At 74.2% G+C, this 54,780-nt stretch carries 56 protein-coding genes, 2 tRNA genes and 1 pseudogene (2 of these 59 only partly in view); 18 read left to right on the forward strand and 41 right to left on the reverse strand.

What is annotated here, in order from left to right:
- Both smc and AVL62_RS15270 read right to left on the reverse strand, forming a co-directional pair.
- Positions 1-751 carry the 5' portion of a chromosome segregation protein SMC gene (gene smc, locus AVL62_RS15265; RefSeq protein ID WP_058892494.1) on the reverse strand. Its footprint begins 2,912 nt before the window's first position, so the window shows 751 of its 3,663 coding nt (coding positions 1-751); its start codon is at positions 749-751; its stop codon lies off the left edge, out of view.
- A 124-nt stretch (positions 752-875) separates the two neighbouring features.
- A complete protein-coding gene (locus AVL62_RS15270; RefSeq protein ID WP_058892495.1) occupies positions 876-1,157 on the reverse strand; it encodes an acylphosphatase in 282 nt (93 codons plus the stop codon).
- A gap of 23 nt (positions 1,158-1,180) precedes the next feature.
- Here AVL62_RS15270 and AVL62_RS15275 point away from each other — a divergent pair, with 23 nt between their 5' ends.
- Both AVL62_RS15275 and AVL62_RS15280 read left to right on the forward strand, forming a co-directional pair.
- Positions 1,181-2,215, forward strand: a complete 1,035-nt coding sequence (locus AVL62_RS15275) for a Gfo/Idh/MocA family protein (RefSeq protein ID WP_058892496.1) — start codon at positions 1,181-1,183, stop codon at positions 2,213-2,215.
- A 17-nt stretch (positions 2,216-2,232) separates the two neighbouring features.
- Positions 2,233-2,520 (forward strand): hypothetical protein, encoded by a 288-nt coding sequence (locus tag AVL62_RS15280; protein WP_058892497.1) that lies wholly within the window; start codon positions 2,233-2,235, stop codon positions 2,518-2,520.
- 4 nt (positions 2,521-2,524) lie between these two features.
- Here AVL62_RS15280 and mutM read toward each other — a convergent pair whose 3' ends face one another.
- The 9 genes from mutM to AVL62_RS15325 all read right to left on the reverse strand — a co-directional run bounded on the left by mutM (position 2,525) and on the right by AVL62_RS15325 (position 10,791).
- Entirely contained in the window at positions 2,525-3,457 is a 933-nt protein-coding gene (gene mutM / locus AVL62_RS15285) for a bifunctional DNA-formamidopyrimidine glycosylase/DNA-(apurinic or apyrimidinic site) lyase (protein WP_058892498.1), read from the reverse strand.
- A gap of 5 nt (positions 3,458-3,462) precedes the next feature.
- Positions 3,463-4,215: a ribonuclease III gene (gene rnc, locus AVL62_RS15290; protein WP_058892499.1), complete on the reverse strand. Its 753-nt coding sequence runs from the start codon at positions 4,213-4,215 to the stop codon at positions 3,463-3,465.
- Between the two features lie 13 nt (positions 4,216-4,228).
- Positions 4,229-4,423 (reverse strand): 50S ribosomal protein L32, encoded by a 195-nt coding sequence (rpmF, locus tag AVL62_RS15295; RefSeq protein WP_058892500.1) that lies wholly within the window; start codon positions 4,421-4,423, stop codon positions 4,229-4,231.
- 1 nt (position 4,424) lies between these two features.
- The gene (locus AVL62_RS15300) at positions 4,425-5,027 is read right to left on the reverse strand and encodes a YceD family protein (protein WP_058892578.1); all 603 of its coding nucleotides are present in this window, start codon (positions 5,025-5,027) and stop codon (positions 4,425-4,427) included.
- 116 nt (positions 5,028-5,143) lie between these two features.
- Positions 5,144-5,626: a pantetheine-phosphate adenylyltransferase gene (gene coaD / locus AVL62_RS15305; protein WP_058892501.1), complete on the reverse strand. Its 483-nt coding sequence runs from the start codon at positions 5,624-5,626 to the stop codon at positions 5,144-5,146.
- A gap of 40 nt (positions 5,627-5,666) precedes the next feature.
- A complete protein-coding gene (locus AVL62_RS15310; RefSeq protein WP_058892502.1) occupies positions 5,667-6,209 on the reverse strand; it encodes a hemerythrin domain-containing protein in 543 nt (180 codons plus the stop codon).
- Between the two features lie 25 nt (positions 6,210-6,234).
- Positions 6,235-6,804: a 16S rRNA (guanine(966)-N(2))-methyltransferase RsmD gene (rsmD, locus tag AVL62_RS15315; RefSeq protein WP_058892503.1), complete on the reverse strand. Its 570-nt coding sequence runs from the start codon at positions 6,802-6,804 to the stop codon at positions 6,235-6,237.
- 4 nt (positions 6,805-6,808) lie between these two features.
- Positions 6,809-9,109, reverse strand: coding sequence for an ATP-dependent DNA helicase RecG (locus AVL62_RS15320; RefSeq protein WP_058892504.1), 2,301 nt, complete (start codon positions 9,107-9,109; stop codon positions 6,809-6,811).
- The gene (locus AVL62_RS15325) at positions 9,109-10,791 is read right to left on the reverse strand and encodes a DAK2 domain-containing protein (RefSeq protein WP_058892505.1); all 1,683 of its coding nucleotides are present in this window, start codon (positions 10,789-10,791) and stop codon (positions 9,109-9,111) included. Before AVL62_RS15325 ends, AVL62_RS15320 begins: the two co-directional genes overlap by 1 nt.
- A 300-nt stretch (positions 10,792-11,091) precedes the next feature.
- Between AVL62_RS15325 and rpmB the strand changes: the two genes are divergently transcribed.
- Positions 11,092-11,277: a 50S ribosomal protein L28 gene (rpmB, locus tag AVL62_RS16745; RefSeq protein ID WP_083519004.1), complete on the forward strand. Its 186-nt coding sequence runs from the start codon at positions 11,092-11,094 to the stop codon at positions 11,275-11,277.
- Positions 11,278-11,351: 74 nt separating this feature from the next.
- On the opposite strand, the gene AVL62_RS15335 is transcribed toward rpmB, so the two are convergent.
- Complete coding sequence (locus AVL62_RS15335) at positions 11,352-12,371, reverse strand: thiamine-phosphate kinase (RefSeq protein WP_235585726.1); 1,020 nt, start codon at positions 12,369-12,371, stop codon at positions 11,352-11,354.
- Positions 12,372-12,418: 47 nt separating this feature from the next.
- Between AVL62_RS15335 and AVL62_RS15340 the strand changes: the two genes are divergently transcribed.
- Together AVL62_RS15340 and AVL62_RS15345 are read left to right on the forward strand one after the other, a co-directional pair.
- Positions 12,419-12,652 (forward strand): Lrp/AsnC ligand binding domain-containing protein, encoded by a 234-nt coding sequence (locus AVL62_RS15340; RefSeq protein WP_058892507.1) that lies wholly within the window; start codon positions 12,419-12,421, stop codon positions 12,650-12,652.
- Positions 12,631-13,104: a DUF3515 family protein gene (locus AVL62_RS15345; RefSeq protein ID WP_235585727.1), complete on the forward strand. Its 474-nt coding sequence runs from the start codon at positions 12,631-12,633 to the stop codon at positions 13,102-13,104. The genes AVL62_RS15340 and AVL62_RS15345 overlap by 22 nt, the downstream gene beginning before the upstream one ends.
- Positions 13,105-13,106: 2 nt before the next feature.
- Here AVL62_RS15345 and AVL62_RS15350 read toward each other — a convergent pair whose 3' ends face one another.
- From AVL62_RS15350 to AVL62_RS15360, 3 genes are read right to left on the reverse strand one after another with little or no spacing between them, the layout of a single operon-like run.
- Positions 13,107-14,240 (reverse strand): D-alanine--D-alanine ligase family protein, encoded by a 1,134-nt coding sequence (locus AVL62_RS15350; RefSeq protein ID WP_058892508.1) that lies wholly within the window; start codon positions 14,238-14,240, stop codon positions 13,107-13,109.
- A gap of 55 nt (positions 14,241-14,295) precedes the next feature.
- The gene (locus tag AVL62_RS15355) at positions 14,296-15,297 is read right to left on the reverse strand and encodes an NAD(P)H-dependent glycerol-3-phosphate dehydrogenase (protein WP_058892509.1); all 1,002 of its coding nucleotides are present in this window, start codon (positions 15,295-15,297) and stop codon (positions 14,296-14,298) included.
- Positions 15,294-16,028: a lysophospholipid acyltransferase family protein gene (locus tag AVL62_RS15360; protein ID WP_058892510.1), complete on the reverse strand. Its 735-nt coding sequence runs from the start codon at positions 16,026-16,028 to the stop codon at positions 15,294-15,296. Before AVL62_RS15360 ends, AVL62_RS15355 begins: the two co-directional genes overlap by 4 nt.
- Positions 16,029-16,065: 37 nt before the next feature.
- Here AVL62_RS15360 and cofC point away from each other — a divergent pair, with 37 nt between their 5' ends.
- On the forward strand, positions 16,066-16,749 hold the full coding sequence (gene cofC / locus AVL62_RS15365) for a 2-phospho-L-lactate guanylyltransferase (RefSeq protein WP_058892511.1): 684 nt from the start codon (positions 16,066-16,068) through the stop codon (positions 16,747-16,749).
- Positions 16,750-16,759: 10 nt separating this feature from the next.
- Entirely contained in the window at positions 16,760-16,996 is a 237-nt protein-coding gene (locus AVL62_RS15370; RefSeq protein ID WP_058892581.1) for a hypothetical protein, read from the forward strand.
- Positions 16,997-17,022: 26 nt separating this feature from the next.
- Here the strand turns inward: AVL62_RS15370 and AVL62_RS16750 are convergent, their stop codons facing one another.
- The 6 genes from AVL62_RS16750 to clpS form a co-directional block, all read right to left on the reverse strand.
- Complete coding sequence (locus AVL62_RS16750) at positions 17,023-17,799, reverse strand: HU family DNA-binding protein (protein WP_083519005.1); 777 nt, start codon at positions 17,797-17,799, stop codon at positions 17,023-17,025.
- A gap of 139 nt (positions 17,800-17,938) precedes the next feature.
- Positions 17,939-18,011: transfer RNA gene (locus AVL62_RS15380), tRNA-Glu, on the reverse strand.
- A gap of 85 nt (positions 18,012-18,096) precedes the next feature.
- Positions 18,097-18,168, reverse strand: a tRNA-Gln gene (locus tag AVL62_RS15385).
- 99 nt (positions 18,169-18,267) lie between these two features.
- A complete protein-coding gene (gltX, locus tag AVL62_RS15390; RefSeq protein WP_058892512.1) occupies positions 18,268-19,821 on the reverse strand; it encodes a glutamate--tRNA ligase in 1,554 nt (517 codons plus the stop codon).
- Between the two features lie 79 nt (positions 19,822-19,900).
- Positions 19,901-20,485, reverse strand: a complete 585-nt coding sequence (locus AVL62_RS15395; RefSeq protein WP_058892513.1) for a DUF2017 family protein — start codon at positions 20,483-20,485, stop codon at positions 19,901-19,903.
- 3 nt (positions 20,486-20,488) lie between these two features.
- Positions 20,489-20,821: an ATP-dependent Clp protease adapter ClpS gene (gene clpS, locus AVL62_RS15400; protein ID WP_201023293.1), complete on the reverse strand. Its 333-nt coding sequence runs from the start codon at positions 20,819-20,821 to the stop codon at positions 20,489-20,491.
- A 67-nt stretch (positions 20,822-20,888) separates the two neighbouring features.
- Here clpS and AVL62_RS15405 point away from each other — a divergent pair, with 67 nt between their 5' ends.
- Positions 20,889-22,145 carry a nicotinate phosphoribosyltransferase gene (locus tag AVL62_RS15405; RefSeq protein ID WP_058892583.1) on the forward strand — a complete coding sequence of 419 codons (1,257 nt, stop codon included), beginning with the start codon at positions 20,889-20,891 and terminating at the stop codon, positions 22,143-22,145.
- 32 nt (positions 22,146-22,177) lie between these two features.
- Here AVL62_RS15405 and AVL62_RS15410 read toward each other — a convergent pair whose 3' ends face one another.
- From AVL62_RS15410 to AVL62_RS15420, 3 genes are all read right to left on the reverse strand, one after another.
- Positions 22,178-22,789 (reverse strand): isochorismatase family protein, encoded by a 612-nt coding sequence (locus tag AVL62_RS15410; RefSeq protein WP_058892514.1) that lies wholly within the window; start codon positions 22,787-22,789, stop codon positions 22,178-22,180.
- Between the two features lie 85 nt (positions 22,790-22,874).
- The gene (locus AVL62_RS17960; protein WP_153011816.1) at positions 22,875-23,804 is read right to left on the reverse strand and encodes an RDD family protein; all 930 of its coding nucleotides are present in this window, start codon (positions 23,802-23,804) and stop codon (positions 22,875-22,877) included.
- 404 nt (positions 23,805-24,208) lie between these two features.
- Positions 24,209-25,531: a cytochrome P450 gene (locus AVL62_RS15420; protein ID WP_058892516.1), complete on the reverse strand. Its 1,323-nt coding sequence runs from the start codon at positions 25,529-25,531 to the stop codon at positions 24,209-24,211.
- A 309-nt stretch (positions 25,532-25,840) separates the two neighbouring features.
- Here AVL62_RS15420 and AVL62_RS15425 point away from each other — a divergent pair, with 309 nt between their 5' ends.
- The gene (locus AVL62_RS15425) at positions 25,841-26,797 is read left to right on the forward strand and encodes a type IV toxin-antitoxin system AbiEi family antitoxin domain-containing protein (RefSeq protein WP_058892517.1); all 957 of its coding nucleotides are present in this window, start codon (positions 25,841-25,843) and stop codon (positions 26,795-26,797) included.
- A gap of 317 nt (positions 26,798-27,114) precedes the next feature.
- On the opposite strand, the gene AVL62_RS15430 is transcribed toward AVL62_RS15425, so the two are convergent.
- Both AVL62_RS15430 and AVL62_RS15435 read right to left on the reverse strand, forming a co-directional pair.
- Positions 27,115-27,777: a DUF6226 family protein gene (locus AVL62_RS15430; RefSeq protein WP_153011818.1), complete on the reverse strand. Its 663-nt coding sequence runs from the start codon at positions 27,775-27,777 to the stop codon at positions 27,115-27,117.
- 261 nt (positions 27,778-28,038) lie between these two features.
- Entirely contained in the window at positions 28,039-29,787 is a 1,749-nt protein-coding gene (locus AVL62_RS15435) for a DEAD/DEAH box helicase (RefSeq protein WP_058892519.1), read from the reverse strand.
- A 133-nt stretch (positions 29,788-29,920) separates the two neighbouring features.
- Between AVL62_RS15435 and AVL62_RS15440 the strand changes: the two genes are divergently transcribed.
- Positions 29,921-30,250, forward strand: a complete 330-nt coding sequence (locus AVL62_RS15440) for a DUF3039 domain-containing protein (RefSeq protein WP_153011819.1) — start codon at positions 29,921-29,923, stop codon at positions 30,248-30,250.
- Positions 30,251-30,318: 68 nt separating this feature from the next.
- Here the strand turns inward: AVL62_RS15440 and AVL62_RS15445 are convergent, their stop codons facing one another.
- The 7 genes from AVL62_RS15445 to AVL62_RS15475 form a co-directional block, all read right to left on the reverse strand.
- Entirely contained in the window at positions 30,319-30,897 is a 579-nt protein-coding gene (locus tag AVL62_RS15445) for a YqgE/AlgH family protein (protein WP_058892521.1), read from the reverse strand.
- A complete protein-coding gene (locus AVL62_RS15450; RefSeq protein WP_058892522.1) occupies positions 30,894-31,271 on the reverse strand; it encodes a hypothetical protein in 378 nt (125 codons plus the stop codon). Before AVL62_RS15450 ends, AVL62_RS15445 begins: the two co-directional genes overlap by 4 nt.
- A gap of 44 nt (positions 31,272-31,315) precedes the next feature.
- Positions 31,316-32,731: an NAD-dependent malic enzyme gene (locus AVL62_RS15455; protein WP_058892523.1), complete on the reverse strand. Its 1,416-nt coding sequence runs from the start codon at positions 32,729-32,731 to the stop codon at positions 31,316-31,318.
- A 91-nt stretch (positions 32,732-32,822) separates the two neighbouring features.
- A complete protein-coding gene (locus AVL62_RS15460; protein ID WP_058892524.1) occupies positions 32,823-34,451 on the reverse strand; it encodes an ABC transporter ATP-binding protein in 1,629 nt (542 codons plus the stop codon).
- The gene (locus AVL62_RS15465) at positions 34,436-35,314 is read right to left on the reverse strand and encodes an ABC transporter permease (protein WP_058892525.1); all 879 of its coding nucleotides are present in this window, start codon (positions 35,312-35,314) and stop codon (positions 34,436-34,438) included. The genes AVL62_RS15460 and AVL62_RS15465 overlap by 16 nt, the downstream gene beginning before the upstream one ends.
- Complete coding sequence (locus AVL62_RS15470) at positions 35,304-36,308, reverse strand: ABC transporter permease (RefSeq protein ID WP_201023294.1); 1,005 nt, start codon at positions 36,306-36,308, stop codon at positions 35,304-35,306. Before AVL62_RS15470 ends, AVL62_RS15465 begins: the two co-directional genes overlap by 11 nt.
- Complete coding sequence (locus tag AVL62_RS15475; RefSeq protein WP_058892526.1) at positions 36,305-37,915, reverse strand: ABC transporter substrate-binding protein; 1,611 nt, start codon at positions 37,913-37,915, stop codon at positions 36,305-36,307. The genes AVL62_RS15470 and AVL62_RS15475 overlap by 4 nt, the downstream gene beginning before the upstream one ends.
- A 64-nt stretch (positions 37,916-37,979) precedes the next feature.
- Between AVL62_RS15475 and trxA the strand changes: the two genes are divergently transcribed.
- The 6 genes and pseudogenes from trxA to AVL62_RS15505 all read left to right on the forward strand — a co-directional run bounded on the left by trxA (position 37,980) and on the right by AVL62_RS15505 (position 40,929).
- Positions 37,980-38,363, forward strand: a complete 384-nt coding sequence (trxA, locus tag AVL62_RS15480) for a thioredoxin (protein WP_058892527.1) — start codon at positions 37,980-37,982, stop codon at positions 38,361-38,363.
- Between the two features lie 392 nt (positions 38,364-38,755).
- A pseudogene (locus tag AVL62_RS17965) lies at positions 38,756-38,881 on the forward strand (DUF1269 domain-containing protein); the annotation flags it as partial.
- A gap of 394 nt (positions 38,882-39,275) precedes the next feature.
- Positions 39,276-39,878 (forward strand): helicase HerA domain-containing protein, encoded by a 603-nt coding sequence (locus AVL62_RS17970; RefSeq protein WP_058892529.1) that lies wholly within the window; start codon positions 39,276-39,278, stop codon positions 39,876-39,878.
- 11 nt (positions 39,879-39,889) lie between these two features.
- Complete coding sequence (locus AVL62_RS17975; protein ID WP_235585728.1) at positions 39,890-40,153, forward strand: hypothetical protein; 264 nt, start codon at positions 39,890-39,892, stop codon at positions 40,151-40,153.
- Entirely contained in the window at positions 40,150-40,578 is a 429-nt protein-coding gene (locus AVL62_RS15500; RefSeq protein WP_058892531.1) for a DUF6325 family protein, read from the forward strand. The genes AVL62_RS17975 and AVL62_RS15500 overlap by 4 nt, the downstream gene beginning before the upstream one ends.
- A gap of 9 nt (positions 40,579-40,587) precedes the next feature.
- Positions 40,588-40,929, forward strand: a complete 342-nt coding sequence (locus AVL62_RS15505; RefSeq protein ID WP_058892532.1) for an SHOCT domain-containing protein — start codon at positions 40,588-40,590, stop codon at positions 40,927-40,929.
- A gap of 90 nt (positions 40,930-41,019) precedes the next feature.
- On the opposite strand, the gene AVL62_RS15510 is transcribed toward AVL62_RS15505, so the two are convergent.
- Genes AVL62_RS15510 through AVL62_RS15540 form a run of 8 tightly spaced genes read right to left on the reverse strand, consistent with a single transcriptional unit; the run spans position 41,020 to position 53,035 of the window.
- Positions 41,020-42,513, reverse strand: coding sequence for an amidohydrolase family protein (locus AVL62_RS15510; protein ID WP_083519010.1), 1,494 nt, complete (start codon positions 42,511-42,513; stop codon positions 41,020-41,022).
- The gene (locus tag AVL62_RS15515) at positions 42,510-43,889 is read right to left on the reverse strand and encodes a serine hydrolase domain-containing protein (RefSeq protein WP_058892533.1); all 1,380 of its coding nucleotides are present in this window, start codon (positions 43,887-43,889) and stop codon (positions 42,510-42,512) included. Before AVL62_RS15515 ends, AVL62_RS15510 begins: the two co-directional genes overlap by 4 nt.
- Positions 43,886-45,373 carry a serine hydrolase domain-containing protein gene (locus AVL62_RS17590; protein ID WP_201023295.1) on the reverse strand — a complete coding sequence of 496 codons (1,488 nt, stop codon included), beginning with the start codon at positions 45,371-45,373 and terminating at the stop codon, positions 43,886-43,888. Before AVL62_RS17590 ends, AVL62_RS15515 begins: the two co-directional genes overlap by 4 nt.
- The gene (locus AVL62_RS17595) at positions 45,370-47,406 is read right to left on the reverse strand and encodes an alpha/beta hydrolase family protein (RefSeq protein ID WP_201023296.1); all 2,037 of its coding nucleotides are present in this window, start codon (positions 47,404-47,406) and stop codon (positions 45,370-45,372) included. Before AVL62_RS17595 ends, AVL62_RS17590 begins: the two co-directional genes overlap by 4 nt.
- Positions 47,403-48,410 (reverse strand): ABC transporter ATP-binding protein, encoded by a 1,008-nt coding sequence (locus AVL62_RS15525; RefSeq protein ID WP_235585729.1) that lies wholly within the window; start codon positions 48,408-48,410, stop codon positions 47,403-47,405. The genes AVL62_RS17595 and AVL62_RS15525 overlap by 4 nt, the downstream gene beginning before the upstream one ends.
- Complete coding sequence (locus AVL62_RS15530) at positions 48,407-50,344, reverse strand: dipeptide/oligopeptide/nickel ABC transporter permease/ATP-binding protein (protein ID WP_201023297.1); 1,938 nt, start codon at positions 50,342-50,344, stop codon at positions 48,407-48,409. Before AVL62_RS15530 ends, AVL62_RS15525 begins: the two co-directional genes overlap by 4 nt.
- Positions 50,345-50,390: 46 nt before the next feature.
- Positions 50,391-51,419, reverse strand: coding sequence for an ABC transporter permease (locus AVL62_RS15535; protein WP_201023298.1), 1,029 nt, complete (start codon positions 51,417-51,419; stop codon positions 50,391-50,393).
- Positions 51,416-53,035, reverse strand: a complete 1,620-nt coding sequence (locus tag AVL62_RS15540; RefSeq protein ID WP_058892534.1) for an ABC transporter substrate-binding protein — start codon at positions 53,033-53,035, stop codon at positions 51,416-51,418. The genes AVL62_RS15535 and AVL62_RS15540 overlap by 4 nt, the downstream gene beginning before the upstream one ends.
- 143 nt (positions 53,036-53,178) lie before the next feature.
- On the opposite strand from AVL62_RS15540, the gene AVL62_RS15545 reads away from it, so the two are divergent.
- Both AVL62_RS15545 and AVL62_RS15550 read left to right on the forward strand, forming a co-directional pair.
- On the forward strand, positions 53,179-54,384 hold the full coding sequence (locus tag AVL62_RS15545; RefSeq protein ID WP_235585730.1) for a M20 family metallopeptidase: 1,206 nt from the start codon (positions 53,179-53,181) through the stop codon (positions 54,382-54,384).
- 1 nt (position 54,385) lies between these two features.
- Positions 54,386-54,780, forward strand: partial view of a GNAT family N-acetyltransferase gene (locus tag AVL62_RS15550; RefSeq protein ID WP_062946268.1) — the 5' portion only. It continues 451 nt past the right edge of the window; only the first 395 of its 846 coding nucleotides appear in the window; the start codon lies at positions 54,386-54,388; its stop codon lies beyond the right edge, outside the window.

The raw sequence follows: 54,780 nt of genomic DNA on the forward strand, positions 1-54,780 counted from the left end.
GCGCCCGCTCGTCGGCCATCTCCTGCTCGAGGGCGCTGGTCAGCTGCACGAGGTCGTCGGCGAGGATCCGCAGCCGGGCGTCCCGGACCTCGGCCTGGATGGTCGCGGCGCGACGGGCGGTCTCGGCCTGCCGTCCGAGCGGGCCCAGCTGGCGGCGGATCTCCGAGGTGAGATCGGCGAGGCGGGTGAGGTTGCCCTCCATCGTCTCCAGCTTGCGCAGCGCCCGCTCCTTGCGCTTGCGGTGCTTGAGCACCCCGGCAGCCTCCTCGATGAAGCCGCGCCGCTCCTCCGGGGTCGCCCGCAGGACCTGGTCCAGCTGACCCTGCCCGACGATGACGTGCATCTCCCGCCCGATGCCGGAGTCGGAGAGCAGCTCCTGCACGTCCAGGAGCCGGCAGGAGGTGCCGTTGATGGCGTACTCCGAGCCACCGGTGCGGAACATCGTCCGGGTGATCGTCACCTCGGTGTAGTCGATCGGCAGCGCGCCGTCGGTGTTGTCGATGGTCAGCGACACCTCGGCCCGCCCCAGCGGCTGCCGCCCGGAGGTCCCGGCGAAGATGACGTCCTCCATCTTGCCGCCGCGCAGGCTCTTGGCGCCCTGCTCCCCCATGACCCACGCCAGCGCGTCCACGACGTTGGACTTGCCCGACCCGTTCGGCCCGACGATGCACGTGATCCCCGGCTCGAGGCGCATCGTCGTCGCCGAGGCGAACGACTTGAAGCCCTTGAGGGTGAGGCTCTTGACGTACATCGACCTGCTCTTCGCTCTCGGCTCCGGGACGGCTCGTCCGCCAACATACCTGTCGCGGGTGCTGCCGCCGCGGCGCCGCGCGGCCGCCCGCCCGCCGGGTCCGACGGGGCGGGTCAGCGGCGGGTCAGCGCTCGACGAACCCCGTGATCCCCTCCCGCGCCGGGTGCCGCTGCACCACCACGCCGTCGACCCGACCCGGCCGGCTGCGGGTCGAGGGGTCCTCGCGCAGCAGGTCGACGAGGCCGTCGACGGCGCCCGGCTCCCCCTGGGCGCTGACCTCCACCCGGCCGTCCGGGAGGTTCCTGGCGTGGCCGACGAGCCCCAGCTCGAGCGCCCGCGCCCGCGTCCACCACCGGAAGCCGACACCCTGGACCCGACCACGGACGAAGATCAGCGCGCGCTCCATACCCGCGAGACTACGGTGGGGGTATGCAGCAGCCACCCGCCAGCAGCCCCTCCTACGACCCCGTCGCCGACCGACCCGTCCGGTGGGGACTGCTCGCCGCGGGAGGGATCGCCCGGGCGCTGGCCGGGGCGATCGCCGCCGTGGACGGTGGCCAGGCCGTCGCGGTCGCGGCACGGGACGGCGAGCGGGCCCGGGCCTTCGCGCAGGAGTTCGGCATCCCGCGCTCCTACGGCGGCTACGACGAGCTCCTGCAGGACCCGGAGGTCGACGTCGTCTACATCTCCTCGACCCACCCCTTTCACCACGAGCAGGCGCTGGCCTGCATCGCCGCGGGCAAGCACGTCCTCGTCGAGAAGCCCACGACGCTCACCGTCCACGACACCGAGGAGGTCTTCGACGCCGCGCGGGAGGCGGGGGTCCTGGCCGTGGAGGCCATGTGGACCCGCTTCCAGCCGATCGTGCGCGACGCGCGGGAGCGGGTGCGGTCGGGCGCGATCGGTGAGGTCCGCAGCTTCCACGCGGCGTTCCCCGTGCCGTTCGACTACGACGAGACCCACCGCCTCTTCGACCTCGCCAACGGCGGGGGTGCCCTCATGGACCTGGGCATCTACCCCGTGACCCTCGCGCACCTGCTCGTCGGGCACCCGACCCACCTGCACGTCCTCGGCTCGAAGGTCCCCACGGGGGCCGACGCCCTGGTGGCGCTGCAGTGGATGACCGCGGAGGGCGCCGTGGCCCAGGTCATGACGGACTCGCGGTCGCACGGGACCACCGAGACGATCGTGCGGGGCACGGAGGGGTCGATCACCCTGCACGGCCCGCTCAACCACCCCACCTCCTTCACGGTGCGGCGGGGTGAGGAGGAGGAGACCGTGACGGGGGACCGTCGGGGCTACGAGCACCAGGTGGAGGAGGTGCAGCGCTGCCTGCGGGAGGGGCTGGTGGAGTCGCCGCTGGCGCCGCACGCCGACACGGTGGCCATCATGACGATCCTGGAGAGCGCGCGGCGCGAGCTGGGGGTGCGCTACCCCCAAGAGGACGCCCCCCTGCACACCTGAGGCAGGATGGCACCACGATGACCCAGCTGCTCCTCTTCGTGCTCCTCGGGTGCGTGCTGCTCGCCGCCATCGGCCAGACGGCCACCCCCCGGTGGCAGCGGCTGCCGCTGCGCCGGTGGACGCCGGTGCACGTGGCCGACCTGGTCGGGCGCGGGGTGCGCGTCTTCTCCGACGCCGGCAAGGAGCGCCTGCGCCGCCAGGACCTCGCCCGCGAGGAGGTCGAGGGTCGCCGGGGGGACGAGCGGCCCGAGGGCCCGCCGCCTCCGCCGCCCCCCGGCGCCGAGGACCCGCCGCCGGAGCGCTGAGGGCTCAGGCCCGCACCCGCGGCACGGTCTGGCACCGCGGGCAGTAGTGCGAGCTGCGGTTCATGAACTCCTCGCGCCGGATGGGGCCGCCGCAGCGCGGGCACGGGCGGCCGGTCTGGCCGTAGGCGTCCAGCGAGCGGTCGAAGTAGCCGCTCGCGCCGTTGACGTTGACGTAGAGCGCGTCGAAGCTGGTGCCGCCCTGGGCCAGCGCCTCCCGCATCACCGCGGCGGCGTGGTCCAGGAGGCGACCGATGGCGGGGCGGGTCAACGCCGAGGCGGGACGCCGGCCGTGCACCCCGGCGCGCCAGAGCGCCTCGTCGGCGTAGATGTTGCCGATGCCGCTGACGACGCCCTGGTCCAGCAGCAGCCTCTTCACCGCGACGTTCTTGGACTTCATGGTCCGGATGACGGTCGGACGGTCGAAGGCGTCCTCGAGCGGGTCGGGAGCGATGTGCGCGACCGGTTGCGGTATGCCGTGACCGTGCTCGGCGGCGGACCGGGACGCGTCCGGCGCGCCGGCCCCGGCAGCCCGCCGGTGGGCGTCGGGCAGGAGCGGGGTCAGGGCCAGGCCACCGAAGGTGCGCTGGTCGACGAAGCGCAGCTGCGGGCCGTCGTCGTCGAAGTCGAGGGTGGCGTGCAGGTGCTTCTCCCGCGGGGCGTCCGGAGGCTCCACGAGCAGCTGCCCGCTCATCCCGAGGTGCATGACGAGGGCGTGCGGGTCGTCGTCGGGGGGGTCCAGGACCAGCCAGAGGTACTTGCCCCGCCGGTCCGCGGCGAGGACCTGGGCCTGACGCACCCGGGCCGCGAGGTCGGCCGGACCGCCCTCGTGGCGTCGGGCGACCCGCTGGCCCAGGAGCTGGGCGGTGCTGATGCGGCGCCCGACGACGTGCTCCGCGAGCCCTCGTCGGACGACCTCGACCTCGGGCAGCTCGGGCACGGAGCTCAGTCCGTCCCGACGTCGAGCGCCGGGGCCACGCCGGGAGTGGTGGCGACCACCTCGGCGGCGCGGTCGGTCAGCAGCCGCCACCCGTGCTCGGCGGCCTGCTGCTCGGCGAGCTTCTTGGAGCGACCCACCCCGGTGCCGACGACCTCCCCACCGACGACCGCCCGGGCGGTGAAGGTCTTGTCGTGGTCGGGCCCCTCGGCGTCCAGGACGTACTCGGGCGGACCGTGCTCGGCCGCCGAGGCGACCTCCTGCAGGCTCGTCTTCCAGTCCAGCCCGGCGCCGAGGTCGGCGCTGCGGGCCATCACCGGGTCGAGGACGTGGTGGATGAAGGTGTCCGCCCGGGCCAGCCCGAGGGAGACGTAGAGGCAGCCGATGACGGCCTCGGTCGTGTCCGCGAGGATCGAGTCCTTGTCCCGGCCGCCGGTCGCCTCCTCCCCCTTGCCGAGCAGCACGAACTCGCCGAGGTCGATGGTGCGCGCGACCTCGGCGAGGGCGCGCGAGTTGACGACCGCGGCGCGCAGCTTGGCCAGCTGGCCCTCGGACAGGTCCGGGTGCGTGCGGTAGAGCGTGTCGGTGACCACCACCCCCAGCACCGAGTCACCGAGGAACTCCAGCCGCTCGTTGTGGGGCTGGCCGTTGTGCTCGTAGGAGAACGAGCGGTGCGTCAGGGCACGCAGCAGCAGCGCCTCGTCGCACCGCTCACCGACGACCTCGGCGAGGTAGTCGTTGAGCTCGGCGACGGGGCGCATACCGCGGTCCGGGTCAGCCCTGATGCTCGGTGCGCTCGGCGGCGGCGTAGTGCCGGCCGCCGTAGGAGCCGCAGGACGGGCACGCCTGGTGCGGGGTCGCCACGGCCTGGCACTGCGGGCAGGTGGTCAGCGCGATCGGGGCGGCCTTCCACTGCGAACGGCGGTGCCGGGTGTTGGAACGGGACATCTTCCGCTTGGGAACGGCCACGTCAGGTCCTCTTCTCGTCGTCGTCGGCCGGGCTGGCCATGGCGGCCAGCGCCGACCACCGGGGGTCGATCACGTCGTGCTCGTGCTCCGGGTCGTCGGCCAGGCGTGCCCCGCACTCGGAGCACAGTCCCGGACAGTCGTCCCGGCACACCGGTTGGAAGGGCAGCGAGGTCACCACGGCGTCCCGGACGACCTCTTCGAGGTCCATCAGGTCGCCGTCGAGAGTCCGCTGCTCGTCCTCGTCGGCGCTCGCGTCCTTCTCGCTCCCGGGCCGGCCCGCCACCTGCTGGTGGTGCGCCGCCCGGTCCGGATAGGCGTACAGCTCCTGGAACGGGACCTCGAGGGACTCGACGATCTCGTCCAGGCAGCGCACGCACTCCCCGACCGCCGTGGCCCGGGCCTCCCCCGTCGCCAGGATGCCCTCGACCACCGACTCCAACCGCAGCTCCACCTGCACCGGCGCGCCGGGGGGGATCGCGATGACGTCGGTGCCCAGGGGCTCCGTCGTGGTCACCACACGAGAGACCTCGCGCATCGTGCCGGGCCGGCGGACCAGCTCCCGGGTGTCGAACACCCAGTCGCGTTCCGTCTGCTGGGCAGCCATGCTGAAGTCCCTCACGTGTGTCTGACCTGCTGATCGGGGTTCGGCCCTGATCCGTGGCACGGAGGCGGGAAGGACACAAACCGACTGCTCAGACTACCGGAGCGGGCGGTCCGGGCTCAAATCTGCCCCAGCGCCCGCAGGACGGGCGCGGGGACCAGGGCGGAGACGTCTCCCCCGAGCCGGTGGACCTCCTTGACCAGGGAGCTGGAGACGTGCTCCAGCGCCGGGTCGCCGGGCAGGAAGACGGTCTCCACCCCGGTGAGGTGGCGGTTCATCAGCGCCATGGGCAGCTCGTAGGTGAAGTCCGTGCCGCCCCGCAGCCCCTTGACCACGGCCTGGGCGCCGACCTCCTGGCACACGTCCACGAGCAGGCGCTCGGCATACGCCTCCACCCGGACCACCGGGGTGACCTCCTGCGGCAGCGACTCCCGGACGAACTCCAGCCGTTGCTCGACCGGGAACGTGCCCTGCTTGGCGGGGTTGTGCATCACCGCGACGAGCACCTCGTCGAAGAGCGCGGCGGCCCGCACGACGACGTCGACGTGACCGAGGGTCACCGGGTCGAAGGATCCGGGGCACACGCAGCGACGGGTCGTCATGCCCGGAGCCTACTGCCGGCCTGCGCCACGACCGCGCGGCTCAGTCCTCGTCGTCGAGCAGCCCGTCCTCCTCGGCCTGCTCGACCAGCGCGCGGACCTGCTCGATGCCGACCCCCTGGTCCAGGTGGTGCCCCCGGACCTCCAGGAAGGCCGCGCCCAGATCGGCGCGGTCCTTCTCGGACACCTCGTCGCGGGCCGGGTTGAGGATGGTCAGCTCCTCCTCCGTCAGGTGGTGCTGCAGCACCTCGTTCATCGCCTCGACCGCGTCGTCGAACTTCTGGGTGTCGGTGCCGGCGCACTCCAGCAGGTCGAGCAGCGCGCGGTTGATCTCGGCGTGCTCCTCCTCGCCGTGCTCGGCCTCGTGCGCGTCGATGGCCTCCTTGCGGCGCAGCCGGGGGTAGACCTTCTCCTCCTCGGCCTCCCCGTGTGCGACGAGGACCGCGGCGAAGGCCTGGCGGGCGGACTCGCGGTCCGCGCTGCTGTCGCGCAGGTCGCGCATGAGCTCCTCGAAGAGGCGGTGGTCGGCCAGGATGAGGTCGACGACGTCACCGGAGACGGGTCGGGGGATCGTGTATGAGGTCATGACCCGATCCTGGCAAACGGCCGGCTCAGGCGCTCGCCGGGGTGGCGGGCTCGGCGAGGTGCACGGCGGTCTCGCCGTAGCGGCGGGTGTCGAGGTGGGCCAGCCCGGAGGGCCAGGCCGGCCGCGGGGACCTGGCGCTGCGCTCCAGGACGACGAGCCCGTCGGGGTCCAGCCACGGCACCAGCGCGGCGAGCACCTCACCGAGCTCGGCCTCCCCCAGGTCGTACGGCGGGTCGAGCAGCGCCAGGTGGAACGCCTCGCCCTGCGGCCCGGCCCTGAGCACCTGGGCGACCGGGGCCGTCCGCACCTCGACGCCCGGGAGCCCCAGGTCGGCCGCGTTGCGCTCCACGAGCCGAGCCGTCGCCCGGTGGCGTTCCACCGCCAGCAACCGGCCCCCGCCCCGGGACACCGCCTCGAGGCCGAGGGCACCCGAGCCGGCGTAGAGGTCGAGCACGGCGCACCCCTGGAGGTCGAGCAGCGACTCGATCCGGGAGAACACCGCCTCCCGCACGCGGTCGGTCGTGGGCCGGGTGAGCGCACCCCGAGGGGTGTGCAGGCTGCGCCCGCCGGCGGACCCGGCGATGATGCGGGTCATCGGCTCACCCCCGCTCCAGGAAGGCCGCCCGGGCCGCGTCGAGCCGGGTGAGGGCCTCGACGAGCGCGGGGTGCCGCTCCAGCTCGGGGTCGGCCTCGACCGTGCGCCACGCCGCCTCGTGGGCCTGGACGATGAGCTCCTCGTCACGGGCCAGGCGCAGGAACCGCAGCCCGCTGCGCCCGCCGCTCTGGCTGGCCCCCAGGACGTCGCCCTCGCGCCGGCTCTCGAGGTCCAGCCGGGCCAGCTCGAAGCCGTCGGTGGTCGCCGCCACCTGCTCCAGCCGCTCCACGGCGCCCGGGTCGACCCCCTCCCCCTGGGTGAGCAGCAGCGCCAGCCCCGGCCGGCCGCCCCGGCCCACCCGACCCCGGAGCTGGTGCAGCTGGGAGATCCCGAAGCGGTCGGCGTCCAGCAGCACCATGGTGGTGGCGTCGGGCACGTCCACGCCCACCTCGATGACGGTGGTGGAGACGACCACGTCTACGCGCCCCGCGGCGAAGGCCACCATGACGGCGTCCTTGTCCTCGGCGGGCATGCGTCCGTGCAGGACCTCGATGGTCAGCTCGCGCGTGGCGGCCAGGCCGCGCAGGCAGCGCGCCACCTGGTGCACCCCGTGCAGCGCCGGCGGGGCCGCCCCCGGCCCGTCGGGCGCCCCGAGGAGGTCGGCGCCGTCGTCACCGGTGGTGCCCCCCGACACCGGCACCGACCCGGTGGGCAGCCCCGGCCCGGCGCCACCGGTGCCGGGCAGGTCCGGGTCGTCGACCTCCCCGATCCGGGGGCACACGACATACACCTGGCCGCCCCCGCGGACCTCCTCGGCGACCCGCTCCCAGGTGCGGCGGACCCAGTCGGGACGCTGGCCGTCGACGACGAAGGTGTGGATGGGGCGGCGGCCGCCGGGCAGCTCGCGCAGCGTGGAGATCTCCATGTCGCCGTAGACGGTCATCGCCACGGTCCGCGGGATCGGGGTGGCGGTCATGACGAGGACGTGCGGCGCGGTGCCCTCGGGCGCCTTGGCGCGCAGCGCGTCACGCTGCTCCACCCCGAAGCGGTGCTGCTCGTCGACGACCACCATGGCGAGGTCGGCGAACTGCACGTGCTGCTGGATGAGCGCGTGGGTGCCGATGACGATGCCGGCCTCCCCCGAGGCCGCCGCGAGCAGCGACGCCCGGCGCTCCCCGGTCGACTGGCTGCCGGTGAGCAGGCTGATCCGGGTGCCCTCGGCCAGACCACCGAGGAGCCCGGCCTCGGCGATCGGGCCGAGCATCTGCGACATGGACCGGTGGTGCTGGGCCGCGAGCACCTCGGTGGGCGCCAGCAGTGCCGCCTGGCCGCCCGAGTCCACGACGGCCAGCATGGCGAGCAGCGCGAGGACCGTCTTGCCGGAGCCGACCTCGCCCTGGAGCAGGCGGTGCATCGGGACCGTGCGGGCCAGGTCGTCGAGCAGCTCGGCGAGGACCGCCTCCTGCCCCGCGGTGAGCTCGAAGGGCAGCCGGTGCCGCAGCCGGGCGCCCAGACCGTCCACGGCCGGGACGCGCGGGCGGGCGGGCACGGCCTCGGCGGAGCGGCGGACGCGGGCCAGCTGGGCCTGCACCGTGAAGGCCTCGGTGAACTTCAGCCGCCAACGGCCGCGCCGGTGGTCGGCCTCGGTGCGGGGCCGGTGCACCAGGCGGTAGGCCTCGAGCAGCCCCGGCAGCCCCACCTCCCGGCGCACCTCCTCCGGGACGGGGTCGCGCAGCTGCTCCACGTGGTGCAGGACCAGCTCGAGGCACTGGCCGTGGACGATCGGCGACAGCCCCTTGGTGGCGGTGTAGACCGGGACCAGGCCGTCCAGCAGCCACTGCGCGCCGCCCTCGCCGTCCTCACCCAGGGTGGCGTAGTCCGGGTGGGTGAGCTGGAGGGTCTCGCGCCACACCCCGACCTGGCCCGAGCACACCACGCGCACCCCCGGCCGCAGGCGGTCCTGGTGACCGAAGGGCTTGAAGAAGGTCAGCTCGATCGTGCCGCCCGCGTCGTCGGCGACCTCCACCACGAGCCGGCGACCCCGGCGGTTGCGCATCTGGTGGGTCGTCGCGGCCCGCACCGTTCCGACCACGACGACGTCCTCGCCGTGCGGCAGGTCGCGGAAGGCGGTGGGGCGGGCGGGGTCGAGGTAGGTCCGGGGGAGCCAGTCCAGCAGCTGGCCCACCGTGCGGATGCCGCGCGCCCGCTCCAGCGTCCGGGCGCTCGTGCCGACGACGTCGCGCAGCCCGATGTCCAGGGGGTTGAGGTCGCCGTCCGCCACGGCGCGCAGGTGCCGCTGCGCCATCACTCGACCCCGATCAGCACGGCATAGGTCGGCTGTCCCCCGTCCAGGACGGAGAGCTCGACCTCGGCGCCGGCGGCGCGACCGGTCAGCTGCCGCTCGACCTCGGCGCGCACCGGCGCGTCGCCCCCCTCGCCGAGCAGGACGGTGACCAGCTCGACGCCGGGGTGCCAGAGGGTGTCGAGCACCGCCTCGGCGGCCGGCGCCAGGGCGTCCTCGACGGCGACGATGGCGTGGTCCACGATGCCGAGCCACTGGCCGGGGCGGCACGGACCGACGGGGGTGTCGGCGCCGCGGTCGGCCCGGGTGAGCGCGCCCCCGTGCACCCCGCCGGCGGCCTCCCGCATCGTGCGTGCGGCGCCCTCGAGCCGCCCGTGCGGGTCGAGGACGGCCAGGGCGGCCAGCCCCTCGGGCAGCGAGCGGGTGGGCACCACCTCCACCGCCAGTCCCTCCCGCCGCGCCTCCGCGGCCGCGGCCCGCGCCACCATGACCATGTCCTCGTCGTTGGGCAGCACCAGCACCCCCTCGGACTCGCAGGCCCGGATCGCGGCGAGGAGCTGGCCGGCCGAGGCGCGACGCCGTGGGCCGCTGGGCACGAGGACGGCACCGGCCGACGCCATGAGCGCGGCCACGCCCTCGCCGAGCACGCAGCTGACCACCTGGAGACCGGTGGGCAGACCGGCCGGACCGCCGTCGGGGCGGCCGTCGCAGCGGGGGCCGTCCCCTGGGCCGTGGGCCGCCCCGTCCCCGGTGAGGGAGGTGTGCCGGACCTCGCTCACGACGCCGGCCAGCCCCCCGGCCTCGAGCGCGGCCGAGGGGTCGTCGAGGTGGACGTGCACCTGGTAGTCGTGCGGCCCGCCGGCCACGACCACGGAGTCGCCCACGTGGGTGAGGTGGGAGCGCAGCCGCGCGGCGCGCTCGGGGTCGCTGCCGGTCAGCAGGAACATGACCTCGACGGTCCCGCCGGCCTCCACCGCCCCGCCGGACGCGGGCTGTCCGGCGCCGGTCGACCACCAGCCGGGCACCTCGCCGTCGGCGCCGGCCGGCCGGTCGAGCAGCACGGTGTGCAGCGCCTCGACGACCAGCACCAGCCCTGCCCCGCCCGCGTCCACGACCCCGGCGTCGCGCAGCTCGGCGAGCTGGTCGGGGGTGCGGGCGAGCGCGTCCTGGGCGGCGTCCAGGGCGGCCGCGACCACCTCGGCGACGTCGCGCTCCCCCGCCTCCACCGCCCCCCTCGCGCCCTGGGCGGCGGCCCTGGCGACGGTGAGGATGGTCCCCTCCACCGGTGTCGCCAGGGCGTCCCAGGCGCTGCGCGCCGCCTGCTCGAAGGCCGCGGCGACCTCCTCGGGGCCGACCGCCCCGACGTCGGGGCCGACGGCGTCCGCCAGCCCCCGGGCGAGCTGGGCCAGGATGACCCCCGAGTTGCCGCGGGCGGCCAGCAGCATCCCGCGGGCGATGAGGTGCAGACCGTCCCGCAGGCCGCCGCCGTCCTCACCCAGCTCGACCTGGACCCGGACGTGCTCCAGGGCCCCGTCGAGGGTGAGGAACATGTTGGTGCCGGTGTCGCCGTCGGCCACGGGGAAGACGTTGAGCGCGTCGACCTGCTCGCGCGCCGCCGCGAGGGACAGCCGTGCCGTCATCGCCCACCGGCGGGCGGTCGCGAGGTCGAGGGCTGGTCCGGGCACGCCCCCAACCTAGTGCCCGCCCCCGACCACCCCCGCAGCCCCGCACCGGACGCGTGCTCAGCCCGCACAGGACGTCCGCTCAGCGCCATCCGGACGCGTGCTCAGCCCGCACCGGACGTCCGCTCGGCGCCATCCGGACGCGTGCTCAGGCCGCACAGGACGTCCGCTCGGCGCCGTCCGGACGCACCCACGCCGGGATTTGGGCGCCGCGAGCGCCGTCCGGTACGCTGGTCCGGTTGCCCGCGCGCCCCGACGCCGTGGGCCCTCGACCTCTCACCGGACGACCTTCAGGAGAACACCGTGGCTGCCACTTGCGACGTCTGCGCCAAGGGACCGAGCTTCGGTCACAGCATCTCGCACTCGCACCGCCGCACCAAGCGCCGTTGGAACCCCAACATCCAGCGCGTGCGCACCACCATCGGCGGCACCTCGAAGCGACTCAACGTCTGCACCTCCTGCCTGAAGGCGGGCAAGGTCACCCGCTGACCTCCCCCTCGGCAGGCACGTGAGCCGGCGGCACCCACCAGGGTGCCGCCGGCTCCGTCGTTCCCGTCGCCCCCTCACCCGCCGTAGTGGTCCCAGCCCCCGCGGGCGGGGTCGAGACAGTCCGGGCCGAGCCAGACCCCGGCGCCGCCGCCGTCGGGCGCCACCACGTCGCCGAGGAGGACCCACCCGTACGGCACGGCGTCGGGGACGAAGGTGGCGAGCAGCACGTGCTCCTCCCCGCCGCCCAGCACGGCCCGGCGGGCAGCCTCGGCCGGCACCCCGTCCAGGGCGGCGGCGAGGGCGTCCACCGCCCCGGGCCGCAGGTCGATCCGCACGTCGCTGGCCCTGGCCACGCGGTCGGCGTCACGGACCAGCCCGTCGGACACGTCGATCATCGACGATGCCCCCGCGAGCGCGGCCCGCGGCCCCTGACCCAGGTCGGTCCAGGGACGCCGGTGGTAGTCGACCCACGCCCCCTCGTGGCGTCCCTCGAGCAGCTGGGCGAGCCCCGCCCCCGAGCGACCCAGCGGCCCGGAGACGGCGAGCACGTCACCCGGACGGGCACCGTCTCGCCGGACCGGGTGCTCCACCCCCTCCGGCAGCTCGCCCAGCGCGGTGACACCGACCATGACCACGCCGTCCGGCGCCGCGCCGAGGTCACCCCCGACGACCGGGACACCGCTGCGCCGCGAGGCCCACGCCATACCCTCCGCCAGGCCGCGCGCCCACGCCACCGGCAGCCGCGGGTGCGCCGCGAGCGTGACGAGCAGACCGGTGCCCGCCCCGCCCATCGAGGCGATGTCGGCGAGGTTCTGCGTCGTGGCCTTGACCCCGACGTCCTGCGGCGTCGACCAGTCGTCGCGCCAGTCGTGGCCCAGCACCATGGTGTCCGTGGTCGCGAGCACCGCTGCCCGCCGCACCCGCAGGTATGCCGTGTCGTCACCCGGGCCCACGAGCACGCCGTCGACCGGCTGGTCGGCGAGGGCGGCGAAGACCTCGGCGAGCACGCCCCGCTCCCCCACCTCCCCGAGCAGCGGCCCCGTCGTCGCGCCCTCACCGGGGCCCACCCGTCCACCGTCCTCGCTCGCGTCCACCCCCGCACGGTAGCCTCCCACCCACCGAGCCGGATCAGGAGGAAGCCGTGGTCAAGGCATACATGCTCGTCCAGACCCAGGTCGGGGCGTCCGCGCAGGTCACCCGCACCCTCCGGGGCCTCGCGGGGGTGGTGAGCGCCGAAGACGTCGCCGGGCCCTACGACGTCATCGCCGTCGTGCAGGCGCCCACGGTCGCCGAGCTCGGCCGAGGGGTGATCGCCCGCGTCCTCGAGGTCCCCGACATCACCCGCACGACGACGTGCACGGTCGTCGAGCTCTGAGGGGCCTGCTGCCCGCGACCGCCGTCGTGCTCGCGCTGGGCGGGTGCGGGGACGGGGCGGTGCGGGCGGTGCCCTTCGACGCCGCCGACTCCGCGCCCTGCCAGGAGGTGGCGCGCCACTGGCCCAGCACGATCGGGCCCTACGAGGCGCGGGTCACCGCCGTCCAGTCCGAGGGGGTGGCGGCCTGGGGCGACCCTCCCATCGTCGCGCGCTGCGGCAAGGCGCCGCCCGGTCCGACGACCGACCCGTGCATCGACGTCAACGGCGTCGACTGGGTGGCCACCCAGCTGGACGACGGCGGCACGATGTTCACGACCTACGGGCGCGAGCCGGCGCTGGAGGTGCTGGTGCCGGCGGACTACGACAGCCACCCCCTGCTGCTGCCGCCCCTGGGCGACGCCGCCGAGGCGGTGCCGCAGACCCTCGGGGAGTGCTCCTCGACCGACGGCTGAGGTCAGCGCAGCCCGAGCGGGCGCTCCAGCGCCAGGGTGATGAGCTCGTCGACCAGCTCGGGATAGCTCATCCCGGAGGCGGCCCAGGCCTGGGGGTACATCGAGTAGGGCGTGAAGCCCGGCATGGTGTTGATCTCGTTGAGCACCACCTCGCCGCGCGGGGTGACGAAGCAGTCGACCCGGGACAGGCCCTCGGCGTCGGCCACCTCGAAGGCGAGCGCGGCGATGCGGTGGATCTCCTCCCGGATCGGCGGCGGTATGTCGGCCGGCGCGGTGATCTGCACGCTCTCCTCGTCGAGGTACTTCGCCTCGAAGTCGTAGAAGTCGTGCGCACCGGAGACGACGATCTCGCCGCACTCGCTGACCCGTGGCGGATCCGAGCCGCGGCCGCCGAGGACGCCGCACTCGATCTCCCGCCCCTCGATCCCCTGCTCGACCAGCACCTTGGGGTCGTGGTCCCGGGCCTTGTCGACGGCGACCTCGAGGTCCTCGGGACGCTCGACCTTGACGACCCCCACCGAGGACCCCGCCCGGGCGGGCTTGACGAAGACCGGGAAGCGCAGCCCGGAGGCGGCGTCCAGGGCGGCGGCGCGGTCCCGCTGCCACTGCCGGTCGGTGATGAGCGCGTAGGGGCCCACGGGCAGGCCGGCCGAGGCGAAGAGGACCTTCATGACGTGCTTGTCCATCATCGCGGCGGACGCCATCACCCCGCACCCGACGTAGGGCAGGTCGGCCAGCTCCAGCAGGCCCTGGATGGTGCCGTCCTCGCCGAAGGGCCCGTGCAGCAGCGGGAAGACGACGTCGACCTCGCCGAGGGGGTGCACCTCGCCCGCGGCGTCGACCCAGGTCCACTCGTGCTCGACGCCCCCCAGCGGCACGATGACGCGCCGGCCGGTGTCGGCCACGGACGGCAGCCGCCCGTCCCGGATGTCGAGGGCCTGCGGGTCGTCGTCCACCAGCACCCAGTGACCCTCACGGGTGATCCCGACCGGCACCACGGCATACCGGTCCCGGTCCAGCGCGCGCAGCACGCTCGCGGCGGTGGCGCAGGAGATGGCGTGCTCGTCGGAGCGGCCACCGAAGACCAGGGCGACGCGGCGTCGGCGGTCGGGGGCGGGCGAGGTCTGCGTGTCCATCGCCGCCGAGCCTAGCCAAGGTGGTGCGGGCGCCCGCGCAGGACGCGCACGCCGCTCAGTGACGCTCGTGCTTGCGCGCCCGGGTCATGAGCTCGCCGGTGAGCCGCTCCGGGGTGACCGACCCGTCCACCACGGCGCTGACGCCCTGGCAGATGGGCATCTCCACCCCGTGCCGGGCCCCGAGCTCCACGACGCTGCGGCAGGACTTCACGCCCTCGGCGGTCTGGTGCGGCACCGCGAGAATCTCCGCGACGGTGCGGCCCTGCCCGAGCGCCACGCCCACCCGGTGGTTGCGCGAGAGCGGCGACATGCACGTCGCGATGAGGTCGCCGACCCCGGCCAGCCCCATGAGGGTGGCCGGGTCCGCGCCCAGCGCCTGCCCCAGGCGGGCGGTCTCGGCCAGCCCCCGGGTGATGAGGCTGGACTTGGTGTTGTCGCCGTAGCCGAGCCCCTCGGCCATGCCGACGGCCAGGGCGATGACGTTCTTCACCGCGCCGCCGAGCTCGGCACCCACCACGTCGGTCTGGGTGTAGGGCCGGAAGTAGGGCGTCATCACGGCGGCCGCGACCCGGTCGGCCGTCGCGTGGTCGGTCCCGGCGACGACGCTGGCCGCCGGCTGCCGGGCGGCGATCTCCCGGCTCAGGTTGGGGCCGGTCACGACCACGACGCGGCGCTCGTCGATGCCGCTGGCCACGATGACCTCGCTCATCCGGCGCCCGGTCCCGAGCTCGATGCCCTTCATGAGCGACACCACGGGGGCCCCGGCCGGCAGGTGGCCGCCCCAGCCGTCGAGGTTGTCCTGCAGGCTCTGGCTGGGCACCGCGAGCACCACGAGGTCGGCCCCCTCGGCCGCCTCCCGCGGGTCGGCGGTGGCGGTCACGACGGGCCCGAGCTCGACGTCCGGCAGGTAGTCCGGGTTGCGGTGCTCCTCGCGCACCTGCCGGGCCACCTCGGGGCGGCGCGCCCAGAGGGTCACCCGCTCGGCCCCGGCGTCCGCGAGGACCTGCGCGAAGGCGGTGCCCCAGCTCCCGGCACCGAAGATGGCGGCCCGCGTCACCGGCCCTCCCCGCGGTGCTCGTGCGGGTGCGCCGGCGGCTCCTCGCCCCGCAGCGTCGCCAGCTGCGCGGTGACCGCCGCCATGATGCGGGTGGTCGCCTCGGTGTGGGCTCGCGGGTCCTCCGGGCGGTCCTGCAGGTCGGAGAGGTCCACCGGCGGCCCGGCCAGCACCTGCTGCACGGGGCGCGCCAGGAGGTTCCCCGGGCGCCGGGCGTAGCGGCCCAGGATGCGCTGGGCGCCCCACTGGGCGACCGGGATCACCGGGGCGCCGGAGGTGAGGGCCAGACGGCCGACCCCCGGCTTGGCGCGCATGGGCCACAGGTCCGGGTCCCGCGTCAGCGTGCCCTCCGGCATGATGACGATGCAGCGACCGTCGTGCAGCGCCTCGCGGGCGGCGACGAGCGCGTCCCGGGCCCGCGAGCTCGCGCGGTAGACCGGCACCTGCTCGAGGTGGGTGAGGGCGCGGCCGAGCAGCGGCACCTCGAAGAGCGAGGACTTGGCCAGGTAGAACGGCGGGTGCCCGTGGTCGACGAGGTAGTGGGCCAGCGTGATGGGGTCCACCTCGGAGTAGTGGTTGCCGGCCACGATGAAGCCGCCCCGCTCCGGCAGGTGCTCGCCGCCGGCCCAGTCCCGCCGGGTCGCGACCTGCAGCAACGGCCGTACGGTGGTGATGACCGCGTGGTAGGACCACGGCAGGTCGTGGTGGCTGGGCTGGCGTCTCACGACGGTCATCTTTGCATCCGGGCCGGGTGGTCGCGAGGATGCACCGGTGACCCCGACCCCCCGCGCCCCCCGGCCCGCGACCCGGTGGCGCCTCGTGGTCCCGCTCCAGCAGGCGGAGCGCGCCAAGACCCGCCTGGTGGCGCCCGAGGGGGTCGACCGGGTCGCGCTGGCCCGCGCCATCGCCGCCGACACGCTGGAGGCGGTATGCCGTGCCCTCCCCCCGGGCGACGTCGTCGTCGTCACCTCGGACGAGGCCGGTGCGGCGCGGGCGGCCGCGCTGTGCGCGCAGGTCGTCGACGACCCCGGGGGCGGGCTGAACGCCGCCATCCGGGCCGGCCTCGAGGTCGCCGGCGACCCGGGTGACGGGACGGCGGGCGGGGCCGGCGCACGGGGTCTGGCCGTCCTGCTCGGTGACCTGCCGTGCCTGCGGCCCGCAGACCTGGTGGCGGCGCTGGACGTCTGCGCAGGCCACCCGCGCGCGGTGGTGCCCGACGCCGACGGCTCGGGCACCGTGCTGCTCACCTCCGTCGACGCCGACCTCGAGCCGCGCTTCGGAGCGGGCAGCGCCGCCCGGCACGCGAGGACCGCCGCGCGACTGGGGCTGGACCTCCCGCGCCTGCGCCGCGACGTCGACACCAGCGCGGACCTGGGCGACGCCATACACCTGGGCCTGGGGCCGCGGACGACCGCCGCGCTCGCGGACGCAGGCCCCCCGCCGACCTCGGCCTAGAGTGGGCGGCATGCAGGCCAGCGTCCACACCTACGACCTGGACGCGCGCACGGGCGAGGTGCTCCTCGACACCGGCCGCGTCCTGCCCTTCCCGGCCGCCGCCGTCGAGGCGAGCGGTCTGCGCCACCTGCGGGTGGGCCAGCGGGTGAGCATCGAGGTGGCCGACGGCGCGGACCCCGAGACCGCGGGCGCCACCGTCTCCCGGGTGTGGATCGTCGGCATCGGCGAGGGCGAGACCATCGCCTGAGGGCCCAGCCCTCCGTGGCCGGCCGCTCAGCGCTTCCTCTTCTCCTGGTCCTTCTTCCGGCCCGTGGCCGGGGGCGCGCCCTTGCCCTTGCCCTTGCCCTTGCCGCCCTTCTTCTTCCCCTCGCCGCCCTTCTTCTTCCCCTTGCCGCCCTTCTTCGAGGACGACCGGGTGGACTCCGCGATCACCTGGTCGTTCTTGACCCGGGCCAGCTGCGCCTTCTTGGCCGAGATCATGCCGGCCGTGATGTCCTCGCCACCGGCGAGGACCAGGCCGGCGCCGCCCGGAGCCGAGGGACGGGTCTCGGCCTCGGCCGGTGCGGCGTCGCCGGGGGCCTCCTTGCGCACGCTCGACGGGGTGCCGGACGCCGCCCTCCTGGAGGCCCGCCCCTCGCGCGCGGCGGGGGCGGCCCGGCCGCCAGGAGCGCCCTCACCCGCGGAGCGTCGCACGCTGGCCGGCGCCCCCGACCGGCTCCCCGTCCCGTCGACCACCGCGCCCCGCACCCCGGCGGAGCCCTCCGCGGGGAGCCCCGCGGGGTCGGCGACGACCTCCTTGAAGTAGCTCCCCGGACGGAAGCGCGGCGTCGTCGTGCGCGCGATGGGCACGCGGTCCCCGGTCCGCGGGTTGCGACCCGTCCGCGGGGCCCGCTGCACCCTCTCGAAGGTGCCGAAGCCGGTGATCGCCACCGACCCCCCGGAGGCCACCTCGCGCAGCACCACGTCGACCAGCGCCTCCACGGCCGCGGTGGCGGCGGCCCGGCCGCCCAGCCGTGGCGCGAGCGCCTCGATCAGGTCTGCCTTGTTCATGCCGCACCTCTCCACCGTGCCGGGCGTGTGTGTGCAGGTCAGGCGACCGCGCCACGCCCTCCCCACGCTACCGCGACACCAGGCCCCGACACGAGGAACGGCCCCCACCGCGCGTGCGGTGAGGGCCGTTCGACACGGGTAGCCCCGACGGGATTCGAACCCGCGCTACCGCCTTGAGAGGGCGGCGTGCTAGGCCGCTACACAACGGGGCCGTGTCCGGCGCTGAGAGCGCCGAGCGGAGAGCCTACCCGAGAGGGCGGACCTCCACGAAATCGAGAGCGGCGTCTCGATGTCGCGCTGGGGTACCAGGACTCGAACCTAGAACAACTGAACCAGAATCAGCCGTGTTGCCAATTACACCATACCCCAAGGGGTATCTCCGTCCCCGTGCGGGGCGGCGAACCGAGGAACCACTCTACCGTGACCCGGTCGTCGACCCAAATCCCCGGGCGGCCCCGCGGTGCGCCGTCAGAGCGAGGCGCGCAGCCGCCGGAGCCGGTCGAGCGTCTCCTCCCGGCCCAGGATCTCCATCGACTCGAAGAGCGGCGGGCTGATGCGCTGGCCGGACACGGCGGTCCGCAGCGGCCCGAAGGCGAACCGCGGCTTGAGGCCGATCCTGTCCACCAGCGCCTCGCGCAGGGCTGCCTCGATGCGGTCGTGGGTCCACTCCACCCCCCCGCCGAGCGGCTCCGGGGCAGCCCCGGAGATCGGCTCGAGCGCCGCGACCGCGGCGTCCAGGACGGCCGGGGCGTCGTCCTTGAGCTGCCCCCGGGCGTCGTCGGCGATCTCCAGGTCCGCCCCGCGGACGTAGAACGGACGGACCATGGGGACGGCCTCGGAGAGCACCTGGATGCGGGTCTGGATGAGGTCGGCCACCGCCTCGAGCCGCGCGAGCTCGCCCATGTCGCTCTGCTCGCCCAGGACACCGGCCTCGCGCAGGACCGGCAGCAGCCGGGAGGTGAAGTCCGGCAGCGAGAGCCGGCGCAGGTGGTCGCCGTTGATGGACTCTGCCTTCTTCTGGTCCCAGCGCGCCGGGTTGGGGTTGACGTCGGCGACGTCGAAGGCCTGCACGAGGTGCTCGGGGTCGAAGATGTCGCGGTCCGGACCGATCGACCACCCGAGCAGGGCGAGGTAGTTGATCATCCCCTCCCGGACGAAGCCCCGCTCGCGGTGCAGGAAGAGGTCGGACTGCGGGTCCCGCTTGGACAGCTTCTTGCTGCCCTCCCCCAGGACGAGCGGGAGATGCGCGAAGGTCGGCACCCGCTGCGCGACACCGATCTCGACGAGCGCGCGGTAGAGCGCGATCTGCCGTGGCGTCGAGGACAGCAGGTCCTCGCCCCGGATGACGTGGGTGATGCGCATCAGGGCGTCGTCGACCGGGTTGACCAGCGTGTAGAGCGGGTGGCCGTTGCCGCGGACGATGACGAAGTCGGGCACCGACCCCGCGCCGAAGGTGACCTCCCCGCGGACCAGGTCGGTGAAGGTGAGGTCCTCGTCGGGCATCCGCAGCCGCAGCACCGGCTCCCGGCCCTCGTCGCGGTAGGCCTGCCTCTGCTCCGCGGTGAGGTCCCGGTCGTGGTTGTCGTAGCCGAGCTTGGGGTCGCGGCCCGCCGCCCGGTGCCGCGCCTCCACCTCCTCGGGGGTGCTGAAGGACTCGTAGGCCAGGCCCGCCTCGAGCAGGCGGCGCGCCACGTCGGCGTGCAGGTCCGCGCGCTCGCTCTGCCGGTAGGGACCGTAGGGCCCGCCGACGCCGGGGCCCTCGTCGTAGTCCAGGCCCAGCCACTCCAGCGCGTCGACGATCTGCTGCATGGACTCCTGGGAGTCCCGGGAGGCGTCGGTGTCCTCGATCCGGAAGACCAGCGTGCCGCCGTGGTGGCGGGCGTAGGCCCAGTTGAAGAGCGCGGTGCGCGCCAGGCCGACGTGCGGCGTCCCGGTGGGGCTGGGGCAGAAGCGCACGCGGACGTCGGGGCCGGTGACGTCGTCGTGCTCGGTGGCGGAGACAGGGGCGGAGTGCGTCGTCATGATGGGTGCCAGCCTACGTCGGGCGTAGCCCGGTGCACGCCCCTCGGCCGCCGCCTGGACCGCCGGCCCAGGGGAGGCCTCAGCGGCCCATGAGAGCGGTCGTCACCGATTCCTGCACCCAGGAGAGGAAGTCGTAGTAGGCCATCTTCTGCGCGAGGGCAGGATCCAGGTCGGTCTCGCCCGACAGGGCCGCCTCGAGCTCCTCGTGCAGACGTTCGGAGTCCTCGTCGGTGCGCAGCCCGAGCCGTTCCCCGAGGATGAGCCGGGCGTCGGTGAGGGCGATCGCGAGGGCTCGCGCCTGGTCGAGGTCAAGCTCCAGGCGGGGCGGGGTCGCCTCCTCGAGGGCCGCGATGGCCGTGGCCAGGGTGCCTGCCTTGCGCTGGCGCAGGCCGTGCTCGGTGAGGCGACGGAACTCGGCCGCCTGCTCGTCGTCGTCGCGGGAGGCCGGCGGCAGCAGGCGGCGCAGCGCGGGGTCGCTGGGCTCGGTGGGGTCGACCTCGTCCCCCAGCCCGGCGACCAGGTCGAGGAAGGGGTCGCCGGTCTCCGGGCGCTCCGGGGCGACGAAGTCCCGGGTCAGCCGCAGGACGTGGACGACGACGGCGATCTCGTCGGCGTCGAAGGAGCCCACCAGCCGCTCACCCGAGCGCCGGAACGCGCGCGCCATACCTCAGTCGTCCTTCTGGAAGGTGGCCCACAGGCCGTAGCCGTGCATGGCCTCGGTGTCGGCCTCCATCTTCTCCCGCGTGCCGGTCGAGACGACCGCGCGGCCGACGGTGTGCACGTCCATCATGAGCTTCTCGGCCTTGCTGCGGCTGTAGCCGAAGTGCGTCTGGAAGACCCAGGTGACGTAGCTCATGAGGTTGACCGGGTCGTTCCACACCAGGGTCACCCACGGGCGGTCCGACTCCGGGCGCTCCAGGACGGCCACCCCGCCCTGCTCCTGCGGGGTGGTCTGCGGGTCGGCCGGTGGCGCCGGCGGGCTGGGGGTGTCGATCGGCACGCCCCCACCATAGGGTGCGGGGGTGAGCCCGAGCACCGCCCTGCTGACCGACCACTACGAGCTGACGATGATCCAGGCCGCGCTCGCCAGCGGTCACGCCGAGCGGCGCTGCGTCTTCGAGGCGTTCGCCCGCCGGCTGCCCGAGGGGCGGCGCTACGGCGTCGTCGCTGGCACCGGACGCGCGCTGGAGGCGCTGCGCGACTTCCGCTTCGGCGAGGAGGAGCTCGCCTTCCTCGCCGACCGCGAGGTGGTGGACCGCAGCACCCTGGACTGGCTGGCCGACTTCCGGTTCAGCGGCGACATCTGGGGGTATGCCGAGGGCGAGGTCTACTTCCCGGGCTCCCCGCTGCTCGTCGTCGAGTCGGGCTTCGCCGAGGGGGTGGTGCTGGAGACCCTCTTCCTGTCGGTCCTCAACCACGACTCGGCCGTGGCCTCGGCGGCGTCCCGGATGACGGCGGTCGCCCACGGCCGCCCGTGCATCGAGATGGGCAGCCGACGCACGCACGAGGCCTCGGCGGTGGCGGCGGCGCGGGCGGCATACCTCGCGGGGTTCTCCTCCACCTCCAACCTCGAGGCGGGCCGGCGGCACGGCATCCCGACCATGGGGACGGCCGCCCACTCCTACACCCTCCTGCACGACGACGAGCGCCAGGCCTTCGCCAACCAGCTCGCCAGCCTGGGGCTGTCCACCACCCTCCTGGTCGACACGTACGACGTGACCGGCGCCGTCGAGCTGGCGGTCGAGCTGGCCGGGAGCGAGCTCGGTGGCGTGCGGCTGGACTCCGGTGACCTGGTGAGCCAGGCCTTCGAGGTCCGCAGCCAGCTGGACCGGCTCGGGGCGCCGGACACCCGCATCGTCGTGACCTCCGACCTCGACGAGCACGCCATCGCCGCGCTGCAGGCGGCGCCCGTGGACGCCTACGGCGTGGGCACCAAGGTGGTGACCGGCTCGGGTCACCCGGCGGCGGGGATGGTCTACAAGCTGGTGAGCCGGGAGAGCGGCGCCGGCCGGATGGAGGGGGTGGCCAAGGCCAGCAAGGACAAGGCGAGCGTGGGCGGGCGCAAGTACGCCCTGCGCCGACGGTCCACCGGGGGCGAGGCGACCGAGGAGATCATCGGGATCAACGAGCGACCCCAGGACGACGGCGACGACCGTCCCCTGCTCGTGCCGCTGGTCGAGCGCGGCGAGGTGGTCGCCCGCACCGACGTCGAGGCCGCGCGGGAGCACCACGAGCGGGCCCGGGCAGAGCTGCCGCAGCGGGCGCTGCGGCTCTCCCTCGGCGACCCGGCGCTGGCGACGACCTACCTCGACGACTGGACCTGAGGGCCGGGGCCCCACGGCCTCCGGGCGCCGGATCAGGGATGCGCCGGTCCCCCCGCCGGGGTGTCGTGCGCCACGACGACGCCGGCGTCGCGCATCTCCCGCAGCGCGGCCTCCGTCGTCCGGGGCGCGACACCGGCGCACAGGTCGAGCAGCACGTGGGTCTCCAGCCCCTCCCGACGGGCGTCCAGCGCCGTCGCCCGGACGCAGTGGTCGGTGGCGATGCCGCAGACGTCCACGGTCGTGATGCCCCGCTCGCGCAGCCAGTCGGCCAGCCCGAGCCGGCGGCCGTGGACCTCGGTGCTGCCCTCGAAGCCGGAGTAGGCCGCCTCGTGCTCCCCCTTGCGGAAGACCGCCTGCACGTGCTCCAGCGCGGCGGCGAGCTCGGGCCGGAAGTCGGCGCCCTCGGTGCCGACCTCGCAGTGCACCGGCCAGGAGGTGACGAAGTCGGGCTCGCCGTCCGTGGCCCAGTGCTCGCCGGGGTCGACGTGCCAGTCGGCGGTGGCGACGATCGTCGCGTACTCCTGCGCGTGGGCCACCGTGTAGGCGCTCACGCCCTCGGCGACGGCGATCCCCCCGGTGACCGGGAGCGAGCCGCCCTCGCAGAAGTCGTGCTGGACGTCGACGATGATCAGGCCTCGGCTCATACCCCGATGGTGCCACCTCGCGCCGGCAGCCGCGCGGGGGCGCCCGGCCCTCGTCGCCCCAGGGCGGACCCGGCCGGTGCGGTGCTCAGCGCCGCTTGACGACGTTGGTGCCGGCCGCCTTGTCGTGCAGGGCCTGGTTGTTCGCGTCCCACAGCGGCCACAGGACGTTGACGATGGTGAACAGGCCGAGGAAACCCAGCGCGGGCGACAGGCTGCCCACGAGGTTGGGGCCCTGGTAGACCGCGGAGCGCAGCAGCACCGCGCGCCACGTGGGCAGGCCCGGCTCGTCGCGCAGCCGCACCCGCAGCCCGGTGATGAGCTTGCCGACGGTGCCGCCGAAGAACTTCACCATGAGGATCTCGTAGGCCAGGCCGAGGAACGCGGTGACGAGTCCGAGCTGGAGGATCCAGTCCTCGAGGACCACCGGCACGGCGCCCGTGGGGTCGGGGTCCATGACGTAGTCCTCCATCGCGCCACGCACCTCGGGGGTCACCGTGACCACGACGAGGACGGTGCTGACGACGAGCGCGAGGAGACCGTCGAGCAGGCGGGCGCCGACGCGGTGCCACCACCCGGCGAGCGGCTGGCCGTCCGGGGTGGTCGGGCCCGGCTGCGGCTGGTAGCCGCCGGGCACCGGTCCTCCCTGCCACTGGCCCTGGTAGGGGTTCTGCCCGGTCTGCCCGGCGTAGGGGTTGGTCTGCTGCTGGCCCTGGCCGTAGCCGCCCTGGCCCTGCTGACCCCAGCCCTGCTGACCCTGGCCGTACCCACCCTGGCCCTGCTGACCCTGGCCGTAGCCGCCCTGGCCCTGCTGGCCCCAGCCCTGCTGACCCTGGCCGTACCCACCCTGGCCCTGCTGCGTGCCGTCGCCCGCCTCGGGTGCCTGCCACTGCTGCCCCGACTCGGCGAGGTTGGGCTTCTGCTTGGGTGCCGTGTGGTGGGTCCACTGCACGCCGTCCCAGTAGCGGAGGTTCTGCTCGTCCTGCGGGTCGTCGTACCACCCTGCCTGCTGACTCATGGTGGTCAGACTATCGGCGCAGGTGACCTGCTCCAGCACCGCAGCCCCGCCGGCCCGGCGGGCCACCTCCCGGGCGACGAGCACCTGGTCCGAGCTGCTCGGCGCGGGCAGACCCCTCCGGCTCGTCCCGCTGGGAGAGGACGCTGCCACGCGGCTGGAGCATCCCGGTGGGCCGGGCACACCGTCGGCGCCGGTGCTCGGGCCCGTCGGTCAGCTGGGCCGACGGGCCATACCTGTGCACGCCCGACGCACCTGTGCACGCCAGCTGGGCCGACCGGCCATACCTGTGCACGCCAGCCGCGCCTGTGCACGGTTGTGCAGCCTGTGCATGCCGTAGACCCTCTGTACCGGCTGCATATCCGTGCACAGACCCGCGGCGGTCGTCCCGGGTGCACGAGCGGCGGTCAGCCGGGCAGGGGACGAACCCGCAGCGGGGCGCCGTCACCCGGGACGTTGGTGATGTTGCGCAGCCGGGTGGGCGCCGGGGCATCGGCGACGACGTCGACGCGGGTCAGGACCTCGCGCAGCACGACCACGCCCTCCATGAGCGCGAACGGTGCTCCGATGCACCGGCGGACGCCTCCGCCGAACGGGAGGTACGTGTGCGCCGCGGGACCCTCGCCGAGGAAGCGCTCGGGCCGGAACCTGTCCGGCTCCGGGAAGGCGTCCGGGTCGTGGTGCGCGAGCAGGATCGCCGGGGCGGCGGTCGCGCCGGCGGGCAGGCTGACACCCCCGATCCGCTGGTCGCTGCGCAGCGTGCGGGCGACGTAGTCGATGATCGGGTGCAGCCGCATCGCCTCCTTGACGCAGGCCTCCAGGTGCTCCTCGTCACCCTCCTGTGCCGCCCGTCGGGCGCGGGCCCGGGCCTGCTCGTCCCGGCCGAGCTCGTGCAGCGTCCAGGCCAGGGTCGAGGCCGTGGTCTCGTAGCCGGCGAGCAGCAGGGTCACGACCTGGTCACGGATCTCCTGGCTGGTCAGCGGCTCCCGGTCGTCATCGGGGTCGGTGCCGACGGCGAGCAGCTGGTCGAGCAGGTCCGGGGTGGCGGACGCGTGGCCGGTCCGGCGCTGGCGCACCTCGGCGTGGATGAGCTCGTCGATCGCCGCGAGGTTGCGGGCGTGGCCACGCCACGGCGGAAGGGCGCGCAGCCGCGGGTAGAGCCAGCCTCCGACCACGACCGGGTCCACCTCGACCAGCCGCAGCACCCGCGGGCGCAGCGCGGCCAGCCGGTCCGGGTCGCTGGCGCCGAGGACGACCTGCATCATCACCGCCAGCGTCACCTGGCTCATCCGCTCCAGGGCGACGACCGAGGAGCCGGGGACCCAGGTGTCGACCTCGTCCGTGGCCGCACGCATCACGACCGGACGGTATGCCCGTACCGCTGCCGGGGAAAAGGCCGGCATGAGGTAGCGCCGGATGGCCCGGTGCGCGTCGCCGTCGTTGAGCATGACCGAGCGGTCGCCCATCGCGGCGCGCAGCATCTCGTTGCCTTGGGCCCCGCTCAGCTCGACCGGGTCGCCGGCGAAGATCTCCTTGATCGCCCCGGGGTCGCTGAAGAGCACGAGGTGCTGCGGGCCGGGCAGCATGCGCACGGTGAAAGGGTCGCCGTACCGGGACCGGTGCCGCTCGAAGGTGCCGCGCCGGTCGGTGAAGGCCTGGATCGTCTGGATCAGCGCCGGGGTCCGCGGGCCCGGCGGCAGTCCCCCGCGCGCCGGCTGTCGGGTGCGCATGCCTCCGCACGCTACCGCTCGTCGAGGCGACGTCTCCTCCCCTACCGCGCCACCCGGCATACCTGTGCACCTCCCCCGGCCGCGCCACCCGGCATACCTGTGCACCTCCCCCGGCCGCGCCACCCGGCATACCTGTGCACGTCACAGGCGCCCCACCCCCACCTGTGCACGCTGATGCAGCCTGTGCATGCGGTAGAACCTGTGCACCGGGGACATATCCGTGCACAGGCTCGCCGCGGTCGTTCCACACCAGGCCACCTGTGGACAACGGCCCGTCCACGACACCGGGATCGGCCACAGTGGGTCGCCATGGAGCACCTCCAGGCCCGCCTGTCCGCCCAGCACCACGTCGCCAGCGGTGACGACCTGCGGGCTCTCGGTCTCAGCCGTACCCAGATCCGCAGACTCGTCGCCGGAGGCGTCCTGGTGCGGATCCGCAAGGACTGCTTCGTGTCGGGCGAGGTATGGCGTGGGGCGGCTCCGTGGCACCTGCACGAGCTCCGGGCGCGCGCGGTCGCGACGAAGCTGTGCGGACCCGGCCGTCCGTACGCCCTGAGCCACCAGAGCGGGCTCGAGGTCTGCCAGATCGGGACCTTCGGGGTCGACGACAGGGTGCACCTCACGCGGACCGACGCCCAGCGGGGGCGTAGCGACGGTGTCGTGCACATCCACCCCCCGGTCAGCCCGACGTGGGTGATCTTCCCTGACGACCCGGCGAGCCGGGAGCCGCCCGTCGTCGACCCCGCCCTGGCCTGTCTGCAGGTGGCTGGGTCCAGGGGCCTGGTGGCCGGGCTGGTCAGCGCGGACATCGCCCTGCGGCAGAGGGCGACGGCCATCGAGCGGTTGCGTCAGGCGGGCCGAGAAGGGTCCTTCGGGCACGGGGCCCCCGCCGTCCGCACGGTGGTCGAGCACGCCACCGGTCTGAGCGGGTCGGCCGGTGAGACCCGGGCCCGCTGGATCATGCTCGAAGCCGGGCTGCCCGCCCCGGAGCTTCAGGCGATGATCTGCGACGAGCACGGCGAGCTGGTCGGCTTCGTCGACTTTATGCTGCGGGAGGCGTGGACGGTGGTCGAGTTCGACGGGGCGCTCAAGTATGGCTCCTCCCGCGACCTGATGGCCGAGAAGTGGCGCGAGGACCGTCTCCGGGCACTCGGCTACGAGGTGGTGCGCATCACCTGGGACGAGCTGGCCCACCCCGAGCGCGTCGTCGCCAAGATCCGTGCCGCCATGGCCCGTGGGCTCGCTCGGCGCGCGACCCCGGCCTGAGCCACCCTCGCATCCTCGGACGACGGCCTTTGCGGCCCGGCGTGCCGGTCCTCTTGAGCCGTCGGGTCACGACCGGGCACTCAGCACCGTGGGCTGGAGCAGCCCGGCCTGTGCACGCCAGGTGCAGCCTGTGCATGCCGTAGAACCTCCGCACCGGCTGCATATGCATGCACAGGTACTCCTGGGGCGGGTGGGAACGTGCACACGGACACCGCAGGACCGCTCGGGCGCCCTGACCTGTCTGTCGCCGGGAGCGGCGCAGCTGAGCCCGGTGTCCCCACCCGCCGTGGAGCGGCAGATCCCCGGGGCGAGGCCGCTCAGGCGCAGCCCCATCCCTGGCTGACCAGGACCCGGGCGTCGTCGGGCACGTCGACCTGCTCCCCGGCGAGGAGCGAGTCCGCGAGCCGGACCAGCTCGGAGAAGCTCCACGGCTCGCTCCGTCCCCCCGACCCCTGCGTCATCACCCCACGGTCGAAGGACCAGTCCTCACCGCGCAGGGCGACGAAGGGGCTGATGGCGTGAAGGACCAGCTCGTCGACCTCCTCGAGCAGGCGGTCGCTGCCGTCGTCACAGGCGTCGCAGCCACACATCGGTAGCCGTCCCAGGCTCACCCGAGGCTCCCCGACGGCGATCTCGACAGCGGCCACCAGCCCGTCGCGTGCTCGGCCGAATCTCTCCAGGAACCAGATCGGCGGGGCAGCATCGGTGGGCAGCCTGAGGAGTACCTCGCGGTTGGCCGCCGCCTCCCGCAGGGCGGCCCTGGGCGCAGGTGTGTCCGCGCGCTGGGCTCCCACAGCGGTGCAGAGGACCTCGGCCCACACCCTCCTCCTGGCGAGCAACGCGTCATACCGCGCCGGGTCCGTCACGCGGGAGTACTCCCAGCTCTGCGGCGACTCCGTCGGGTCCCTCGGGCATGGCCACGAGGGCTCGTCGAGCACGGCGTAGCGACGGGTCACCTCGTCCATCAACGCCAGCCTCATGACGGTGCACGATAGGCGGCCGGCCGTGTCCAGGACAGCCATTTTCGTTCTAGGGCCCGGTCTGTGCACGTCCTGCGCAGCCTGTGCGTGCGGTAGAACCTGCGTACCGGCTGCATACCCGTGCACAGGTGTGGGTGGGGCGGATGTGGCGTGCACAGGTCACGGTCTGACCACGCGTCCGGTGCGTCCTGACCGCGCGTCCGGTGCGTGCTGACCGCGCGTCCGGTGCGTGCTGACCGCGCGTCCGGTGCGGGTATGGCGTCAGCGGCGGCCCACGAACCAGCGCCGGATCGAGTCGATGCGGTCGCGGACCTGCTCGGACGTGGCCGTGGCCAGCTCCGGGCCGCCGCAGGCGCGGCGCAGCTCGGCGTGCACGACGGCGTGCGGCTGGCCCTTCTTCTGCGCGTAGGCGGAGACCAGCTTGTTGAGCTCCTTGCGGTGCTCGGCGAGGGCGCGGTGGGCGGACACGGCCTGGGCGCGCGCCTGGCCACCGTCGCGGCCGACCTGCTTCTTCTGCCGTTCGCGCAGCAGGGTCGCGACCTGGTCCGGCTCCAGCAGCCCGGGCAGGCCCAGGTAGTCGTCCTCGTCCTCCGACCCGGGCACCCCACCCAGGCCGAACTGCTCGGCGTCGTAGAGGACGTGGTCGAACTCCGCGTCCGACCCGATCGCCTCGTAGCTGCCGGTGAGGTCGTCCGAGGCGCCCTCGGCGGCCTGCGCCTGCTCGAGCAGCCCGTCCTCCTCGGACCACAGCTGCTCCTCCCCGTCGTCCTTCCGGTTGAGCGCGTGGTCCCGCTCCAGCTCCATCGAGCCGGCGTGCCCGAGGAGCCGCGGCACGTTGGGCAGGAAGACGGAGGCGGTCTCGCCGCGACGACGGGCCCGCACGAAACGCCCCACCGCCTGCGCGAAGAACAGCGGTGTCGACGTCGAGGTGGCGTAGACCCCCACCGCCAGCCGCGGCACGTCCACCCCCTCGGACACCATGCGGACGGCCACCATCCAGCGCGAGCCGCCGTCGGCGAACTCCTCGATCCGGGCGGAGGCCCCGGCGTCGTCGGACAGCACGACGGTCGCCGGCTCACCGGTGATCTCGCGCAGCTGCTTGGCGTAGGCGCGCGCCGACCGCTGGTCGGAGGCGATGACCAGACCGCCCGCGTCCTCGACGTGCCGGCGCACCTCGGTGAGCCGCTTGTCCGCCGCCCGCAGCACCGCCGGGACCCAGTCGCCGGCCGGGTCCAGCGCGGTGCGCCAGGCCTGCTTGGTGACGTCCTGGGTCAGCGGCTCCCCCAGCCGCGCCTCCAGCTCGTCGCCCACCTTGGTGCGCCACCTCATGGTGCCGCCGTAGGAGAGGAAGAGCACGGGCCGGACGACGCCGTCGCGCAGCGCGTCGGCATAGCCGTAGGTGTAGTCGGCCGAGGAGCGCAGGATCCCCTCGGCGTCCATCTCGTAGCGCACGAACGGGATGGCCGCGGTGTCGGACCGGAACGGCGTCCCGGTCAGCGCCAGCCGCCGGGTCGCCGGCTCGAAGGCGTCGCGCACGGCCTCGCCCCACGAGAGCGCGTCGCCACCGTGATGGACCTCGTCCAGGATGACCAGCGTGCGCGCCGCTTCGGTCCGGGACCGGTGCAGCAGCGGCTTGCTGGCGACGCCGGCGTACGTCACGGCGACCCCGTCGAAGTCCTGGCTGTGCCGACCCTGGGCGTTGGCGAAACGCGGGTCGATGCGGATGCCGACCTTGGCGGCCGCCTCGGCCCACTGGGTCTTGAGGTGCTCGGTCGGGGCGACCACCGTGATCCGCTGCACCTCGCCGCGGTCCAGCAGCTCGGTCGCCACACGCAGCGCGAAGGTCGTCTTTCCGGCACCGGGCGTCGCCACCGCGAGGAAGTCACGGGGGCGCTCGGCGAGGTAGGTCTGCAGCGCGCTCGCCTGCCAGGCACGCAGCTTGCCCGCCGTGCCCCAGGCGGCACGCTCGGGATAGGCGGGGGGCAGGTGGGAGGCGGCTGAAGTGGACATCGACTCGCCAGGATAGGTCGTTTCCCGATCCGACTCACCGACCCTCCCGCTCCCGACCGGGCACCGCAGACCGTGGTATGCCCTCGCTCCCGCCCGCGGGCGGGCATACCGGGGCGCGCCTAGACTGGGGTGCATGAGCGTCCGCATGTCCGACCAGCCCCTCGACGCGCCCGAGGCACCCACCCAGCCGTCGACGCAGACCGCCGTGCTGGAGCGCGAGGACACCCGGGTCCAGCCCGACCTGTCCGAGCCGGGCGACCACGAGCGCTTCTCGCACTACGTCCGCAAGGAGAAGATCATGGAGTCGGCCCTCAGCGGCGACCCCGTGATCGCCCTGTGCGGCAAGATCTGGGTGCCGGGGCGCGACCCGCAGCGGTTCCCGGTCTGCCCGCAGTGCAAGGAGATCTACGAGGGGCTCCGCGAGCCGCAGGACGGCGGCGGATCCGGCGGCGGGGACGACTGAGACCGCAGGACGGCGGCGGATCCGGCGGCGGGGACGACTGAGACCTCCTCCGGGCGGGCCGGGCCACCTCAGTTGCGCTCGGGGTGCTCGGTCCAGGTGGTGAGGAAGGAGGCCGCCGAGCGCTGGCGCAGCAGCACCTCCCGCCAGAGGCCGGTGGTGTCCTCGCGGAAGGCGTCGCGCGGCTCGCGGGGCACGACCTCCCACGCGCCGTGCCGGATCTCGGAGTCGAGCTGGCCGGCGGACCAGCCGCTGTAGCCCACGAAGATCCGGAAGGCACCCAGCTCGGGCACGACCAGCGGCGCCGGGGCGTCCAGGTCGACCAGACCGATCCCGCCGAAGAGCAGCTGGGTGCCCAGGGGCGGGTCCTCGGGCAGGTGCCCCGGCACGCTCACCAGCCCCATCGCCGTGTCCCGACCGACCGGGCCGCCGCGGAAGAGCACCCCCGGGTCGGTGACGAAGGGCTGCCACTCCGGCAGCACCGCGTCGACGCCCGCCTCCATCGGCTGGTTGAGGACGAGCCCGTGGGCACCGTCCTCGTCGTGGTGGAGGATGAGGACGACGGCCCCGACGAAGGGCTCTCCGGTCAGCGGGGTCGCGACGAGCAGCTGACCGGTGACCTCGCCCCGCTCCCGGCGCGGCGGGCTCACGACGGCCGCCTCGTCCGCGTCGGGGTGTCGCCCATGTCCCCATCATGACCCCAGCGACGCCGGGTCGTCGCGGCGACCCAGACCCCGAGCCCCACGCCCAGCAGGTCTGCGGCCGTGTCGAGCAGGTCCGCCTGCCGACCGGGCGCGAGCAGCTGCTGCAGCGGCTCGCTCACGAGCGCGTGCAGCACCAGGACGGGCAGGAGCCAGCGCGCCCGCAGCCACCACGCCAGGGCGGTGGGCACGGCGAAGGCGACGAGGTGGCCGACCTTGTCCAGACCGGGGATCCCGGCGGGTCCGGGCGCCTGCGGGGCGTAGAGCCCGTAGGCCTGCACGAGCAGCGACACGAGCAGCGCGAACCACCCGAGCACGACCACGAGGTCCAGGCCGGGCGACTGGTGCGGACCTCGCGGGCCGCCCGTCAGCTCGTCGCCTCGCGCCGCGCCCGCGCGGCCCCCTCGACCGCCTGGGCGACCGCCTTGGTCGCCTTGGGGTTGAAGACGCTCGGGATGATGTAGGTGGGGTTGAGCTCGTCGGCGGAGACGACGTCGGCCAGCGCCGAGGCTGCCGCCAGGAGCATCTCGTCGTCGATGTGGTCGCTCGCGGCGTCGAGCAGACCGCGAAAGACCCCCGGGAAGACCAGCACGTTGTTGATCTGGTTGGCGAAGTCGCTGCGACCGGTGGCGACGACGGTGGCGTGGCGGCCGGCCTCGACGGGGTCCACCTCGGGGACCGGGTTGGCCATGGCGAAGACCACGGCGTCGTCGTTCATCTGCGCGATGTCGTCACCGGTGAGGATGTTGCCCGCCGAGACCCCGATGAAGACGTCCGCGCCGACGAGGGCCTCCTTCAGCGTCCCGGTCTCCAGACCCCGGTTGGTCTGGCTGGCGATCCAGGCGAGGTTGCCGTTGTCGCCGCGCATGACGTCGGGCCGGCGCGGGTGGATGACCCCGTCCACGTCGGCGACGAGGACGTCGGTGGCCCCGGCCTGCAGCAGCAGCCGGATGATGGCCGAGCCGGCCGCGCCCGCCCCGGACATGACGATCTTCACCGACGCCAGCTCCTTGTCGACCACGCGCAGGGAGTTCTTCAGGGCGGCGAGCGCGACGATCGCGGTGCCGTGCTGGTCGTCGTGGAAGACGGGGATGTCCAGCTCCCGGCGCAGCCGCGCCTCGATCTCGAAGCACCGGGGCGCCGAGATGTCCTCGAGGTTGATCCCGGCGAAGCCGGGGGCCAGCGCCTTGACGACGCGGACGATCTCGTCGCTGTCGTGGGCGTCGAGGCAGATGGGGAAGGCGTCGATGTCGGCGAACCGCTTGAACAGCGCGGCCTTGCCCTCCATGACCGGCATCGCCGCGAGCGGCCCGATGTCACCCAGCCCGAGCACCGCAGAGCCGTCGGTGACGACGGCGACGGTGTTGCGCTTGATGGTGAGGCTGCGGGCGTCGTCGGGGTTCTCCGCGATGGCCTGGCAGATCTTGGCCACGCCCGGGGTGTAGACGAGGGAGAGGTCGTCGCGGTTGCGGATCGGCAGCTTGGACTTCACCTCGAGCTTGCCACCCAGGTGGGCCAGGAAGGTGCGGTCGCTGACCCGCCCGATCTCCACCCCGTCGACCTCGCTGATGGCCTCGACGACCTCGGCGGCGTGGTCCGTGCCGTAGGTCGCGATGGTGAGGTCCGCCTGCAGCCGCTCGGGGGCCGAGTCGCTGATGTCGACCGCGGTGACCATGCCGCCGACGTCCGCGACCGCGGTGGTGATCTCGGAGACGGCGGTGACGCGGGCCGGCAGCTCGAGACGGACGGTGATGGAGTTCGACACGGACGGGACGGGGCTCATGGCCCCATTGTGGCGCGTCCCGACCCGCGAGGGGTATGCAGCCCGCTCCCGGCGTGCCGCGTCCGCCGGGACCCCGGGGGCCGGCCCCGGCTCACCACTCGACGACGACGTCGCACCAGGTCCGCAGGAGCTCCTCGTCGTGGGAGGCGACCAGCACCCCGCACCCGGTGGCGTGCTGGTGCTCGTGCACGGCCCGGACGACCGCGCGGGCGGTGGCCGCGTCCACCATGGAGGTCGGCTCGTCCAGCAGGAGGTAGTCCGCGCCCAGCGCGAGGGCCCGGGCCAGCACGACCCGCTGCAGCTGGCCACCGGAGACCTCGTCCGGTCGGCGGCCGGCCAGCTCCGGGGCGAGACCCACCCCGTCCAGCATCCGCGCGACGGTGGTGTCGTCGCCGGCCCGTCCCGCCAGCCGGGACGGCTCCAGCAGGCTCCGACCCAGCGTCCAGCGGGGGTCGACCCCCTGCCGCGGGTCCTGCGGCACGAAGGCGATGCGGCGACGCAGGGCGGCGGGCACGGCGTACCCCGTGCCGCGGACCGGGCGTCCGTCCAGCCGCACCTCGCCGGTGGCGGGCCGGTGCAGCAGCGCCAGGGTGCGCAGCAGCGTCGTCTTGCCCGCACCGGAGGGGGCCATGAGCCCCGTCGTGCGGTCCGGGCGCACCCGCAGCGTCACCCCGCTGCGCACGAGCGTGCCCCGGCCCCGCCGCAGGGTGAGGTCCACGCCGGCCAGGCCGGGGCCCTGCGCCTCGTCCGGCCCTGCGCCCGAGGTGGCCGGTCCTCCCCCGGCGGCCGGTCCTCCCCCGGCGGCCGGCACCTCCCCGGGCGCGGCCAGGCGCTGCGCGGTGGTGGCGTGCGGGGCCAGGCGGTGGGTCGCCCGGCGGGCCCGGGCGATGACCTCGGTGACCGGCACGTCGCTGCCGGTGGTCCGCCCGCCGTCGAGCTCCACCACGGTGTCCGCGGCCTCCTCGGCGAGCCGGAGGTCGTGGGTGACCACCAGCACGGCCCGCCCCTCGTCGTGGGCCAGCGCCGTCAGCCCGGCCGCCGCGGCCCGCGCCCTCGGCCGGTCCAGGCCGGTCGTGGGCTCGTCGGCCAGGACGAGCCCGGGGTCACCGAGGAGCGCGAGGGCGTTGGAGACTCGCTGCGCCTGCCCGCCGGAGAGCTGGGAGGGCAGCCGTCGCCACCACTGCGGCTCCACGTCGTGGCGGCGCATCGCCAACCGCACCGCGGCCTGCACCTGGGCCGCCGGCTCGTGGACCCGCGCCTTCTCGGTGAGGTGGTGGCCGACGGTGAGCACCGGGGTCAGGGAGCCCACGGGGGCCTGCGGCAGCCACGCCGCGACACGGCCCCGCAGCCGCTCGCGCGCGGGCGCGCCCGGGTCGACGAGGTCCACCGGCTCGGCCGCCCCGTCCTCCCACCAGCCGTGCCCGCGCACCAAGGATCCGGTGGGCAGCAGGCCCAGCAGGGCCGCCAGGAGCGTCGACTTGCCCGCACCGCTGGGTCCGAGGAGCACCACGAGGCGCCCACGCGGCACGTCGAGGTCCAGCTGCTCCAGCACCGTGTGGTGACCTCCGCGACCGTCGGGCAGGGCCACCCCGAGCCCGCTCACCCGGAGGCCGCCGGACGGCTCCCCCCCGGGCCGGCCGCCCGGGCCGGCCGGCCGCGACACGGGCGCCACGAGGTCCCGGCCCTCGGCATACCCCTGGCCGGTCACGAGCGCCCCCACGAGACCGGGCGCAGCCGCTCGCCGAGCACGAACACGACCAGGCTCAGCGCCACGAGCAGCAGCCCAGGCAGCACGGCCGGCCACCAGTGCCCCGCCAGGACGGCCGTGCGCGACTGCTCGATGATGGTGCCGAGGGAGGCCTGGTCGTCGGGCAGCCCGAGGCCGAGGAAGCTCAGGGCCGACTCGTGCATGATCGCGTGCGGCACCATGAGCACGGTCGCGAGCACCACCCGCCCCATGACGTGGGCCAGCAGGTGCCGGGAGAGCACCCACCAGCGCCCCGCGCCGGCGCCGACGGCCGCCTCGACGAAACCCACGCCCTCCAGGGCGAGCAGCTCGGCCCGCACCAACCGCGCGGTCGTCGTCCAGTGGGTCAGGGCGACGCTGAGGATCACGCTGCCGAGGGAGGGTCCGAGCAGGGCCACGATGACGATGCCGAGCACCAGGTGCGGGAGGGCGTTCACGGCGTCGACCACCCGCATGAGCACGCCGTCGACGACGCCGCCCCCGCGCGTCGCCAACGAGCCGGCGAGCCCTCCCACCACCACGCCGACGACGCTGGAGACGAGGGCCGCCACCAGCCCGACGAGCAGCGAGACCCGGGCGCCGGCGAGGCTGCGGGCCAGCAGGTCACGGCCGGCCTGGTCGGTCCCGAAGGGGTGCTGCGCCGAGGGAGGCAGGAAGGCCTGCGCGAAGTCCGCCCGCTGGTCGTCAGCACCCGCGCCGAGCAGCAGGACGAGGACGACCACGCCGCCGAGGACGGCCCACCAGGGGCCGGAGCCGCCCCGCGGCTCCGCTCGCCGGGTCCCGGCCCAGGGCCGCGAGCGGGCGCCGGCGACCTCGCGCCACCCGTCACCCGTCACGGCGCCCCACCCTCGGGTCGACCAGCCGGTAGGCGACGTCCGCGGCCAGGTTGCCCAGCACGACGAGGACGGTGGTGAGGACGGTGAGGGCGGCGAGCAGCGGGAAGTCGAGGCGCAGCGCGGAGTCGACGGTGGCGCTCGCGACCCCGGGCCAGGAGAAGACGGTCTCGACGAGCACGGCCCCGGTGATGAGCTCGGGCACCCGCACGCCGAGGACCGTCACCAGGGGCAGCAGCGCGGGCCGGACCGCGTGCTGACGCAGCAGGCGGGACGTGGGTATGCCGCGGGCCCAGCCCGCGCGCACCGGCACCCCCGCCAGGGCGTCCCGGGTGGCGTCGCGGACGACCAGGCCGAACCACGGCAGCTGCGAGAGCGCCAGGACCAGCACGGGGAGCACCGCGTGCTGCAGCACGTCCAGCGGCTCCACGGTGCCCGAGCCGGGCGAGGTCGCCCCGCCGGTCGGCAGCCACCCGAGCCACACGGCGAAGACCCACACCGCGACGAGACCCACCCAGAAGGGCGGCGCCGCCTGGAGCGTGAGCAGCCCGCCGCCCACCACGCGGTCCGCCCACGACCCGGGTCGGGTGCCGGCCAGGCCCCCCACCAGCACGCCCCCGAGCACGGCCAGCACCAGCGCTGCGGACATGAGCCCGACGGTCCACGGCAGCCGCTGCGCGATGACGGTGGCCACCGGCGAGCGCTGGCTGGAGGACACGCCGAGGTCACCCTGCAGGGCGTTGCCCCACCACGCGGCCCACTGCTGCACGGCGCCCGTGTCCGCGGCGCGGGCGCGCATGGCCTCGAGGGTCGGTCCGTCCATGGTGAGCGCCCGCTCCCCCAACGAGGCGAGGACCGGGTCGAAAGGGGTGCGCTGCGCCAGGGCGAACATCACGAGGGTCACCACGGCCACGAGGACGGGCAGCAGCAGCAGCCGTCCGACGAGCAGCCCGGTGAGCGGCGGACGGGACGGGTGCAGCCGGTCCCGCAGCCTCACCCGCCGGCGATCGTCCACTCGGCCAGGTTCCACCAGGGCCCGCCCTGCAGACCGTGCTCGTGCGGCTCGACGAGGGGCACGTCATACCCGGACCACGCGCCGGCCTCGATGACGTAGTCGTGCTCGACGTAGGCCAGGAAGACCCAGGGCAGGTCCTGCGCGAGCTGCTCCTGCACCGTGGCGTAGGCCTCGACCCGCTCGGACTCCTCCTGCGCGGCCCGGCCGGCCTCGAGGGCCGCGTCCATCTCCGGGGAGTCGTAGCCCCCGGGGTTGTCGAAGCCCTGGAGGGCGCGGCTGGAGTGGAAGAGGGGGTAGGTCGACAGGTCGGCGTTGTAGGGGTTCCCACTGCCGTAGACGAGGGCGTCGGTGGCCATCCGCGGCTCGATCGCCTCCCAGCTCAGCCCCTCCGGCTCGACCTCGATGCCGAGCTCGGCGGCCTGGGCCTGGACCTCGAGGGCGAGGTTCTGGCGCAGGGTGTCACCGGCCGGGTACATGAGGGTGAAGGCGGCACGCTGCCCGTCGTTCTCGCGGACCCCATCGGCGCCCTCGACCCAGCCCGCCTCCTCGAGAGCCCGCTGCGCGGCACCGGGGTCGGACTCGACCTCGACCACGTCGGAGTACTCGGGCGCCTCGGGCGGGATCGGCCCGTAGGCCGGGCGCCCGGCCCCCGCCAGGGCACCGTCGACCAGCGCCTGACGATCCAGGCCCGTGTGCAGGGCCTCGCGGACGGCGGGGTCGCCGGTCACCTCCCCCTCCTCCGGCATGACGAGCGCGCGGAAGTCGGCCGTGTCGCGGCGGACGACGTCGTAGGCCTCGTCGTCCTCGAACCGGCCGAGCGCCTGCGTCGGCAGCAGCGCGGCGTCCACCTCACCGGAGGCGAGCCGGGCGGCGCGGGCCGCGTCGTCGTCGACGAAGAGGAAGGTGGCCCGGGTGACCTCCGGCTCCTCGCCCCAGTAGTCGGGGCTGGCGGCGAGCACCAGGCGCTCCCCCGCCCGGTAGCCGTCCACCTCGTAGGGGCCGGTGCCGACGACATCCTCCGGCGAGGTCGCGTCGACCTGGTCGGCCGGGAGGATGCCGAGGGTGGTCGTGGTGACGAAGGCGGACTGGGGGTGGGCCAGGGTGAAGCGGACGGTGCGCTCGTCCACGGCCTCCACCGACTCCAGCGCGGTGAGGTCGGCGGCCACCGGGGAGCCGTTCTCCGGGTCGAGGGCAGCCTCGTAGGTCGCCACGACGTCCTGCGCACCGAGCGGCTGCCCGTCGTGGAAGGTCACGTCGTCCCGCAGGGTGACGGTGTAGGTGAGGCCGTCCTCGGAGACCTCGGGCAGCTCCTCGGCCAGCACCGGCCGGGGCTCGAGGTCGACACCCAGCTCCACCAACCCCTCGACGACCTTGCCGTCGCCCCACCGGGCGTAGCCGAGGACCGGGTTGAAGCTGTCCGGCTCGGCGCCGGTCGCGATGACGACCTCGGTCGCGCCGGAGGACGTGGCGGCGGCCTCCTCGTCGTCCCCGGCCGGGGTCGTGGTCGGGTCGGTGCAGCCGGCGAGCAGCAGGCCGACGACGGCGGCGGAGGAGAGGGGTGCGGCATACCTGTTGCGAAGCGTTCGCATGACGCGACCGTAGCAGGGGCGCAGGACATGGAAGAAGGTGAGCGGCGCCCGCGTTGGAACGGCTATGAGCACCGTAGACCTGACCGCAGACACCTTCGAGCAGACCGTCACCGGCAACGACATCGTGCTGGTGGACTGGTGGGCCGAGTGGTGCGGCCCCTGCAAGATGTTCGCCCCGAACTACGAGAAGGCCTCCGAGAAGTACGACGACGTCGTCTTCGGCAAGGTCGACACCGAGGACCAGCAGGCACTGGCCCAGGGAGCGGGTATCAGCTCGATCCCGACGATCATGGCCTTCAAGGAGGGTGTGCTCGTCTTCCGCCAGGCCGGCGCCCTCCCGGCACGCGACCTCGAGTCCGTCGTCGACCAGGTGCGCGAGCTCGACATGGACGAGGTGCGCGCCAAGCTGGCCGAGGCCGAGGCCGGCCAGGCGTCCCAGCAGGCCTGAGCAACGCGGCCCCGGTCCTCGTGCTGCACGAGCACGCCGGTCCCAGGCGCCATGAACTTCTGACGCTCGGCGTCTAGACGGTCCACGCCGCCAGTGCCAGACTCCTCTGATGTGCGTGGGTTCACCACCCGGGCAGACCCGCTGGTGAGGAGAGGACAGTGCCCATGGCGACCCTGACCGTATGGAAGTTCGACGACCCGACGCGTGCCGAGCAGGTCCGCTCGCAGGTGATCGAGCTCTAGAAGAAGCAGCTCATCAAGGTCCACGACGCCGTCGTCGTCTCGTGGCCGGAGGGCAAGAAGAAGCCCAGGACCCAGCAGGCGTTCTCCCCCACTGCAGCAGGCGCCTCGGGTGGCGCGTTCTGGGGCCTGCTCTTCGGCATCATCTTCTTCGTGCCCCTCTTCGGTATGGCGTTCGGCGCCGCGATGGGCGCGCTCTCGGGGTCGATGCGCGACTTCGGCATCAGCGACGACTTCATCGACACCGTGCGCGAGAAGGTCACCCCCGGGACCTCCGCGCTGTTCCTCATGTCCAGCGACGGCGTGCGCGACCGGATCGCCGAGGAGCTGGGCGACACCAGGGCGAGCTCATCGCCACCAACCTCAGCGTCGAGGACGAGGCGGCGGTGCGCGACATGTTCGATCCCGAGGAGTCCGCGGCCGACGGCGAGCAACGCTGAGCCTGGACCTCCCCGACGGAGACAGAGCACCCCGATGAGCATCACCTCGAGCCCCTCCGACGACACGTCCGCCGGGGGGCCTCGACCTACCTCGACTCCCCGGACGGCCGCTCGTTCCGGGTCCGGGGGTCGTGGACGCCCCCGCGGGTCGGTGACTTCCTGCACCTGGAGAGCGGCGGCTCGACGCTGCTGGGCCAGGTCGAGCGGCTGGAGGCCTCGACCGGCACGAGCACGTGGCCTCCGGGACCCTGGTGTCGGTCGACGGGCCTCCCCCGGCGCCGGTGCCCACCCCGGTCGAGGTCTCCCGCGCCTCCGACGAGGAGGTGGGGGCGGTCGTCTCCGGACCCGACCGCCGGCTGCACGTGGGTCGGCTGCAGTCGATGCCGGAGGTCCCCCTGGGACTGGTCGCGCGCAAGCTGAACCGGCACACCTTCTGGTGCGGGCAGAGCGGCTCGGGCAAGACCTACGCGCTCGGCGTCGTGCTCGAGCGCATCCTCACGGCCACCGACCTGCCCGTCCTGGTCCTTGACCCCAACAGCGACTTCGTGCACCTGCACACCACGGTGCCGACGGCCGACCCGGTGGAGTCGCGCGAGCTCGCCGACCGGGACGTCCAGGTCCTGCGCCCCGACAGCGACGAGCACCCGCTGCTCATCGTGGTCGACGAGGCCCACAACCTGTGCCCGCCGCAGGCCGAGACCCGCTCGGCGCCGCGGTCCGCGACCGTCTGGTCCAGATCGCCGCCGAGGGTCGCAAGTACGGCCTCTGGCTGCTGGTCTCCACCCAATGACCGTCCAAGGTGCACCCGGGGATCGTCACGCAGTGCGACAACCTGACGCTGATGCGGATGACCTCGCGGGCGGACCTCGAGCAGCTGGCCGGCATCTTCGGCCACGTCCCGGAGGACATGCTCCGGCGGGCCGCCCAGTTCCGGCTGGGCGAGGCGCTCGTCGCCGGCACCTTCGTCCCACGCCCGAGCCTCGTGCAGATGCGGGACCGGGTGACCGAGCAGGGTGGCTCCGACGTCTCCGTGCCCCTGCGGGAGGACCCGGCGGCGGGGTCGCCGTCTCAGTCGCATCACCCCCGTACGGACGAAGGAACGGTGTCATGAGCCCATTCACCTATGGTCCCGTCGAGCTGCACCTCGTGGGCTTCGGCACCGGTGATCCCGACCCGCAGGCCGTGGGGGCGCTCCGCGAGCTCGTCGACAGCAGCCTGCTGCGCCTGCTGGACCTCGTCGTCGTCTCCCGCTCCGAGAGCGGCGAGCTCACGACGCAAGAGCCCGGCGAGGGGCCGCAGGACTGGGGCCTCGGGGACCTGGAGCCGGCCGAGACCGGCCTGACCGGCGACGAGGACATCGAGGAGCTCGCGGCCTCGTTGGAGCCCGGGACCTCGGGCCTGGTGGTGGCCTTCGAGCTCGTCTACGCCCGGACCCTGGCGCAGCGGCTCGCCGCGGCGGGCGGGTCCGTGCTGCGGACCGAGCGAATCCCCGCGCCGGTCGTCAACGAGCTGCTGGACGCAGCCGCGAAGGAGTAGGAGAGCACCATGCCCATCCGTCGAGTCGGTCGTCCCGGCCTCATCGGTCTCGCCGCCCGCACCGCCGTGGTCGCCGGCACCGCCCAGGCGGTGAGCGGCGGCATGGCCCGCAACCAGCAGGCGCGTGCCCAGCAGGCCGCCCAGCAGCAGGAGTACGCCGACTACCAGCAGCAGGCGCAGGCCAACGCCGCGGCGCAGGCCGCCGCAGCCCAGTACGCCGCGCCCCCGCCTCCCCCGCCCGCACAGCCGACCGACCTCATCGGCGAGCTCCAGAAGCTCGCTGCGCTCCAGCAGGCCGGGGTGCTCACCGACGCGGAGTTCGCGGCCGCCAAGGCCAAGCTGCTGTCCTGACCGGACACCCACCTGCGGGCACGACGTGTGCGGTCGTGGCCCTCACCGGGCCACCGGTGCACACAGCCCGACGCCCGCCCCGGGCCGTCGTCAGCGCCCGGCCCGGACCGGCTGTCCCGGGAACGCCCCCTCGTCCAGCTCGCGGTCACGCACCACGAACTCGCCCTGCACCAGCAGGTGCCGCACGCCGGTGGAGGGCCGGGTCGGGTCGGTGTAGCTCGCGCGGTCCGAGACCGCCTCCGGGTCCAGCACCACGACGTCGGCGTCCGCACCGACCGAGAGGTGACCCTTGCGGGCCGCGGCCGGGCTCACCTCGGCCAGCACCTGCGACGGCAGCCAGCTGCAGCGGCGGAACGCCTCCACCCACGTCCAGGCCCTCAGCTCCCGCACCATGATCCGCAGGGCCTTGGCGAAGGTGCCGCTCGTCCGGGGATGGGCGGTGCCGCCCGGTGGCAGGGGCCAGCGGCGCGACTCCCGGACGCCCTCGGGCCACAGGACCGGCATCGCGTCGCTCGCGACGATGGCGTCGGGGAAGGCCAGGGCCCGCTGCAGCAGCTGCAGGTCCGCCGGCTCGCGCTCGTCGAGGAACTCGACGATGCACGCGTGGCCCGGGTCCTGTCGACGGACCTGCCGCAGGTGGGCCTCGTCCCGGATCCGGGTGCCCTCGGGCAGCAGGACCAGGTGGGTGGGGTCCAGGCCCCAGACGCCGAGCCGCTCCGGGGCGAGGAAGGCTGCGCCGATCCCGGTGCTCCCCGCACCGTAGGGGTAGGCCTCGACGGTGACGCTCGACCCCTCCGCCCGCGCGGCCGCCAGGGTCGCCAGCACCTGGTCGAGGTGCCTGCGCGAGGTGCTGTTGACGTGGCAGTGGTGCATGCGCGCCCCGGTCTCGCCGGCGGCGACGACGATCTCCGAGCTGCCGTCCACCGGCGTGCTCGGGTCGGCCGCGGCCAGCTCCCGCACGTGGGTGAAGGTCGGCACCCCGGTCTCGGCCGCCAGCCGGGCCACCGCGGTGAACTCCGTCGGGTCGGTGCGCGGGGCATACCCCTGCAGGATGCCGATCCCCAGGGCGCCGTCGCCGACCTCGGCCCGCAGCAGCTCCAACCACCGGGCCAGCTCGGTCGGCGAGGAGGAGCGCTGCCACTCCGCCTGCCCGAGCATCCCGAGCGAGGATGTCAGGTCCAGGGTCGGCTCCCAGCCGAGCAGCACCGTCGCCCGGGCCTGGCCCCAGGAGGCCGAGAAGCCGAAGTTCAGCGGCCGGCCCTCCTGCGCCGTGCGCCGGTAGGCGAGGTCCACCGGCATGAGCCCACCCTCCAGCTCCAGCGCGGTGGTGACGCCGTCCATCGCCTGGAGGCGTTGCCCGGCGACCGAGTTCACGTGGCTGTGCAGGTCGACGAACCCGGGCCCGACGACGCAGCCGCTCACGTCCAGCACCTGCGCGCCGTCCGGGGCCGGCAGCGTGGGGCCGACCGCGTGCACCCGGCCCCCCGCCAGGTGCACGTCGACGACCCGCTCGTCCCCCCGGGCGGGGTCGGCGACCCGGCCCCCGCGCAGCACGACGTGGGCGGGGGCGGTGGCGCCGGTCACCCGACCGGGACCCGCCGGGCCAGCCGCCCACCCAGGTGCACCCCGGAGACGGTGCCGTCCGCCTCCCGGACGAAGGTCCCCTTCATCCCGGTCGACGACCCGCTGGTGGTGACGAACTCGTCCTCGCGAACCATGCCCAACGAGATCGGCGGCTCGACGAACTCCTCGCGGGTGGCGCCGAGGGAGTCCAGGAAGGCCTGCTTGGGCTCCATCATCACCGACAGGGCACGGTCCTGCAGCGAGACCTCGATGGTCAGCGCCACCGTGTCGTAGCTGCCCAGGTAGGCCTCCAGCTCCGCCGGGTCACGGTCGACCGGGTCGGGAGTGCGCTGTCGCAGACCGAGGAACTCCTCGCGGACCCGGCGCACCACGGCGTTGTTGAAGACCGTGCCCGGCCCGGACGCGTTCGTCGTGCTGGTGATGCCGAAGCCGCGCTCCGGGACCATGGTGAAGGCGGACTCCTGCCCGATCGTGCTGCCGCCGTGCGCCACCACCCGGGCGCCGTCCAGGTCCTCGAGCATCCAGGAGATGCCGATGTGGTCCCCGAGCGCCGACCCCTTGACGGTCACCGTCGGCTCCTGCATCGCCCGCAGCGAGGCCTCCTCCAGCACCCGGGTGCCGTCCGGGGCGGTGCCGTCGCCCAGGTGGAAGCGGATCCAGCGGACCAGGTCGCCCGCGTTCGCGGTGATCCCGCCGGCAGGGGCGCTCCCGCGCGGCATGCTCCACGGGCGGGCGACCGCCATCGTCTCCCCCGCGGGGACGTGGCCCACGGCGAACCGGTGGGTCATGACGTCCTCGGGCAGGAACAGGCTGTGCTCCAGGCCCAGCGGCCCGAAGATCAGCTCGGCCATCGCCTGCTCGTAGGTGCGGCCGGTGACCACCTCGATGATGCGCCCCGCCACCGACAGGGAGGCGTTGTTGTAGGACATCCCCGCCCCGACCGGGAACTCCTGCTGGGCGTCGGCGAGCCCCGCCACGAAGCGGGCGAGCGCGTCGTCACCCCGGTCGCGGACGTCCCCCATCCGGTCGCCGGACCACCCCGCCGTGTGGTTGAGCAGGTTGAGCACGGTGGCCCGGGCGGAGGCCTCCTCGTCGGTGACGGCGAAGTCGGGCAGGTAGCGCCGGACCGGCGCATCGAGGTCCACCTCGCCCCGGTCCACCAGCCGCATGACGGCGCTGGCCGTGAAGGTCTTGCCCGTGGAGCCGAACTGGAAGAGGGTGCCCTCGTCGACCGGCAGCGGGTGCTCCACGCTGGTCACCCCGTGGTAGGCGTAGTGGTCCTCGTCGTCGAGGACCATCCCGACGGCGACCCCTGGGACGCCCGCCCGCTCGGCCTCGTCGCTCACGATCTCCTGCAGTCGGTCCTGGGTGCTCATGCTGCGTCCTCTCCGGAGGTCTCGGGGCTGGCGGGGGTGGTCATGGGGTTGGCTCGCACGCCGTAGTGGACGTACCTCACACCGGTGTCGAGCTGGTAGAAGGTCACCGGGACGTGGGTGTCGAGTCCCGGCGGTGTCGCGGCATACAGCCCCTCGGACACCGCGACCATCGGCCACCGCTGCACGGCGCTGTCCGGCTCGAGCTCGGCCAGCACGCCCCGCATCGTCTGGGTGATCATCGGCGTCCCGTCCTCGAGGGAGATCTGGGTGGTGACGGAGGCTCGCTCGTAGGTCCCCAGCCACGGGGTGAGGTCGAGCTGGGGCGGGTCCTCCGGCGGGGTGAAGGCCGGGGGCATCCGGACCTCCCTCAGCTCCTCGAACAGCTCGGTGAACAGCTGCTGGTAGAGCTCGCGCGTGCGTCCGCCGTTCGTCAGCAGGGCGACCGCGAAGCCCCCGTCGGGGTCGCCGTCCGCCCCGGGCAGGACCCGCAGGAAGGCGTTCTGCCCCAGGGTCGTGCCGTCGTGCCCGATGAGCCGCTGCCCGTCCCAGTCGAACCTGATCCAGCCCAGACCCCAGGAGTCCCCGCCGAGGGAGTACGGGTCCGGCACCGTCGCCTGGTGCTCGGTCATCTGCCGCGCGGCGTCCTCGCTCAGCAGGCGACGTCCGTCCGGCGCGACGCCCCCGGCGAGGTGGGCGCGGGTGAAGCAGAGCAGGTCGTGCACCCGGCTGGAGATGAGACCGGCCGGGCCCATGGACCTCGGCAGCAGCAGCTGCGGGGTCGGGTGCGGTGCCTCCCCCGGGGTACCGACGTGCCCGATGGCCGCCGCGCGCAGCATGGTCTCCTCGGGCAGCGTCGTGGTGTGGGTCAGACCCAGCGGTTCGATGATGCGGCTGCGCAGCGCCCCGTCCCAGGTCTGCCCGGTCACCTTCTCGACGATGGCGCCGAGCACGACGTAGCCGGAGTTGCAGTAGGACCAGGTCGCGCCCACCGGGTGGTTCTGCCCGATCGTGCCTGCCTGCTCCAGGTACCGGGCGACGCAGTCGTCGCCGCGCCCGGTGTCGGTGAAGACGTCGCCGTCCATGCCGCTGGTGTGGGCGAGCAGCTGGCGGACCGTGATCTCGGCGGCCGCGGCCTCGTCCACCAGGGTGAAGTCCGGCAGCACCTCGACCACGCGCTGGTCCAGCTGGAGGTGCCCCTCGTCGACGAGCTGCAGGACCAGGGTCGCGGTCCACACCTTGGAGATGGACCCGATCTGCCACAACGAGTCGGGGGTGGCCGCGGCGCCGGTCTCGGTGGACAGGACCCCGGCGGTGACCTCGGTTATCGCGCCGTCCCTGAGGATGCCGAGCGACGCGCCGGGGACCTGGTATGCGGCGATCAGCTCGGTGAGACGTCGGCGCCAGTAGGCGGTGTCGGCCGGGGTGGTCGAGCTGGGGCGGTGCGTGGCCCGGCCCGTGGCGGGCGGCGCGGTGTCGGTACTCATGAGGGCTCCTTCTCGGTGGGCTGGCGGTCGACGTGCCGGGTGATCCAGTCGACGACCCGGTCGTGGTAGTCGCGTCGGTGCGAGGGTCGTCCGGCCAGGATGAACAGGTGGGACGCCCCCGGGTAGAGCACGAGCACGGGGTGCTGGCCCCGGGCGCGCAGCGCGGCGAACCACAGCTCCGCCTGCCCCGCCGGGCAGCGCTCGTCCTCGGCCCCGTGCAGGATGAGCGTGGGCGTGCGGACCCGGTCGACGGCGCTCATCGGGGACTGCTCCCACACCCGGTCGTGGTCGAGGGAGCCCAGCTCCAGCGCGATGGTGGGGTGGCCGACGTCGCTGGCGAGCATGCTCGCCGTGTCCGCGACGACACCACCGGCGACCGCCGCGGCGAAGCGCTGGGTGTGCCCGGTCAACCAGCAGGTGGTGTAGCCGCCGTAGCTGTAGCCGGTGACCGCGAGCCGCTCGCCGTCGGCGACCCCCTCCGCGACGAGCTGGTCGAGCGGCTCCAGGAAGTCGGCCTGGTCCCCCGCGCCCCAGCGGCCCACGTTGGCCAGGAAGAAGTCCTCGCCGTAGCCGTCGCTGGCCCGGGGGTTCAGCAGCAGCACCGACCAGCCACGGGCCACGAGCGTCTGGTGGTAGACGTGCGCGGCGTCGGGGCTGGGGCCCCACGCGTTGTGCGGCCCACCGTGCACGTCCAGCAGGAGGGGGGTGGGGCCCACCGCCCCCTCGGGACGGAGCAGGAAGCCGTGCACCGTGCGACCGTCGGAGATGGCGAAGCGGCGTTCCTCGGGCTGTCGTGGCGCGAGGCCGGGCAGCGAGTCGGCGGTGTGGGACGTCAGGGTGCGGCGGCGTCCGTCCGCGAGGTCGAGCAGCTGGACCTCGCCGTAGCTGCCCTCCTCGGCGACCACCAGGGCGGCGACCGGGGCCCGGGTCGCCACGGAGAGCCCGGAGACCTCGGCCCAGCCGCCGGCGAGCACCGGAGCCGGGCCCTCCCGACCCGCCGACCCCGAGGTGCCCACCCGGGCCCGGTAGAGGCCGGTGGACCCCTGGTCCCTGGCGCAGAAGAGCAGGTCGCCCTCCACCGTCAGCTGCGGCAGCCCACCGGGATAACCGGGGCCGCCGGGCATGACGTTGCGGTCCAGACCCTCGGTGAGCGAGGTGAGCTCCCCCTGGACGCCCTGCAGCACGTGCAGGTGGCCCAGACCCGGGTCGCGCCGCCCCACCACCAGCAGCCGTGAGCCGTCGGGGTGCCAATCGGCCAGCACCACCATCGCGTCCTCGGGCGTGAGCCGTCGCAGGTCCGCCTGTGACCGCGGTCCGTCCTCGGTCCGGACCGGGACCTCGTAGGCCGCGCCGGCCAGCCGCAGGTCCGCGTCCTCGCCCAGCGCGGCGCAGGTGACGAGGCGGTCCCCGTCGGGGTGCCACCGGGGCGGGCCGAGGTCCGCCGGTCCGGTGGTCAGCTGCCGGCACCTCCGGGCGCCGGCCCTGGTCGTGGGGACGACCTCGGTGCCCGCGCCGCCGTCGACCTCGAGGAGGTGCACCTGGGCACGGGCGGACCCCGCGAGACCGCCCCCGTCGCTCTTGTAGCCCAGCCGGTCGACCACGACGGGTGGTGTCCCGGGCGCGTCCTGCTCCTCCTCCCCCGGGGTGCCCTCGACCGGGGCGGTGAAGGCGACGGCCGACCCGTCCGGGCTCCAGACGGCCGCGCCCGCCCCCGAGGCCAGGTGGGTGAGCACCTCCACCTCACCCGGCCCGTCCAGCGGGAGCAGGTGGAGCTGCGGGACGCCGTCGACGGGGCGCAGGAAGGCCACCCGGCTGCCGTCGGGACTCACCCGTGGAGCGCTGTCACGTCGACCCTGCGTGAGGGGTCTGGCGTGCTCCCCCGGGGTGACCCACCACAGCTGGCTCCGGTCCTCGTCGCGCTCCCTGTCCACGGTGGTGACGACGTAGACGACGGCGCCCCCGTCGGGCAGGACCGCCGGGTCGCTGGGCCGCTGCAGGCGCTCCATCGCGGTCAGGTCGGGCAGGGAGCTCACGGCGCCTCCACGGTCTGGGGGTCACGGGGTCGGGGGGAGGGCAGGTCAACCCGCTCTCCCGGGAACCAGCAGGCCGCCCGGTGCGGGCGGTCACCGGACCCGTCGGAGGGGTCCTCGTCGACGCACTGCTGACGTCCGGGCAGGACCATGGGTCCCCGGGGGCAGCGTGGGTGGAACCGGCAGCCGGTCGGGGGGGCGTGCGGGTCGGCCGGCTCGGTGTCCTGCACCTGCGGGGGCAGCGTGCTCGCGGCCAGCGAGGTGCCCACGCGGGGGGCGGTCGAGAGCAGCAGCCGGGTGTAGGGGTGCTGCGGGTCCGCGACCAGCTCGGCGGTCGGGCCGACCTCGACGATCCTGCCGAGGTACATCACCGCCACGATGTCGCAGACGTAACGGACGACCGCCAGGTTGTGGGAGATGAAGAGCATCGACAGGTTCAGCTCGGCGCGCAGCTCGCGGATGAGGTTGAGCATCGCGCCCTGCACCGACACGTCCAGCGCCGAGGTGATCTCGTCGGCGATGATGACCTCCGGGCGCGCGGCGATGGCACGGGCCACCGACACCCGCTGGCGCTGCCCGCCCGAGAGGGCTGCCGGCATCCGTCCGGCCAGTCCCGGATCGAGGTGGACCAGCTCCAGCAGCCGCGCCACCTCCGCCTCCCGCTCCCGCCGGGGGACCGCACCGGCCACCCCCAGCGCCTCGGTCAGGCTGGCCCGGACGCTCATCCGGGGGTCGAGGGCGGCCACCGGGTCCTGGAACACCATCTGCACCGGGCGGCGCCCCCGACGCGGCAGTGGCCGGCCGCTGGCGGTGATGCTGCCCGCGGTCACCGGGGCCATCCCGATGGCGGCCCGGGCCAGAGTGGACTTGCCCGAGCCGGACTCCCCCACCAGGCCCACCACCGACCCGGCAGGCACCTGCAGGGTCACGTCGTCGACGGCCCGGAGCGTCTGCGTCCCGGTGCCGTAGGTGACGGTCACGTCGCGGAAGTCCAGGGCCGGGATCACAGGGTCTCCTCGACGGGGTGGTGGCAGGCGACGGCACGGTCTCCGTGCCGGACCAGGGGCGGCTCGATCTCGCAGGTCCGGTCGGCCCGCGGGCAGCGGGGGGCGAAGGGACACCCGGTGGGCAGCGCGGCCGGGTCCGGGGGGCGACCCGGGATGCTGCTGAGCCGCTCCTCGCGCGGCGTCTCCATGGTCGGCACCGCCTCCACCAGGGCGCGGGTGTAGGGGTGGTGGGCCTGCTCCAGGGCGCCCACCGGCAGGTCCTCGACCACGCGACCGGCATACATCACCAGGACTCGGTCGCACACCCCGCTGACCACCGAGATGTCGTGCGAGATGAGCAGCAGCGCGGCGCCGGTCCGCGCCCTCGTGGCCTGGATCACCTCCAGCACCTGCTGCTGCACGGTCACGTCGAGCGCGGTGGTCGGCTCGTCGGCGATGATGAGCCGCGGGTCGCCCATGAGGCCCATGGCGATCATCACCCGCTGGCGCATCCCCCCGGACAGCTCGTACGGCAGCTGCCTGGCCCGTCGTTCGGCCGCCGACAGCCGGACGGCCCGCAGCTGCTCGACCGCGCGGGCGCGGGCCGGTCCCCAGCTGGTGCCCTGGTGCTCGGTGGCGACCTCGGCGAGCTGGTCACCCGCACGCATCGTCGGGTTGAGCGAGCTCATCGGGTCCTGGAAGACCATGCTCAGCGAGGTGCCCAGGCGGGTGCGCTCGGCGGCACCCAGCCGGTGCCGCAGGTCGAGCCCGTCGAAGCGCAGCCTGCCGGCGTCCACGCGCACCGGGTCGTGGGTGAGGCGGGCGATCGCGAGCGCGGTGAGGCTCTTGCCGGAGCCGGACTCGCCCAGCACGCCGACCGCCTCCCCGGGGGCCAGGTCCAGGTCGACCCCCCGCACCGGTCGGATCATCCCGTCGGCGGTCGGGATGCGCACCTGCAGGTCGCGCACCGAGAGCACGGTGCCGTGGGCGTCGTCGGACGCCGCCGAGGGGCCGGGTCCCGCGTCCGGCGCGACGCCGGCGCCCGGGTCGACCTCGGGTCCGGTCCCGCCCGCGTCCCGGACGGCACCGAGGGTCGAGGGAGGCACGGGCGGGACGGTCAAAGCCGGGACCTTGCGGTGGACCCGCGCGCGACCGCCCACCGCCTGGGCCGCGAACTCGCCGGCGAGGTTGAAGGCGAGACCGCTGACGACGATGGCCAGGGCGGGTCCGAGGGCGGCCGAGGGGTTGGTGTAGATCGAGTTGAGCCCCTCCGAGAGCATGCGACCCCAGTCGTAGGCCGGCGGCTGGACGCCCAGGCCGAGGTAGGACAGCCCGGCGAAGGCCAGGAGCGCCGACCCGGCCGCCACCGTGCCGTTGACGATGAGCGGCTCGGCGAGGTTGGGCAGCACGTGGCGCACCAGGATCCGGACCCGGGACACCCCGAGGGCCCGGGCTGCGGAGACGTAGTCCTGGCTGGTGACGGAGGCGGCGAGGGTCTGGGTCAGCCGGGCGAACCCCGGCGCCATCGCGAAGCCCAGCGCGAGCACGGCTCCCCGGGGGCCGACCCCGAAGATCACTGCGAAGAACAGCGCCAGCAGCAGACCGGGGAAGGCCACCGCGATGCCGATCATCATGGCCAGGAACCGGCGCAACCGCCGTCCGGACATGCTCGCCACGGCACCGACGAGCACCCCGAGGACCATGCCGATGGCGGTGGCGGCGACCGCCAGACCGATGGACAGGCGGGCCGCCACGAGCACCCGCGCCAGGATGTCGCGCCCCAGCTTGTCGGTGCCGAAGGGGTGGGCCGCGCTGGCCGGCTGGTCCAGGCTGGTGAAGTCGTTGGTCTCCGCCGCCTCCCCCCAGATCACCGGGCCGATGACCGCCGTGCCGAGGACGAGCGCACCCGCCAGGAGCGCGGCGACGGCCATCGGGTTGCGCAGCGTGTCGGACACCCGCCGCCCCGCACCTGCCCGGTCCGCACCTGCCCGGCCCGCCACCTCAGGCCTCCCTGATCGTGGACCTGGGGTCCAGCATCGAGAGCGCGATGTCCACCACCAGGGTGATGGTGAGGACCATGGCGCCGTAGATCAGCACGATGGCCTGCATCAACGGGTAGTCCTTGGTGATGATGGAGCTGACCATCGTCGGCCCCAGACCGGGCCAGGCGAAGATGCTCTCCACGATGACGGTCGAGGCGATGAGCCCGGAGAGCAGCAGACCGCCGAGCGTGATGGTGGCGGTCAGGGCGTTCGGCAGGGCGTGCCGCAGGTAGACCCGGCGCGGGCGCAGCCGCTTGGCCCGTGCGGTCCGCACGAAGTCCCGGCCCAGCACGCTGAGCAGCTCCACCCGCACGATGCGCGACAGCGCGAGGGCGGAGCCGAGGGACAGCGCGGCCACGGGCAGGACCAGCGAGGCCGGGCCGGCGTTGCCGGCGATCGGCAGGAGCTCCAGACGGACCGCGAAGACGTAGACCAGCACCACACCCATGAGGAACTCGGGGATGGCCGAGACCACCATGGCGATCCCGGTGTAGCCCAGCTCCAGCAGACGGTGCCGCCCGTGCTGGGTCAGCACCGCCATCCCCGTGCCGATCGGCAGGGCGACGAGCAGCGTGACCACGAAGGTCAGCCCGGCCAGCAGCAGGGTGTTCGGCAGCCGCTCGGCGATGACCTGCGTCACCGGCAGCCGCGACTGCAGCGAGACCCCCCAGTCACCGCTCACGAGGTCACCCAGGTAGCGCACGTACTGGCTCAGCAGGGGCTCGTCGAGGTGCAGCTCGGCGCGCCGCGCGGCGACGAGCTCGGGCGAGGCGTTGACGCCGAGGGCCGCCCGCACCGGGTCACCCGGGATGAGGTGGATCATCGCGAAGGCGAAGGTGACCAGCAACCAGAGCGAGAGGGCGAACACCCCGAGGCGACGGACGACATACCTCGTCCACGTGCGCCGCGCCCCGGTGCGCGTGGCCCCCGCCCCGGCACCGAGGCGCGGCGCGGCGGCGTCGGTGCCGGTGTCGGTCGCGGCCGTCACTGGCCGAGGCGCAGGGAGCTGCCGTCCAGCTCGCCACCGGGGTACTCGAGGGTGCCACCGCTGAGGTAGGTGCCCGCGACGGCGTCGAACATCGGCACCACGTCGCCCTCGGAGATCAGGGCCGTCTCGGCCTCGTTCCAGAGCTCGCAGGCGGTCTCGGTGTCGCCGGTGGCCAGCGCCTCGGTGGAGCGCTCGTTGTAGGTGGCGTTGTCGAGGTGCCCGAAGTTCGTGCCGTCGGGTGCCGCGGGGCCGGAGAAGAAGGGCACCAGCTGGCTCGGCAGGCTGACGGTGATGGGCACCCAGCCCGCGTCCCAGTCCCCGGTGGCGAACAGGACCTCGTTGAGCTGGGTCGAGGTGACGCTCTGCAGGGTGACGTCCGCGCCGACCTCGCGCCACATCTGCTCGACCAGCTCCGCCGCAGCGGCGACCGAGTCCCCGGTGGCGGCGGGGTAGATGAAGGTCATCGCGAGGGGCTCGCCGTCCTTGGCCCGCACCCCGTCCGGGCCGGCGCTCCAGCCGGCCGCGTCCAGGGCCGCCGCGGCGGCGGCGGAGTCGTAGGTCGGCAGGTTGCCCGAGACGGTGTCGCCCTGGCAGGGCTTGGGCTCGGTGGTGACCAGCCCCACCGACTGGGCGTCCTCGCGGCCGGTGGCGACGGTGGCCAGGGCCTCGATGTTCAGGGCCTGCAGCAGGGCCTGCCGGACCTCGGGGTCGGAGCCGGGCTGGCCCTCCGCCTGGTTGAAGACGAACTCTCCCTGCGGGGAGCGCAGCTCGATCTTCTCGACACCCTCGCTGTCGAGACGGTCGGCGTCCGCACCGATCACCGTCGCCGCGTTGACCTCCCCCGACAGCACGAGGTTGGTGAGCGTCGTCGGGTTGGCGATCACCCGCACGACGACCTCCTCGGGGACCCCTTCGCCCTCCAGGGAGGTGCCGTCGGGACCCCAGGCGTAGTCGGCACGCCGCGTGTAGGTGTAGTGGTCGTCGGCCACCGCCTCGGACAGCACCCAGGGGCCGGTGCCGTGCGTCTCCTGGGCCAGCGCGTCGTGGTCGTCGAGCCCGCTGCGGCAGAGGATGAAGACGTTGGTGAAGCCGTTGAGGAGGAAGGCGTTCGGCTCGGGCGCGGTCACGGTGACGGTCCCGGCGTCGTCGTCCGCCTCGGTGGTCAGGCCGGCGGGGACGAAAACCCCCAGCAGCGGGCTCTGGTTCTCCGGGTCGGTGATGTAGTCCAGGTTGTCCTTGACGTCCGTGGCGGTCAACGGGCTGCCGTCCGAGCAGGTGACGTCCGGGTCGAGGGTGAACTCGATCTCCTGGGGCCCGACCTGCCAGTCGGTCGCCAGCTGGGACACGAAGGAACCGTCCTGACGCTGGTGGACGAGCGTGTCGTAGCTCAGCCGGCTCACGGTCCGGGTGACCGACAGCACGGTCATGGAGGGGTCGAGGTTTCCCGGGTCGTTGCCCACGCCGAGGACGAAGCTCCCGTCGTCCACCGGCGCGGCACTGGGCTGTCCTGCGTCGTCCGTCTCGGTGCCGCCGCCCTCCCCTCCTCCTCCGGTACAGGCGGCGAGCACGGTGGCGGTGGCGGCGGCGATGGCCAGGGTCTTGGCTGAACGGTGCACGGAGGTCTCCTCGGCTGGGACGTGCGTTCATGATGGCAACCCCGAGCAGACCTCGGCTTCGTCGGATCAGCCGAAGATTGTGGCCCTGTTTGGTCCGATCGACCATTGAACCCGCGCCGCCCGCCGCCCTAGCGTGGCGCAGTGTGAACACCGCTCCCGACACCCCCCGGCCGCTGCTGGTCGATGCCGACGCGCTGGTGCCGGACCTGCTCGCGGACCTGCGTCGCCTCGTGGAGGTGGAGACCCCGTCCGCCGACCTCGCAGCGGTGGCCCGAGGCGCCGCCGAGGTGGCCGATGTCGTCGAGGAGCGGCTCGGCCGTCGTCCGGAGACGATCGTCGAGCACGGGGTCACCCACCTCCGGCTGCAGCTCGGAGGTCCGACGCGGGTCCTGCTGCTGTGCCACCAGGACACCGTGTGGCCCGTCGGCACCCTGGAGCGACTCCCCTGGTCCCAGCGGGACGGGGTCGTCCGCGGCCCGGGGACCTTCGACATGCTGACCGGCCTGGTGATGGCGGTCCACGCCTGCGCGCTGCTGCAGGATCGCTCCGGCCCAGGGGCCCTGGACGGTGTCACCCTGCTGGTGACCGGCGACGAGGAGGTCGGCTCCACGCACTCGCGGGAGCTCATCCTGCAGACGGCGCAGGGGGCGGCTGGTGTCCTGGTCCTCGAGGCGTCCGCCGACGGCGGTGCGGTCAAGGTGGCCCGCAAGGGCGCCAGCCGCTACCGCCTCGAGCTGCAGGGGGTGGCCGCTCACGCCGGGCTGGACCCCGAGCGCGGGGTGAGCGCCCTGCTCGAGCTGGCGGCACAGCTGCCCCGGATCCTCGAGCTGGCGGACCCCGAGCAGGGCACCACCGTCACGCCCACCACGTTCGCGGGAGGGACGACCACCAACACGGTGCCGGCTACGGCGACCCTCGACATCGACGTGCGTGCCGCCTCGGCCGCCGAGCTGGAGCGCGTGCACGAGGGGCTGCATACGCTGCGCGCGACCCAGGAGGGAGCGCAGGTGCGCACGGTCGGGGAGATCAACCGCTACCCGATGGAGCGGCACCACAGCGCCGAGCTCTGGGGCCGCTACGCCGACGTCTGCGCCTCGCTGGGGCTGCCGGTCCCTGACGCCGCCGCGGTCGGCGGAGCCTCCGACGGCAACTTCACCGCGGCTGCCGGGATCCCGACGCTGGACGGCCTGGGAGCGGTCGGCGGCGGGGCCCACGCCGAGCACGAGCACGTCCTGGTCGACCAGATCGCGCCCCGGACCGCGGTCCTGGCCAGGCTCGTCGAGCAGCTGCGCGACGCGGCGCCCGCCCGGGGCGGGGCATCCGCGGCACCCGGACGGAGGGCGGACTGAGATGGCCGGTCCCCACCCCACGGCGCCTCCGCCCTCGGTCGACGGGCGCCGTCCCGCGGGCGACCTCGCCCTCACGCTGGTCACCCGTCCCGAGGAGTGCGTCGAGGTGGCGCGGCTCTTCGACCGGATCTGGTCGGTCGAGGACGGCACCATCCTGGACCGCCACATGATGGTCGCCCTCATCCACAGCCAGAACTACGTGCTCCTGGCCAGCCTGGACGGCCGTCCCGTCGGCGCGGCCGTCGGCTTCTGCGGACCGCCCGGCCAGCCCTTCCACTCGCACATCGTGGGGGTCCGCCCCGAGGCGAGCGGCCACGGCATCGGTCGGGCCATCAAGGAGCACCAGCGCCGCTGGTGCCTGGACCGGGGGATCGCGACGATGGCGTGGACCTTCGA

This window comes from Serinicoccus chungangensis, from assembly GCF_001483745.1.
GTDB classification, from domain to species: domain Bacteria; phylum Actinomycetota; class Actinomycetes; order Actinomycetales; family Dermatophilaceae; genus Ornithinicoccus; species Ornithinicoccus chungangensis_A.

Bases quoted from the DNA above. Each gene is read 5' to 3' on its own strand.
- AVL62_RS15475 (WP_058892526.1), bottom strand. From the start codon at position 37,915: ATGCGAACGCTTCGCAACAGGTATGCCGCACCCCTCTCCTCCGCCGCC.
- trxA (WP_058892527.1), top strand. From the start codon at position 37,980: ATGAGCACCGTAGACCTGACCGCAGACACCTTCGAGCAGACCGTCACC.
- AVL62_RS15370 (WP_058892581.1), top strand. From the start codon at position 16,760: ATGCAGGCCAGCGTCCACACCTACGACCTGGACGCGCGCACGGGCGAG.
- AVL62_RS15435 (WP_058892519.1), bottom strand. From the start codon at position 29,787: ATGTCCACTTCAGCCGCCTCCCACCTGCCCCCCGCCTATCCCGAGCGT.
- AVL62_RS15310 (WP_058892502.1), bottom strand. From the start codon at position 6,209: ATGACCTCATACACGATCCCCCGACCCGTCTCCGGTGACGTCGTCGAC.
- AVL62_RS15440 (WP_153011819.1), top strand. From the start codon at position 29,921: ATGAGCGTCCGCATGTCCGACCAGCCCCTCGACGCGCCCGAGGCACCC.
- rsmD (WP_058892503.1), bottom strand. From the start codon at position 6,804: ATGACCCGCATCATCGCCGGGTCCGCCGGCGGGCGCAGCCTGCACACC.
- AVL62_RS15405 (WP_058892583.1), top strand. From the start codon at position 20,889: ATGATCCAGGCCGCGCTCGCCAGCGGTCACGCCGAGCGGCGCTGCGTC.
- AVL62_RS15425 (WP_058892517.1), top strand. From the start codon at position 25,841: ATGGAGCACCTCCAGGCCCGCCTGTCCGCCCAGCACCACGTCGCCAGC.
- AVL62_RS17975 (WP_235585728.1), top strand. From the start codon at position 39,890: ATGACCTCGCGGGCGGACCTCGAGCAGCTGGCCGGCATCTTCGGCCAC.
- AVL62_RS15275 (WP_058892496.1), top strand. From the start codon at position 1,181: ATGCAGCAGCCACCCGCCAGCAGCCCCTCCTACGACCCCGTCGCCGAC.
- AVL62_RS15505 (WP_058892532.1), top strand. From the start codon at position 40,588: ATGCCCATCCGTCGAGTCGGTCGTCCCGGCCTCATCGGTCTCGCCGCC.
- AVL62_RS15350 (WP_058892508.1), bottom strand. From the start codon at position 14,240: ATGGACACGCAGACCTCGCCCGCCCCCGACCGCCGACGCCGCGTCGCC.
- AVL62_RS15280 (WP_058892497.1), top strand. From the start codon at position 2,233: ATGACCCAGCTGCTCCTCTTCGTGCTCCTCGGGTGCGTGCTGCTCGCC.
- coaD (WP_058892501.1), bottom strand. From the start codon at position 5,626: ATGACGACCCGTCGCTGCGTGTGCCCCGGATCCTTCGACCCGGTGACC.
- AVL62_RS15410 (WP_058892514.1), bottom strand. From the start codon at position 22,789: ATGAGCCGAGGCCTGATCATCGTCGACGTCCAGCACGACTTCTGCGAG.
- gltX (WP_058892512.1), bottom strand. From the start codon at position 19,821: ATGACGACGCACTCCGCCCCTGTCTCCGCCACCGAGCACGACGACGTC.
- AVL62_RS15420 (WP_058892516.1), bottom strand. From the start codon at position 25,531: ATGCGCACCCGACAGCCGGCGCGCGGGGGACTGCCGCCGGGCCCGCGG.
- rnc (WP_058892499.1), bottom strand. From the start codon at position 4,215: ATGCGCCCCGTCGCCGAGCTCAACGACTACCTCGCCGAGGTCGTCGGT.
- AVL62_RS16750 (WP_083519005.1), bottom strand. From the start codon at position 17,799: ATGAACAAGGCAGACCTGATCGAGGCGCTCGCGCCACGGCTGGGCGGC.
- AVL62_RS15360 (WP_058892510.1), bottom strand. From the start codon at position 16,028: ATGACCGTCGTGAGACGCCAGCCCAGCCACCACGACCTGCCGTGGTCC.
- AVL62_RS15270 (WP_058892495.1), bottom strand. From the start codon at position 1,157: ATGGAGCGCGCGCTGATCTTCGTCCGTGGTCGGGTCCAGGGTGTCGGC.
- AVL62_RS17590 (WP_201023295.1), bottom strand. From the start codon at position 45,373: ATGAGTACCGACACCGCGCCGCCCGCCACGGGCCGGGCCACGCACCGC.
- AVL62_RS15455 (WP_058892523.1), bottom strand. From the start codon at position 32,731: ATGAGCCCCGTCCCGTCCGTGTCGAACTCCATCACCGTCCGTCTCGAG.
- AVL62_RS17960 (WP_153011816.1), bottom strand. From the start codon at position 23,804: ATGAGTCAGCAGGCAGGGTGGTACGACGACCCGCAGGACGAGCAGAAC.
- AVL62_RS15300 (WP_058892578.1), bottom strand. From the start codon at position 5,027: ATGGCTGCCCAGCAGACGGAACGCGACTGGGTGTTCGACACCCGGGAG.
- AVL62_RS15515 (WP_058892533.1), bottom strand. From the start codon at position 43,889: ATGAGCACCCAGGACCGACTGCAGGAGATCGTGAGCGACGAGGCCGAG.
- AVL62_RS15320 (WP_058892504.1), bottom strand. From the start codon at position 9,109: ATGGCGCAGCGGCACCTGCGCGCCGTGGCGGACGGCGACCTCAACCCC.
- AVL62_RS15395 (WP_058892513.1), bottom strand. From the start codon at position 20,485: ATGGCGCGCGCGTTCCGGCGCTCGGGTGAGCGGCTGGTGGGCTCCTTC.
- AVL62_RS15500 (WP_058892531.1), top strand. From the start codon at position 40,150: ATGAGCCCATTCACCTATGGTCCCGTCGAGCTGCACCTCGTGGGCTTC.
- AVL62_RS15430 (WP_153011818.1), bottom strand. From the start codon at position 27,777: ATGAGGCTGGCGTTGATGGACGAGGTGACCCGTCGCTACGCCGTGCTC.